General features: G+C 42.7%; 49 protein-coding genes, 1 pseudogene and 1 other annotated feature (2 of these 51 cut by a window edge). Of the genes and pseudogenes, 9 read left to right on the top strand and 41 right to left on the bottom strand.

Annotated features, from left to right (window positions below):
- On the bottom strand, positions 1–479 hold the 5' portion of the coding sequence (miaA, locus tag SM121_RS05500) for a tRNA (adenosine(37)-N6)-dimethylallyltransferase MiaA (RefSeq protein WP_320910565.1). It extends 400 nt beyond the left edge of the window; only the first 479 of its 879 coding nucleotides appear in the window; the start codon lies at positions 477–479; its stop codon lies beyond the left edge, outside the window.
- Positions 480–562: 83 nt separating this feature from the next.
- Between miaA and SM121_RS05495 the strand changes: the two genes are divergently transcribed.
- Entirely contained in the window at positions 563–733 is a 171-nt protein-coding gene (locus SM121_RS05495; RefSeq protein ID WP_003002781.1) for a DUF3042 family protein, read from the top strand.
- A gap of 44 nt (positions 734–777) precedes the next feature.
- On the opposite strand, the gene SM121_RS05490 is transcribed toward SM121_RS05495, so the two are convergent.
- The 4 genes from SM121_RS05490 to rexB form a co-directional block, all read right to left on the bottom strand.
- The gene (locus SM121_RS05490; RefSeq protein ID WP_320910564.1) at positions 778–2,712 is read right to left on the bottom strand and encodes an LPXTG cell wall anchor domain-containing protein; all 1,935 of its coding nucleotides are present in this window, start codon (positions 2,710–2,712) and stop codon (positions 778–780) included.
- Between the two features lie 345 nt (positions 2,713–3,057).
- Positions 3,058–3,375, bottom strand: a complete 318-nt coding sequence (locus SM121_RS05485; RefSeq protein WP_003011216.1) for a DUF4298 domain-containing protein — start codon at positions 3,373–3,375, stop codon at positions 3,058–3,060.
- 3 nt (positions 3,376–3,378) lie between these two features.
- Positions 3,379–7,044: a helicase-exonuclease AddAB subunit AddA gene (gene addA / locus SM121_RS05480; RefSeq protein ID WP_320910563.1), complete on the bottom strand. Its 3,666-nt coding sequence runs from the start codon at positions 7,042–7,044 to the stop codon at positions 3,379–3,381.
- Positions 7,041–10,307 (bottom strand): ATP-dependent nuclease subunit B, encoded by a 3,267-nt coding sequence (gene rexB / locus SM121_RS05475; protein WP_320910562.1) that lies wholly within the window; start codon positions 10,305–10,307, stop codon positions 7,041–7,043. Before rexB ends, addA begins: the two co-directional genes overlap by 4 nt.
- Positions 10,308–10,466: 159 nt before the next feature.
- Here rexB and SM121_RS05470 point away from each other — a divergent pair, with 159 nt between their 5' ends.
- Positions 10,467–10,949, top strand: a complete 483-nt coding sequence (locus SM121_RS05470; RefSeq protein ID WP_320910561.1) for a glutathione peroxidase — start codon at positions 10,467–10,469, stop codon at positions 10,947–10,949.
- A gap of 325 nt (positions 10,950–11,274) precedes the next feature.
- Here SM121_RS05470 and SM121_RS05465 read toward each other — a convergent pair whose 3' ends face one another.
- The 11 genes from SM121_RS05465 to SM121_RS05415 form a co-directional block, all read right to left on the bottom strand.
- Positions 11,275–13,143, bottom strand: a complete 1,869-nt coding sequence (locus SM121_RS05465) for an ABC transporter ATP-binding protein (RefSeq protein ID WP_320910560.1) — start codon at positions 13,141–13,143, stop codon at positions 11,275–11,277.
- Positions 13,133–14,878, bottom strand: a complete 1,746-nt coding sequence (locus SM121_RS05460) for an ABC transporter ATP-binding protein (protein ID WP_320910559.1) — start codon at positions 14,876–14,878, stop codon at positions 13,133–13,135. The genes SM121_RS05465 and SM121_RS05460 overlap by 11 nt, the downstream gene beginning before the upstream one ends.
- A 385-nt stretch (positions 14,879–15,263) precedes the next feature.
- Positions 15,264–16,409, bottom strand: a complete 1,146-nt coding sequence (locus SM121_RS05455) for an FtsX-like permease family protein (protein WP_320910558.1) — start codon at positions 16,407–16,409, stop codon at positions 15,264–15,266.
- Positions 16,410–16,412: 3 nt separating this feature from the next.
- A complete protein-coding gene (locus SM121_RS05450; RefSeq protein ID WP_070665383.1) occupies positions 16,413–17,093 on the bottom strand; it encodes an ABC transporter ATP-binding protein in 681 nt (226 codons plus the stop codon).
- A complete protein-coding gene (locus SM121_RS05445; RefSeq protein ID WP_129299130.1) occupies positions 17,090–17,665 on the bottom strand; it encodes a TetR/AcrR family transcriptional regulator in 576 nt (191 codons plus the stop codon). Before SM121_RS05445 ends, SM121_RS05450 begins: the two co-directional genes overlap by 4 nt.
- A gap of 148 nt (positions 17,666–17,813) precedes the next feature.
- Positions 17,814–18,737, bottom strand: coding sequence for an aldo/keto reductase (locus SM121_RS05440; RefSeq protein ID WP_320910557.1), 924 nt, complete (start codon positions 18,735–18,737; stop codon positions 17,814–17,816).
- A gap of 97 nt (positions 18,738–18,834) precedes the next feature.
- Positions 18,835–20,049 carry an ABC transporter permease gene (locus tag SM121_RS05435; protein WP_320910556.1) on the bottom strand — a complete coding sequence of 405 codons (1,215 nt, stop codon included), beginning with the start codon at positions 20,047–20,049 and terminating at the stop codon, positions 18,835–18,837.
- On the bottom strand, positions 20,046–20,939 hold the full coding sequence (locus tag SM121_RS05430; protein ID WP_247913835.1) for an ABC transporter ATP-binding protein: 894 nt from the start codon (positions 20,937–20,939) through the stop codon (positions 20,046–20,048). The genes SM121_RS05435 and SM121_RS05430 overlap by 4 nt, the downstream gene beginning before the upstream one ends.
- An 11-nt stretch (positions 20,940–20,950) precedes the next feature.
- Positions 20,951–21,748, bottom strand: coding sequence for a DUF3169 family protein (locus SM121_RS05425; protein ID WP_045759650.1), 798 nt, complete (start codon positions 21,746–21,748; stop codon positions 20,951–20,953).
- 1 nt (position 21,749) lies between these two features.
- The gene (locus tag SM121_RS05420) at positions 21,750–21,959 is read right to left on the bottom strand and encodes a helix-turn-helix transcriptional regulator (protein ID WP_024056334.1); all 210 of its coding nucleotides are present in this window, start codon (positions 21,957–21,959) and stop codon (positions 21,750–21,752) included.
- Between the two features lie 13 nt (positions 21,960–21,972).
- The gene (locus SM121_RS05415) at positions 21,973–22,281 is read right to left on the bottom strand and encodes a hypothetical protein (RefSeq protein ID WP_155126211.1); all 309 of its coding nucleotides are present in this window, start codon (positions 22,279–22,281) and stop codon (positions 21,973–21,975) included.
- A 403-nt stretch (positions 22,282–22,684) separates the two neighbouring features.
- Between SM121_RS05415 and SM121_RS05410 the strand changes: the two genes are divergently transcribed.
- Positions 22,685–22,828 carry a FeoB-associated Cys-rich membrane protein gene (locus SM121_RS05410; protein ID WP_155126213.1) on the top strand — a complete coding sequence of 48 codons (144 nt, stop codon included), beginning with the start codon at positions 22,685–22,687 and terminating at the stop codon, positions 22,826–22,828.
- A gap of 77 nt (positions 22,829–22,905) precedes the next feature.
- Here SM121_RS05410 and SM121_RS05405 read toward each other — a convergent pair whose 3' ends face one another.
- From SM121_RS05405 to trpX, 7 genes are all read right to left on the bottom strand, one after another.
- Positions 22,906–23,835, bottom strand: coding sequence for a hypothetical protein (locus tag SM121_RS05405; protein ID WP_155126215.1), 930 nt, complete (start codon positions 23,833–23,835; stop codon positions 22,906–22,908).
- An 18-nt stretch (positions 23,836–23,853) separates the two neighbouring features.
- Positions 23,854–24,636, bottom strand: coding sequence for a DUF6612 family protein (locus SM121_RS05400; RefSeq protein WP_151378616.1), 783 nt, complete (start codon positions 24,634–24,636; stop codon positions 23,854–23,856).
- Positions 24,637–24,792: 156 nt separating this feature from the next.
- Positions 24,793–27,198 (bottom strand): phenylalanine--tRNA ligase subunit beta, encoded by a 2,406-nt coding sequence (gene pheT / locus SM121_RS05395; protein ID WP_320910555.1) that lies wholly within the window; start codon positions 27,196–27,198, stop codon positions 24,793–24,795.
- A 157-nt stretch (positions 27,199–27,355) separates the two neighbouring features.
- Positions 27,356–27,871: a GNAT family N-acetyltransferase gene (locus SM121_RS05390; protein ID WP_320910554.1), complete on the bottom strand. Its 516-nt coding sequence runs from the start codon at positions 27,869–27,871 to the stop codon at positions 27,356–27,358.
- A 2-nt stretch (positions 27,872–27,873) separates the two neighbouring features.
- Positions 27,874–28,920: a phenylalanine--tRNA ligase subunit alpha gene (gene pheS / locus SM121_RS05385; RefSeq protein ID WP_031574521.1), complete on the bottom strand. Its 1,047-nt coding sequence runs from the start codon at positions 28,918–28,920 to the stop codon at positions 27,874–27,876.
- A gap of 313 nt (positions 28,921–29,233) precedes the next feature.
- A complete protein-coding gene (locus tag SM121_RS05380; RefSeq protein WP_129824083.1) occupies positions 29,234–29,653 on the bottom strand; it encodes a chromosome partitioning protein ParB in 420 nt (139 codons plus the stop codon).
- A gap of 78 nt (positions 29,654–29,731) precedes the next feature.
- Positions 29,732–30,733 carry a tryptophan ABC transporter substrate-binding protein gene (trpX, locus tag SM121_RS05375; protein ID WP_031574527.1) on the bottom strand — a complete coding sequence of 334 codons (1,002 nt, stop codon included), beginning with the start codon at positions 30,731–30,733 and terminating at the stop codon, positions 29,732–29,734.
- Positions 30,734–30,864: 131 nt separating this feature from the next.
- Positions 30,865–31,097 (bottom strand) — a binding site (T-box leader).
- Positions 31,098–31,247: 150 nt separating this feature from the next.
- On the opposite strand from trpX, the gene SM121_RS05370 reads away from it, so the two are divergent.
- A complete protein-coding gene (locus SM121_RS05370; RefSeq protein WP_155173021.1) occupies positions 31,248–32,909 on the top strand; it encodes an Rqc2 family fibronectin-binding protein in 1,662 nt (553 codons plus the stop codon).
- A 564-nt stretch (positions 32,910–33,473) separates the two neighbouring features.
- Here the strand turns inward: SM121_RS05370 and budA are convergent.
- The 3 genes from budA to SM121_RS05355 form a co-directional block, all read right to left on the bottom strand.
- Positions 33,474–34,190, bottom strand: a complete 717-nt coding sequence (gene budA, locus SM121_RS05365) for an acetolactate decarboxylase (protein ID WP_320910553.1) — start codon at positions 34,188–34,190, stop codon at positions 33,474–33,476.
- A gap of 72 nt (positions 34,191–34,262) precedes the next feature.
- Positions 34,263–35,492: a tetratricopeptide repeat protein gene (locus tag SM121_RS05360; RefSeq protein ID WP_320910552.1), complete on the bottom strand. Its 1,230-nt coding sequence runs from the start codon at positions 35,490–35,492 to the stop codon at positions 34,263–34,265.
- The gene (locus SM121_RS05355) at positions 35,482–36,657 is read right to left on the bottom strand and encodes an AI-2E family transporter (RefSeq protein WP_320910551.1); all 1,176 of its coding nucleotides are present in this window, start codon (positions 36,655–36,657) and stop codon (positions 35,482–35,484) included. The genes SM121_RS05360 and SM121_RS05355 overlap by 11 nt, the downstream gene beginning before the upstream one ends.
- Positions 36,658–36,825: 168 nt before the next feature.
- On the opposite strand from SM121_RS05355, the gene SM121_RS05350 reads away from it, so the two are divergent.
- The gene (locus tag SM121_RS05350) at positions 36,826–37,836 is read left to right on the top strand and encodes a lactonase family protein (RefSeq protein ID WP_320910550.1); all 1,011 of its coding nucleotides are present in this window, start codon (positions 36,826–36,828) and stop codon (positions 37,834–37,836) included.
- 95 nt (positions 37,837–37,931) lie between these two features.
- A complete protein-coding gene (locus SM121_RS05345; protein ID WP_009731358.1) occupies positions 37,932–38,117 on the top strand; it encodes a hypothetical protein in 186 nt (61 codons plus the stop codon).
- Positions 38,118–38,221: 104 nt separating this feature from the next.
- Here the strand turns inward: SM121_RS05345 and eno are convergent, their stop codons facing one another.
- Positions 38,222–39,526 carry a surface-displayed alpha-enolase gene (gene eno, locus SM121_RS05340; RefSeq protein WP_003011192.1) on the bottom strand — a complete coding sequence of 435 codons (1,305 nt, stop codon included), beginning with the start codon at positions 39,524–39,526 and terminating at the stop codon, positions 38,222–38,224.
- A 210-nt stretch (positions 39,527–39,736) separates the two neighbouring features.
- Between eno and SM121_RS05335 the strand changes: the two genes are divergently transcribed.
- The gene (locus SM121_RS05335) at positions 39,737–40,189 is read left to right on the top strand and encodes a DUF1694 domain-containing protein (protein WP_129824069.1); all 453 of its coding nucleotides are present in this window, start codon (positions 39,737–39,739) and stop codon (positions 40,187–40,189) included.
- A gap of 42 nt (positions 40,190–40,231) precedes the next feature.
- On the opposite strand, the gene SM121_RS05330 is transcribed toward SM121_RS05335, so the two are convergent.
- The 9 genes from SM121_RS05330 to SM121_RS05290 all read right to left on the bottom strand — a co-directional run bounded on the left by SM121_RS05330 (position 40,232) and on the right by SM121_RS05290 (position 51,888).
- Positions 40,232–41,347: a glycerate kinase gene (locus tag SM121_RS05330; protein WP_155173015.1), complete on the bottom strand. Its 1,116-nt coding sequence runs from the start codon at positions 41,345–41,347 to the stop codon at positions 40,232–40,234.
- A complete protein-coding gene (serB, locus tag SM121_RS05325) occupies positions 41,332–42,000 on the bottom strand; it encodes a phosphoserine phosphatase SerB (RefSeq protein WP_003002742.1) in 669 nt (222 codons plus the stop codon). Before serB ends, SM121_RS05330 begins: the two co-directional genes overlap by 16 nt.
- A 112-nt stretch (positions 42,001–42,112) precedes the next feature.
- Positions 42,113–43,837 (bottom strand): septation ring formation regulator EzrA, encoded by a 1,725-nt coding sequence (gene ezrA, locus SM121_RS05320; RefSeq protein ID WP_003012364.1) that lies wholly within the window; start codon positions 43,835–43,837, stop codon positions 42,113–42,115.
- An 87-nt stretch (positions 43,838–43,924) separates the two neighbouring features.
- Positions 43,925–45,874: a DNA topoisomerase (ATP-hydrolyzing) subunit B gene (gyrB, locus tag SM121_RS05315; protein WP_003012372.1), complete on the bottom strand. Its 1,950-nt coding sequence runs from the start codon at positions 45,872–45,874 to the stop codon at positions 43,925–43,927.
- Between the two features lie 12 nt (positions 45,875–45,886).
- Complete coding sequence (locus SM121_RS05310; RefSeq protein WP_003012375.1) at positions 45,887–46,450, bottom strand: HAD-IA family hydrolase; 564 nt, start codon at positions 46,448–46,450, stop codon at positions 45,887–45,889.
- 165 nt (positions 46,451–46,615) lie between these two features.
- Positions 46,616–47,167 carry a DJ-1 family glyoxalase III gene (locus tag SM121_RS05305; RefSeq protein ID WP_003012380.1) on the bottom strand — a complete coding sequence of 184 codons (552 nt, stop codon included), beginning with the start codon at positions 47,165–47,167 and terminating at the stop codon, positions 46,616–46,618.
- 19 nt (positions 47,168–47,186) lie between these two features.
- A complete protein-coding gene (locus tag SM121_RS05300) occupies positions 47,187–48,416 on the bottom strand; it encodes an FtsW/RodA/SpoVE family cell cycle protein (RefSeq protein ID WP_003012374.1) in 1,230 nt (409 codons plus the stop codon).
- 33 nt (positions 48,417–48,449) lie between these two features.
- Positions 48,450–49,430, bottom strand: coding sequence for a YeiH family protein (locus SM121_RS05295; RefSeq protein WP_320910549.1), 981 nt, complete (start codon positions 49,428–49,430; stop codon positions 48,450–48,452).
- A gap of 4 nt (positions 49,431–49,434) precedes the next feature.
- Positions 49,435–51,888 (bottom strand): bifunctional DnaQ family exonuclease/ATP-dependent helicase, encoded by a 2,454-nt coding sequence (locus tag SM121_RS05290; RefSeq protein WP_320910548.1) that lies wholly within the window; start codon positions 51,886–51,888, stop codon positions 49,435–49,437.
- A 118-nt stretch (positions 51,889–52,006) separates the two neighbouring features.
- On the opposite strand from SM121_RS05290, the gene SM121_RS05285 reads away from it, so the two are divergent.
- Entirely contained in the window at positions 52,007–52,648 is a 642-nt protein-coding gene (locus tag SM121_RS05285; protein WP_151378627.1) for an MBL fold metallo-hydrolase, read from the top strand.
- Between the two features lie 69 nt (positions 52,649–52,717).
- Here the strand turns inward: SM121_RS05285 and ftsX are convergent, their stop codons facing one another.
- The 3 genes from ftsX to prfB all read right to left on the bottom strand — a co-directional run bounded on the left by ftsX (position 52,718) and on the right by prfB (position 55,469).
- Positions 52,718–53,644 (bottom strand): permease-like cell division protein FtsX, encoded by a 927-nt coding sequence (ftsX, locus tag SM121_RS05280; protein ID WP_037606699.1) that lies wholly within the window; start codon positions 53,642–53,644, stop codon positions 52,718–52,720.
- A complete protein-coding gene (gene ftsE / locus SM121_RS05275) occupies positions 53,637–54,329 on the bottom strand; it encodes a cell division ATP-binding protein FtsE (RefSeq protein ID WP_003002791.1) in 693 nt (230 codons plus the stop codon). The genes ftsX and ftsE overlap by 8 nt, the downstream gene beginning before the upstream one ends.
- Positions 54,330–54,373: 44 nt before the next feature.
- Positions 54,374–55,469 (bottom strand): peptide chain release factor 2 gene (gene prfB, locus SM121_RS05270; RefSeq protein WP_100209015.1). Its coding sequence is split into 2 segments (ribosomal slippage): positions 54,374–55,396 and positions 55,398–55,469, totalling 1,095 coding nucleotides; the frame shifts between segments, so codons are not numbered across the junction.
- 174 nt (positions 55,470–55,643) lie between these two features.
- Between prfB and SM121_RS05265 the strand changes: the two genes are divergently transcribed.
- Complete coding sequence (locus SM121_RS05265; RefSeq protein ID WP_003012365.1) at positions 55,644–56,501, top strand: metallophosphoesterase; 858 nt, start codon at positions 55,644–55,646, stop codon at positions 56,499–56,501.
- 29 nt (positions 56,502–56,530) lie between these two features.
- On the opposite strand, the pseudogene SM121_RS05260 reads toward SM121_RS05265, so the two are convergent.
- Positions 56,531–56,983: pseudogene (locus SM121_RS05260) on the bottom strand (MIP/aquaporin family protein); the annotation flags it as partial.
- Positions 56,984–57,144: 161 nt separating this feature from the next.
- Positions 57,145–57,671, bottom strand: partial view of a cation-translocating P-type ATPase gene (locus SM121_RS05255; protein ID WP_003013508.1) — the 3' portion only. 2,158 nt of this gene lie beyond the right edge of the window; 527 of the gene's 2,685 nt are visible here — the last part of the coding sequence; its start codon lies beyond the right edge, outside the window — the gene reads right to left on this strand; it ends in the stop codon at positions 57,145–57,147.

The raw sequence follows: 57,671 nt of genomic DNA, 5'->3' as shown, positions 1-57,671 counted from the left end.
GCCCGCATGGCCCGACGGCGATTGAGCTGAGGAATCACAAGTCCTTGCTCCGCCACTCTTTGGTACAAGTCTTCCTCCGACAACAAGTCCAATTGAGCGCGATAGGCCAGAATCTCTTCATGAGGAACTTCACCACCTAAATGATAACCTTCGAGCAAACTTTGGATGTAAAGACCCGTCCCACCTGCAATGATAGGAAGCTTTCCTCGAGCTGTGATATCTTCAATGGCAGTCTTGGCTTCTCTTACAAAATCAAAAGCCGAGTAAGACTCGGTCACCTCCCGTACATCGATTAAATGATGGGGAGCTGCAGCTTGCTCTTTTGGTGTCGCCTTGGCTGTTCCAATATCCAGCTTGCGATAGACTTGCTGACTATCGCCACTGATAATCTCACCATTGAGAGCTTGTGCTAAATCGATCGCAAGAGCTGTCTTTCCAACAGCAGTCGGTCCCACAATCACAATTATCTTGGTTTTCATCGTTTTTCCTTGCAAAATTCACGTTTTTTCGTTACCATATATTATAACATAAATATTTAAAGTTCAGAAAAGGAGAAATTCTCATGGCTAAAGGATTTGGTAAAGGTTTTGTTACTGGTGTTGCTGGTACAGTTGCTGCTGTCGCAGGTGCAGTTTACACATTCAAGAAAAAAGTAATCGAACCAGAAGAACAAAAAGCAGCTTTCATCGAAGAAAACCGCAAAAAAGCAGCACGTCGCCGTGTCTCACACTAATCATTCAAAAAGCTCCGGGAAACCGGAGCTTTTTTTTGTGTTTGTTAGTTGCTTCTTTTCAGCCTAAAAATGACTGATCCAACTATAAATGAAACAAGTCCTGAAATCATAGCAAATAAATGATTTACTGTACCAGTATTTGGTAATGACTTGTTTTGCTTACCTTGGACTTTCTGAACAGAAGAAGTTAAGCCTGAATTCTTATTATTAGAATATCCAGTTTTAGATTTCTCACCTACTACTGTCCCATTGCTTTCTTTACGATCACTATTAGAAGTAGTCTGCTTATCTTTTGAAACATTAGAGTTTGACTTTAAAGTTTTATCACTGGATGTACTATCTGTTACTTTCAAATCAGTCTCTTTACTTGTTTCTTTTTGACTAGTCTGAGAACTTGATGTCACTTTTTCCCCAGTAGGTTTAACTTCCGTTTTTCCTTTTTCTTTACTTTCACTTTTCTTCTTAGTTTCATTATTTGTATCTTTTTCGTTATTTACCTTTTCTTCTTCCTTATTATTACTTTCTGGTTTCACCACTGATGGTGTCTCTCCAACTTTAATGATATAGGTGTCTGATAAATTACCTACTGTATCTTCTGTGAATACTTTAAAGACATCTCCTTTTTTTAATACTTGGGTTGATAAAATCCAATTTCCTTTACTATCAGGCTCAACTAAACGTTCTGTCCCATTAGGAAGTATTACATGAATGATTAAAACTTTTGATTTTTCATTTAGTGCATTTTCATCCGTTATATGATGATTAACTAATCCTCCAATTGTATTGTTTCCTTCTATGACATTATTTATCTCTCCAACTTTTGGTGGAACAATATAAGCAGTAAATTCGTTTTTAAATACTCCTTCTGGAGATTTAAAAGTAACAATACCTTTTTCACCATTCTTTAATGCATGTTCTGCAGGGATATTAAATTTTATCCATCCAATATCGTCTGTCCTACCTTCTATTACAAATCCATCAGGAAGTTCAAGTAAGGAATACACATTTTTTAGAAAAGTACCTAGGTAACCCATAAATTGTTGGCTTTTATCACTCCTTACATATAAAGTACCATATAATTCCTTTACACTACTATTTGAATTAGACTCATCATCAGAAAAGCCTTCAACTTCTACTTTATTTGATTCAAATTTGTTGTTTTTAGAAACCCAAACTTCTGCTTTTCCTTCACCTTTATAAAAATAGTGTTCCTCAGGAATATTTATTGAATAATAACTATTTTCTCCTGTTTCAGCAGATAATTTAGTACCATCTGGTAACAATACATATACTGTAGAATTTGGATAGGTATATCCTGATAAAGTTTGATAATTAGGACTATACTGAATTGATTTATTCACCTCTGGAGATTTAACTTCAGAAACTTCAATTTCTTTTTCTAAAGTATTACCAGCTTTGTCACTTGAAATAATTTTAATTTTTTCACCTGGACCGACATCAGGTAATTCGAATTCCCATCTTCCTTCAGAATCAGTAGAAGTCTCCTTAGTATCTCCATTTGGTAAAATTATTTTAAATGTTGCATTTCCATCTCTATCATTGTAATTTGCTTCTCCATTGATAACTTTATCTCCTGCAATAAGATGAAAATCTGGAATACTTGGAGCTTCAGTATCTGCAAAACCATCCGTATCATAACTTGAGTTTCCATCAGAATTAATTTTATAAATTGTAAACCTATCATAATTCTTAAAAGCACTCCCACTTGGGATCTTCAATTCATAATTTCCTTCTCCATCGGATACAGTCTCTACCGTACCATCATAACCAATTCTTAATCTAGTATTTGGCGTTGTCTTACCAACAATTGACTGGCTACCATCTTTATGATTTTTAAATTGAGTTGTGGTTTGAATAGATCCAGATTCTTCTGCGCCAACCGTACTGGCCAACACTGGACCACATAGCATTAAGCTCACTAGTCCATACCCTAAAACCTTTTTAACTTTTCTGTTCATAAGAACCTCCCAAATAATACTACAAGTAGTGTTTTTAATAACTATATTCTACACTATATAGTTATAATTGTAAACGCTTAACATATAAAACTGCTCCTCAAAACTATATTTCTGTTTTCTATGCTATTATTTAACTATATTTTTCTTTCCGCAGTGACAAAAGTACCTGAAACAGAATCTGTTTCAGGTACTCGGAATTATTGAGAGTAAAACAGTTCGGGGAACTGTTTTAGCCTGAGCTAAGAATTTCAAGAGCAAAGGGGCTCAATAATTAGCTATGGAACTTCGTAGAAGTTCGCTAGCGTCCGCCGTCACCTAAGGAAAGATAAAATATAAATAATGATTTCACCGTTCTTTGATCATCTTCGTTGCGATCTCCAAGAGTTCCACTCCCATCTGAAAATGCTCGTCTAACAAATCATAGACAGCATCTTCGGACAAGACACCACAAGGAAGATCTGCTGGAAAGTCAGCTTGATTGGACAGGTCCAAGTCATCAAAATAGGTCTGACTACTATAATAATCGCGCAGTTGGATATAGCTTTCTTGATGCTCTTTTAGCTGTTCCACTGCTTTTTTGGTTTCTTCCAAAGTCTTGGCATAGTCATTCAAATAACCTTCCATTCTTTGGATCCGTTCGATGTTTTCCTGTGCAATTGCCATGATTTACTCCACTTTCACCACTTCTAGATGGGGGCCACCTAGAAGCACCAGGTATTTTTCTACTTGCTCTTGTCCATAAGAACGACGAAGAGCTTCTGCATAGAGATCGAGCTGATCCCGGTAGCGTTCGACCAATTGACTAGGGACCTTGTAGTGATCCGTCTTGTAATCAAAAAGCAGGATCCGGTCTTCTAGCACCACGTAACCATCCAAGATCCCCCGCACGACGAAGTCCTCACCACTAGCTGGATCTTTCTTCAGCATGGCAAAGGGAGCTTCGCGACGGACTCGAGAGGCTTCTTTTTGAAGCAAGGTCCCCAAAGGCGTCTCATAGAAAGCAAGGATGGCCTCTAGCTTGATACGGGCTTTGACCGCTGGCTCTGCTTGAACTTGCTCCAAGGCTTGACGCAGTGTATCTAGCGTGATTTCTTCTTCAAGAGGCACGCGCTGCATGAGTTCATGGACAGCACTACCGACCTGGGCTCCTGTCACGGCTTTTTCTTGACCAAAAGTTGGCAGCTCAAAGTCAGGCGTCACACTCTTTGCATCCATGATCTGGACGCCATTGGCATCCATGACCGGCTCGTAGAATTTCTTGATCTGACTAGGAGTACGGACACTTGGCAAATGAATGGCCGGAGCATAGAACTGATTGAGCCGATCAACATTTTCCAAGATATCCAAGGCCCGACGAATATCCTCTGACTGACGGATATCCTTGAGCTGATCAAGGCTGGAATCCTTCTCCTTCTCTAGTGGCTCCAACTGGTCTGGTGTCAGGTCTTCATCTGTCACAAAACGCGTGTCATAGGCCAGGGTATTCTTGGTAAACACATCTTGAATAGCAAAGAGCCAGTCCTGATAAGAGGTCCATTCTTTTCGTTTTTCTGGATCTAGCTTGCCATTGCGACTGGTCCCCCAATCAGTATCGCGCAGTTTGTCCTCACGGCCTTTTCCGACTAGATAGAGCTTGAGCTCAGCCCTCGTCATCGCAACATATAGAAGACGCATCTGCTCAGAAATCGTGGCCAATTTTGTTTCTTCCACATTGCGTTGGTAGCAAGGCGTTTCGATCTGCAGGCGAATGGTTTCTGGAGCAGCAGGATTCTCTGTCTCAACCGGCAGGTTCGCAACATATTTAAAGCCAATCCCTTTTTGGCGACTGAGAATGATTGGCCCTGATTGATCCTTACGGTTAAAGGCCTTGTCCATATTGAGGATAAAGACATACTTGAATTCCAGCCCCTTACTCTTATGGACGGTCATGAGCTGGACGGCATCTTTTGGTGCTGCAAGAGGGACGCTGGCCAAATCGTGTTCATTTTCGATCACCTTGTCGATCATGGCAATGAAGCGCGACAAGCCCTTAAAGCTGGCTTTTTCATAATCATTGGCCCGAAGCGTCAAAGCGTAGAGATTGGCCTGACGCTGGGCCCCATTTGGAAGGGCGCCGACATAGTCATAGTAATAGCGATCCTCATAGATTTTCCACAGCAAATCATAGAGCGAATGGGTCTTGGCAGCAGCGCGCCAAGTAGATAAAACCTTGAGGAAGTTCTCGATTTTAGCAAGGAGCTTGGCATCAATCAGATTTGCATGCTCTGCAGTCTTTTCAAGGGCTAACTGGACCTTGTGGTAGAAGGCCACTTGCTTTTGCTCTGGAAGGGTCTGCAAGGAAATCCGTGCCAATTCATCTTCATCAAAGTCAAACATGGGTGATTTCATGAGAGCAACCAAGGGATAATCATGCAAGGGATTGTTAATGGTCCGCAAGGTATCCAACATGACCATCACTTCCAGTGACTCAAGATAATGCGCCTGTCCGCTATCTGCCACAATCGGAATATGGTACTGGTCAAAAGCTTCCAGAATCGCATCATTTCGCGTTCGAGACGCCGTTAAGAGGGTGATCTCTTTAAAGGGCACTTTTTCTACCCGATGGAGACGTAAAATTTCTTTGATGACCAGGAGAATTTCTCCCTTGGAAACCGTCTCGAGTCCAGAAGCAACTTCCTCGTCTTCGGCCTTTTCTTCCTGGTCTTGGCTACCATCATAGAGCAAAAATTCAGCCCGATGTTGTGGCAAGGCCATCCGCTGCTTGTCGCTTCCTGCAACTAGATAGTGGGTTTGATTGTAGTCAATCTCTCCTACCTCTTCGTCCATCAAATGGCGAAAGACATCATTGGTCGCGTCCAATACCTCCACATGACTCCGGAAGTTTTCCTTGAGGAGGATCAACCGTCCTTTCGCCCCTTCTTCTTGATAAGCCTTAAATTTATCATTGAAAATCTGTGGATCCGCCTGACGGAAGCGGTAAATGGATTGCTTGATATCCCCCACCATGAAGCGATTGTGGCCATTTGACAACAAGTCCAACATCCGTTCTTGGGTATGGTTGGTATCCTGGTACTCATCGACCATAACCTCATGATAGCGCTCTTGATAGGCTTGTCTCACCTCTGGGAATTGCTCTAAAATTTGAATCGCAAAATGACTGATATCCCCAAATTCATAAGCTTTTTCTTGGATTTTTCGTTCCAGATAAGCGTGAGAAAAGTCTCTGATAAAGTCCCGTAGCAAGGAGAGCATGGGGCCTTCTTCTTGGTGGAAGGTTTGTTGAAATTCCAGCTGATAGAGCTGATTTTCCAAGTCTCTGAGGCGATTGATATGAATGGTTTTATCCTGGTTATAGGCTGTGACTAGGTCTTTTAGCTCTTCCTTCCGGGCTCTATTGGTCAAAGCTCCCCCATTTGAAGCCCGACTAATCGCCACGACCGCCTTTAGGACAGAGGTCAGTTGTTCTTTATTGGTGCGACCTGTCAGGCTTCCAATTTGATCGAGCACCTCTTCTACAGCTTCCAAATATTTGGCCTTGCCAAATGCTTGGCCCTCATTGGACAGATGAAAGGCAAAAAAGCTTTCTGCCTCATAAAGGGCCTGCTGGATGCTCTCCATCAGATCGCCTTCAACTTGGTCAAAATCGGTCTCCTCATAGCCTTTTAGGAAATGCTCCTCCAGCCATTTTTCCGGATCACTGGTCGACTGAAGAAAGTCATAGATCTGGTAGACCTGTTCTTTAAACAAGGTCAAATTTTTGCGCTGTCCCGTGAAATTCTTGACCATCTGCACAAAGGCTTCTTGGTTTTCCCCCTGGTAATAGCGGTCAAAAACAGCTTGAAAAACTTCATTTTGTAAGAGGCGTTGATCACTGGCGTTTTGTAAAATGCGAAACTGAGGCGCCAACCCAAGCAAATAGCCATAGCGCGTTAGGACCTTTTGGGTAAAAGAGTCCATGGTTCCAATATCGCTGGTGGCGACATTTGCGATTTGACGGGCCAGGTGTTGCTTGAGCTCTGGGTCATCGCTCGCTTGCAGGGCTTTTCCAAGTTCACTTTCCAAACGATCCTTGAGTTCCCCTGCTGCCTTGACCGTAAAGGTCGAGATAAAGAGCTCCTTAATCGAGATGCCACGCTGGATCTGATCCAGTATCCGCTGCACCATGACAAAGGTCTTTCCTGATCCAGCAGAGGCTGACACCAGGATATTGGTCCCCGAACTATAGATGGCATCGATCTGTTCTGGTGTCCGCTTTTGCTCTTTGGTAGAAGCTGCCTCTTGGGCCTGAAGGGCCTTGATTTCTTCTCTTGTCAAAAATGCTTGTTTGATCATTTGTTCAAGACCTCCTTCATCTTCTCTATCCAAGCGGCTTTCACCTTTTCACCGCGTATTCCTTTTTGGTCTAGTTTGGTCAAGAACCGCGCCTGACCTAGGTGACGATCCGCTTCAAATCCCGTGATGGATTTAAACTGCTCCACGAATGGTGCGATATTGCGCCCATTTTCACTATAGGGATTGATGGCAAATTGCCCCTTGAGAATCCCTTCTGCTGCTGTTTTATAAAGATAAGCGTTGTACAAGAGGAGCAAGTCCAGTTCTTCCTTACTCAGCATCATGGCCTTGTTTTTATCATAGGCCTCGCCCAGATAAGGCGCCTGATCTTCCATAAAGAGCCCCTTATACTGTTGACTTTTCATGGTTTGATTGATGGCATCCTCTACTGTCTTGGTCTTTTTCAGATCCACTACAGGATCTCCCATTTCCAAATACATGGCTCCGAATATCCCTTGCTCTTCTTGGTACTCCTTCAAATCCTGAATCGCAGAAAGATAGGTCGGCAATTGAGAATTTAGTCCATTAAAGAACTTGTCATAGTGGAACTGCGTCAGACTGGACTTGTAGTCCACGACTCCGAGGGCTCCCCGATCCCTCAATTGATCAATACGGTCCACCTTGCCTCGTAGCTGTAAGAGCCTGCCATCGGACAATGGATAAGAGGTGTGGGTGCTTCCACCAAAGAGGGTCTCCTCACCAATGGTCTCGATGCCATTTTGCTGGGCGAGGACACGCCCCGTTGTTTTAGCGGTATCAAGAAGCAAGTTGCGAATAAACTCGGTCTCTCCATTTTCTCCATACAATTGCTGGAACTCTGCTTCTTGGCTGGTTTCTCGAATCGCCTCGCTTAAGCGCTGATCAAAAGCTTGATCGGAGCTATCTTTTAAGACCCTTTCAAAGATCCGATGCAAGAAATTCCCATGACTGCGGGCGTCTGGCCGGATCGTCTCATCCTCCTGTAAGCCCAAGACATAGCGCAGATAAAAAGCATACTGGTGCTTGTAGTATTCATTCAAGGCAGAAGCAGATAAGGTCAAGGCTTTGCCCTCTGGGTAGAGCGCTTGAAGCGTATCCGACTGGAGCTGGCGACTCTTCAATTCCGTTGAAATCTGAGGAATCTGAATGCCTTCCGCTTGCAATTTCTTTCGCAAGACCCGCACGGCCACACCCCAAAAGCTGGCTTCTTCAGCAGACAGCTCACTCGTGATCTCCTCTTGATGGAGTTCGATCACGCGCGCTAAGAGGGCTCGGTAGGTCCCGATGTCATCACTCGAAGCTTGCGCTTGTTTGGTCGTCCACTCGATGGCAATAGGCTCCTTGGCCAATTCTAGAAGGTAAGGAGAGACACTATCTTCCGTTTCATTGACCAAGCTAGGGGCCGATAGGACCAGTTGTTCGGTCGCTGCATTGAGTAGCGAAACCGCCACAAAGCGATTTTTCTTAAGATTTTCGCTGGTCACCACCTGGAGCTCTGCTCCTTCTTGGGTGGCCTCATTGAGCTGTTGTCGTTCTTCTTCACTGAGAAGCGAGGTGTTCTGCGCGATCTTTGGAAAACGTTCCTGGGTCAGCCCGATCGCGTAGACATAAGGGGCTGTCAAGGGTTCAATCAAGTCATAGGACTGAACGGTCACTACATCGACTGTAGCAGGAACTGTCCGGTATTGTGACAATTGCATGCCGGATAAGACAAGAGCTGAAAAGTCATCCACTGTCAGTTCTTGGTCCTCAAAAACCAGACTCAATTCTTCTAAGACGTGGAGGAAGGTCTTCCAGACCTGGTCATAGCGCTCCTGCTCTTCCAAAGCTAGATCCTTGATCAAAGCTTGTAGATTCTGAGAAAGCTGAGCCTCTTGCAGAAACTCTGTAAAGGCCGTTAAGAGACGGTTCACCTTTTGTTTGCGCTGTGAAAAGAAAGGAGCTAAAGGTTCTACGACGCGTTCCCGGAGGGCATTGAGCTCCTCTAGATTGAACTTGCCCTGACGATTGCTAGTAAAAGGCTTGTGAAATTTTGTAGCACCCTTTACTTCCGCAAAGCGAAGGTATTGCTCAAAAGCATCGACTTCTGCTTGCGTCAGATCACTATACAGACCCGTTTTTAACAGATTGATGACGTCTTCTGTCTGGTAATTGAACTGCTTGATCCGCCCTAGCGATTCAATGACCTGAATCAAGGGATGGTGGACCATGGCCTCACTTCGTCCCAAGTAAAAGGGAATCTGATACTGGTCAAAAATGGTCTTGAGTTGCAGTTGATAAGCTTCCACATCGCCTAACAAGACCCGAATATCCCGATAGCGGGCCCCATCATGAAGACGCTGACGGATGGATTTGGCAACAAATTCCAACTCTTCTTTTTGCGTATTGGTTTGCCAGAGTTGGACAGCGGTTCGATCTTGGTCCTCCAGCTCATTTTCCACTTGTGAAAAATCGTAGCGCGCTTCTAACATACGCGTCATGCGACTAAAGGAATCTTCGATCGCTTGCCCACAATACTGAGGCTGAACTTGGAAAGTCTTTGCCAGCTGGAGGAGAAAGTCAACACTGGCTTGGTAAAGATTTCCCTCTCTAAAGCTTGCCCGGTAGGCTTTTTCACTGGCATAGACTCCGATGACAATCTCCACTCCTTTTCGGTGAAGGAGACCAATCAAAGCCTCTTCTTCTGCAGAAAAACGCGTGAAGCCATCGACGACGATCGCCACATTCTGTAATTGCTCTTCCAGCTGCCCTTCTTCGACCTGATTGAGGAAAAAGGCCATCTTGGACTGGGATTCATACTGATGCTTGACCAGCATCTCAGAGACCGCTTCAAAAATCGCCAAGAGGTCCTCTCTTTTTTCAGCTTCCTCGAGCAACTCCAAATCGGTAAAATCCATCTGGGCTGTCTGCAATTCATGATAGAGCTGGACCAGTTGATGGATAAACTGAGGATCCTTGCGCAGGGCCCCGTAAACTTTAAGATCCTGCTCCTTCATCTGGGACAGAGCTTTAAAAAATAGCATGCCGAGACCGATATCATCCAAGGGTTGCTCCTCAAAGACCTGGTTCAGGATGAAATAACGGGCCATTTGGGCAAAGCGCGTGACGGTAATGGCAAAAGAAGCCTGACCTTCTAAATAGGACAAAACCTTGGCTTCTTTTTCAAAGGAAAGAGAGTTGGGCGCAATGTAAAACACACGCTTGCCCTGTTCTACTAACCCTACGGCTTCTTGTGTCAGGACCTGGGTCAAGGGGGTCCGAACATCCGTATAGAGTAATTTCATCCGATCCGTTCTCCTTTTGGCATTTTCTTGAGAGCTTGTTATCTTCTTATTATATCATTTTCACAGGAGGGACTAAAGCAAGAAGTCATGCTCCTCTTGGCCCCATTTTAGGAGATTTGTGCTACAATAAAAGTTGAAGAGACAGAAAGGATACCACCTATGACCAGCATTTATGATTTTTCTTTAGAAAACCAGAATGGGGAGGAGATCCCCCTTTCTCACTACCAAGGTAAGGTCCTCATCGTGGTCAATACAGCAACAGGCTGTGGCTTGACCCCGCAATACCAAGGATTGCAAGATCTCTACCTGCGCTACCAGGAAAAGGGGCTGGAAATCCTAGACATTCCCTGCAACCAATTCATGGGGCAGGCACCAGGAACTGCAGATGAAATCAATAGCTTCTGTAGCCTCAACTACCAGACCACCTTCCCACGATTCGCTAAAGCCAAGGTTAATGGTAAAGAAGCCCTTCCTCTTTATGACTGGCTCAAAAACCAAGTAGCCGGGCCACTAGGCAAACGCATCGAATGGAACTTTGCAAAATTTGTCATCGACCGACAAGGCCAAGTCGCCCAACGCTTCTCCTCCAAAACAGAACCAGCTGCTATGGAAGACTTGATCCAAGAATTACTTGAGAAATAAGCAAAAAGCCTGAAAGTGTAGTCAGGATTTTTGATGAATGGCTATTTATTTTCGAGACTTTCCGTTGTGAGAAAAGTGCCTGAAACAATAACGTTTCAGGCACTCAGGAATTTTGAGAGTAAAACAGTTTGGGAAACTGTTTTAGCCTGAGCCCAGAAATTAAAGAGCGAAGGGGCTCAATAATTAGTCATGGAACTTCCTGGATTGCTGAAATCATCCACTGGATAATTTCACCTAACGTCCGTACTCACCTAAGGAAAGTTTCTAAGAAGTCATTATCCATAAGCCAAAAAAGCCTGAGCCAACGCTCAAGCTTTTTTTATTATTAATCAATTTCAAGTCCACCGGTGTACAGGCGGTAATAGGTGCCACGTTCTGCCATCAAGGAAGCATGGTTGCCTCGCTCGATGATGCGTCCGTGGTCCATCACCATGATGACATCGGAATTGACAATCGTCGATAGACGGTGGGCGATAACAAAGACAGTCCGACCTTCCATCAGGCGATCCATCCCTTCTTGCACCATTTTCTCTGTCCGTGAGTCAATGGAAGACGTCGCTTCGTCCAGAATCAAGACAGGCGCATTGGCAAGGGCTGCACGGGCAATGGCGATCAATTGTCGTTGACCATTTGATAGGCCAGCCCCATCATCCGTCAAGACTGTCTCATAGCCCTGATCCAAGTGCTTAACAAAGGAATCCACATTGGCAATCCGAGCTGCTTCAAGGATTTCTTCCCGTGTTGCATCAGCACGGCCATAAGCGATGTTTTCCGCAATCGTACCAGTGAATAAGTGGGTATCTTGAAGAACGATTCCGAGGGAACGACGCAGAGAATCTTTCTCAATCAATTTAATATCGATCCCATCATAAGTAATCATTCCGGATTGGATGTCATAGAAGCGGTTGATCAAGTTGGTGATGGTTGTCTTTCCTGCACCAGTCGCTCCGACAAAGGCCACTTTTTGCCCCTTATCCGCGTACAAGTTGATGCCATGAAGGATTTGTTTCTTCCCATCATAAGAGAAATCAACATCATCAAAGACCACATTTCCGACCATCTTGACAAGCTGGTAATCTCCGTTTGGACGTGGGTGTTTCCAAGCCCATTTCTTGGTTTTCTGATCAGTTTCGACCATTTCTCCATCGACCAGTTCATAATTGACCAGCGTCACTTTTCCTTGGTCGACTTCTTCTTCTTCATCCAAGAGATCAAAGACACGATCTCCACCAGCCAAGGCCATGAGGACAAAGTTCAATTGTTGAGAGACCTGTGCAATGGGACCTGTGAAGGAACGGTTCAATTGCAGAAAGGCCATGAGACCACCAATGGTTAAACCACCGACGCCGTTTAGCGCAAAGAGTCCCCCGATCAAGGCTGTTAGAACAAAGGAGACATTTCCCAAGTTCCCAAGAATCGGCATGAGGACATTGGCATAGCGGTTGGCTTGGTAGGAAGACTCAAAGAGTTGGTCATTGATCCGGTCAAAATCCTCAATGCTTTCTCTTTCATGCACAAAGGCCTTGACCACTTTTTGACCAGACATCATTTCTTCAATAAAGCCGTTCTCAATCCCCAAGTTCTTTTGTTGGGCGCCAAAGTAACGACCTGACTTGCCAGAGACATCCTTGATGATAAAGACCATGACGATGACCATGACAAGAACAATCAAGAACAAGAGCGGACTAACCGTCAGCATGGTAATCGTTACCCCAAGGATGGTAATCGCTGAGGATAAGAGTTGAGGAATGGATTGTTCAATCGCTTGGCGAAGAGCATCAATATCATTGGTATAGATAGACATGATGTCCCCGTGTTGGTGGGTATCAAAGTAACGAACTGGCAGTTTTTGCATGCGAGCAAACAACTGATTTCGAAGACTTCTAAGTGAGTCTTGTGAAACGGTCGCCATGATCAAGGTAAAGCCATAGTTAGCAAGGACCCCGATCAAACAGATCAAACCAACTCGTGTTAAGAAGGACAAGAGCGGTCCAAAATCATGGCTATTACTTGTCAGCATGGGCTCCACATAGACATCGACCAAGGACTGAATCGAAGCTGTCACATTAACCGTCGCAAGAGACGATAGAATGATTAAGATAAAGGAAACAATCAAGGATACCTTGTGGTTTTTCCAAAGGAAGTCTAGCAGGCGAAGGATAGAGCCTAGATTTGCTTTTTTCTTAGTTTTCATCTGCTTCTCCTTTCCCTTGTGTTTGCATTTCATATACTTCTTGGTAGATGGCATTGGTCGCAAGCAATTCCTCGTGACGACCGATCGCATCGATTTGACCATCATTCATCACGATAATACGATCTGCATCTTGAATAGAGGAAATCCGTTGACCAATGATGATTTTGGTGGTCTCTTTCAAGCTGGTTGCCAATCCTTGACGGATCAAACTATCCGTCTTGGTATCGACCGCTGAAGTCGAATCATCCAAGATCAAGATCTTGGGATTCATGAGAAGGGCACGCGCGATACAAAGACGCTGGCGCTGACCACCTGAGACATTGGATCCCCCACGCTCAATCATGGTGTCATAACCCTCTTTGAAATCTTGAATAAATTCATCGGCTTGGGCGATCTTACAAGCTGCGATGATCTCTTCATCCGTCGCATCCTTATTTCCCCAGCGCATATTTTCTTTAATCGTACCAGAGAACAGGACATTGGTCTGAAGAACCATGGCCACTTGCTTACGAAGGGAATCAAGATCGTATTCTTTGACATCGTGGCCTGCTACTGTCACCCGACCAGACTCAACATCATAGAGACGAGGAATCAACTGAACCAAGCTTGATTTCCCTGATCCTGTTCCTCCCAAGATACCAATAACTTCCCCTGAACGAATGGAAAGATTAATCCCTTGTAAGACATGGGTCTTGTCGCCATTTTCATCGGTATAAGCAAAGGTCACATCCTCAAAGTTGATGGATCCATCAGCGACTTCTTTGATCCCATTTTCTGGAGAGTCAATCGTCGTTTTGGTCGTTAAGACTTCATTGATCCGCTCGACAGAAGCCATGGAAATCGACAACATGACAAAGATCATCATAAACATCATGAGCGACATGAGAATGGTCATGGTGTAACTAAACATAGAAGTCAAATTCCCAGTAGAGAGTTGACCACCAACGATCAGATGTGCCCCAATCCAAGAGATCAAAAGGAAAGAAGCATACATGGAAAGCATCATAGCTGGGCTACTCAAGACAACGACACGGATAGCCTTCATAAACATGTTATAAATCAAACGCGAAGCCTTCTTGAATTTAACGGTTTCATCTGCTTCCTTAACGTAGGACTTCACCACCCGCATATTGGTGATGTTTTCTTGAATGCTATTGTTGAGATTATCATAAGCTTCAAATACTTCTGTGAAGAGCGGATACACAATCTTCATGATGATGCTTAAGACAGCTGCCAAAAAGATGGTCACATAGACAAAGATCATGGCCATTTCCGGATTGATCAAGAAACAAGCAACAATGGCAAAGATCAAATTGAGCGGTGCCCGTACACAGATCCGGATCACCATTTGATAGGCATTTTGCACATTGGTTACGTCCGTCATCATCCGAGTGACTAACCCACCTGATGAGAACTGATCAATATTCTCAAATGAGAAGGTTTGAACCTTTTTGAAAATGGCCCGACGAAGGTTTTTGGCAAAACCAGCCGATGCATAGGCGCCATAACGGGCAGACTGCATCCCACAAAAGAGGGAGAGAAAGGCACAGACCAGCATGAGCCCACCGTAAAACAAAATATTGTTCATGTTTCTTTGTTGAACACCCTGGTCCAAAAGACTCGCCATGACAAAGGGAATCGAAATCTCAAACATGACTCCAAATACCATGAACAAGGAAGCCAAAATCGAGGGCTTCTTGAATTCTTTGATCTCGGAAATTAAGGATCGAATCATTATTACCTCCAATGTTATTCATACTTTTTCCTGTGGTAGAAGCAAAGCTTCTTTCCACCGAAAATAGGTCAAAACACACAAAATTCCCTGAGGGAAAGACCCTAGGGATTACGCATTTTTTATAGTCTTCATTGTAACCTAAATTACAAAAAAATGCAAGATTTTTAGACAGTGTCATTTTTTCTGTTTATTCAGTGCAAAAGAGGCTGGGACAAAAGTCCTAGCCTCTCAATTGTCTTTGGATTGTCGAGCAAGACGCAGTGGTTGAGTGGGCCCTACTACGCTGATTTCATCAGCTTTTACAGCCCTACTCAACTGTGCGGAGGTGGGACGACGAAATCGAATTCTAACGAATTACCAATTTCTGTCCCACTCTCTTTTTTATTTATTCAGCTAAGAGCACTTCTTTGATGGTTTGTTTTTGTAGTTTTCTGTTGGATAGATAAAAGAGGCTTTCGTAAACCACAGCAAAAGCAAGCAAGGTCCAGAAGCACACATTCCCATCAAAGTAATGCTCAATCTTTTCAGGAACCGTATCTTTGATCACACCGATCAAGATTTCCATAATGCCATATTGATAAGCCGTCCCAAGAACAAATCCTAAATAAGCCCAAAAACGATAGGGAGCGAGAATATGACTTTGGCATTCACGATTGGTGTAGCCAAAAGCCTTCATAAGAGCCAAGGTTTCGCGGCTTTCTGAGACCACAATCCCCAATGACAAAAAGAGAATCGAGAAAGAAAGGATCAAGCCAATCATAATCATCATGGTTTGGATGATGTCATCTGTGTAATCCCTGAGGCCAAAGGACAATTGAACCATGGCCGCAAAACACATGGATCCAAAGACCACAAAAAACAAGATAGATTTTCTCCCCCATATCAGTGACGAGGACAGCTCTTTTAGGAAGTCTTTCTCTTTCTTAGGAGCTCGCTTTCTCCTTTTGACCTTGATTGGTGTTGGAGATTTTTTCAATAAGCGAAGAGCCGGCGTTTGTAGTTGTCTTCTAGCATAACCAATCGCGAGAAGCATAAAGAAGGTCGTTGGCAGGATCACCAAAGCAAGCAAGAGTTGCCAGTGAAGGTGAATGGTAATTTCTGGCAAAATCCCCTTCTCATTACGGAAGTCGTAAAAATGTCTCATCATGAGAAATGAAGCAAAATAGCCGAGAAGCGCTCCAGCTCCAAAACTGAGTCCAAAGGCCCAAAATCGTTTCGCCAACTGGCCATTACTATATCCCAAAGCCTTTAAAATCCCTAATTGTTCCTTGTGGTCATCGACAAATTGTTTGATATAAAAACACATGAGAAGGACCGACGTCAAGGACAAGACGACCCCACTGACCATGGCCACCATCCAAGAAAGCGAAACTTGGGCATCATAGTAGGTCTGCATCATGGGATTGGTTTTCGAAATCTCCAACTGTTCGATATCCAGATAAAAATTCAAGAAGAGATTGGCCACAAAGACCGCACAAGCCCCAATGATACTGACGACAACTAATTTTCGAATATCTTTTACTGAAAACATGGCTTACCATCCAATCTCATAGGCAGTCTGAGGCTGATCATTGGTCACAACTTGGGTAATCTTGCCACTATTGACACGAATAATGGTTCTAGCCATATCCGCAATATTTTGGTTGTGCGTCACCATGATGAGGGTAAAGCCTAGCTTTTCCTTCAACTTCCAGATATAGTCCAGAATCTTGCGCCCTGTTTCTTCATCCAGGGCTCCCGTCGGCTCATCTAAGAAGAGAATCTCTGGCTTTTTGGCCAAGGCCCGAGCAATGGACACTCTCTGCTGTTCCCCACCAGACAATTCACTCGGATACTTGTCCAGCTTATCGCCAAGCCCCAAATCCTCGATGATCTGCAAAAAATCATGATTGTTTGCCAGGTCAGCACCCATCTTTACATTCTGTCTGACCGTCAGATTCGGCAATAAATAATACTGCTGGAAGATAAAGGCAATCTTCTCACGTCTAAAGGCTGTCAATTGAGCATCCGTGAGTTGAGACAAATCTTGTCCTTGAATAAGGATATGCCCTTCGTCTACCTTTTCTAAGCCTGATAACACATTTAAGAGAGTTGACTTGCCCGATCCAGAAGGACCGAGGATAACCACATCATCCTGGTCTTGTATCTGCAAATCAATCCCCTTTAAAACCTTGGTTTGGCCGTAACTTTTGTGTACATTTTCTAGTTGAATCATTTCTTTCCTACCATTTCTTTGATGAGAGATTGACAAACCTCTGTCAGTAATCCAATCACTTCTTCCATGCCGAACTGATAAATACCAGAAGCAACCATAGAGGCCATCCCGTGTGAGTAGATAAATAGATGCTGGTACAAGCGACTAGCTTCCTCTACAGTCAAAGGATAGTCTGCGACAATCGAATCCAGAACTAATTGGTAACTATGATCCTTCATGGGAAGAAAATCTTGAAAGCGACGAATCGGATCTTTACTAGGATTTTGGAAAAGCAATTGAAAGAGTTGGGGTTCTTTTGAAGCGAAAAGGATATAAGCAACTCCGACAGATCGAAAAGGTTTCTCATCTTCTAAGGCCTTGCGAATATACTCCACCACCACCATCTCCGCAGCACCAATAACCTCTGCTTGTAACTCAGCCATATTGGCAAATTGCCCAAAAATGACTCTCGGTGTGGCTCCCAGTTTCTCCGCTAATGCTCTAGCAGTTAAACTAGCCATTCCCTCTTCTCTCACCAATTGTAAAGCTGTCCCAATCATAGCCTCTTTACTAAATTTAACCTTGGGTGGCATAAGACTCCTTTCACGCAACATCTGTTGCGCAACACTTGTTGCATAAAGAATACCATAAAAAAGAAAGACTTGTCAAGAAAAATCTGAAAACCACAAAACAAAAACCAGACCACCGATAAGAGTGGAATCTGGTTTGATAACCATTATTCTAAGGCAAATCATTTCCCGCCGCCAAGTAGATTTGGTACCACTCCTTGCGCGTTAGGGTCACTGCTGCTGCTTTCCCTGCTTCAAGGACATGCTGGGGCTTGGTCGTTCCGATGACCGCCTGCATCTTACCAGGATAGCGGAGGACCCAAGCAAGGGCGATAGCTGTCGGTGTGACCTGGTATTTTTTCGCCAAGTCAGTAAGGACATGATTGAGAGCTGCAAACTCTTCCTTGCCGACAAAATTCCCCTTGAAATAGCCATGCTGGAGGACAGACCAGGCCTGAATCACAGTATCAGTTAAACGACAATACTCAAAGACACTGCCATCTCGCACGGCTGCTTTTGCCCCTTCCATGTTGACATGAAAACCAGCTTCAAAGCTCGGTGTAAAGGCGGCACTCAACTGCAGCTGGTTGACCTTGAGAGGTTGTTTGACAGCCGTCTTAAGCAATTCCATCATCATGGGATTTTGATTGGACACCCCAAAATGACGAACCTTGCCCGCTTGCTCCAACTGATCAAAAGCTGCTGCCACTTCTTCCGGTTCCATGAGGGCATCCGGTCGGTGAAGGAGGAGACTATCTAAGCGCTCGATCTGCAGACGATCGAGGATGCCATCGACGGAGTCCAAAATATAGTCCTTGGAAAAATCAAAATAGGTAAAACCGTCTTTGCGAATGCCACACTTGGACTGGATCCACATCTGGTTCCGAAGATCCGGACGGCGCTTGAGAACCTTACCCAACAGGACCTCACACTGGCCATCACCATAGATATCCGCTAGGTCAAAGGTGTTAATGCCAATCGACAAGGCTGCCTCTACCAAGGCCTCCACCTCATCTTCACTCATCTGACTGATCCGCATCATCCCAAGGACAATCGTGGACAGACGCTCATTTTCAGCAAACTCAATATAGTTCATGTCCGCCTCCTTTTCTGTAGTTCTATTGTAGTGAAAAGGATTTCAAAAGTCAATTTGAAATCAAAAAGCCCTCAGTTGTAACTGAGAGCTTATCTAATTAGCGATAGCTAAGAGCACGTTTAATGGTCTTCCATGGTCCGAGGTCATCGGTCTGAAGGATCAGGCTCGCATAGATACGAGCGATGAGAACTGTTCCCACGATGGTAAAGAGAACTGCAATTCCCAATGAAGCCCAAGCTTCAAGACCAGTCGCATAGCCATTGATGGTACGGAAAGGCATGAAGAAGGTTGAGAAGAAAGGAATGTAGGAACCGATTTTCAATAAGAAGACATCACCAGCACTTCCCAAGGTGGTTACCCCAAAGAAGCTAAAGAGGACTAACATCATCAGTGGCGAAATCGCTTTTCCTGAATCTTCAGGTCGTGCTACTGTGGAGCCTAAGAAGGCAGAGAGCACCACATACATAAAGACCCCAAGGATAATGAAGAAGACCGTATTGAGCGAGATCGCTTCTGCTAGGTGCTGGGTAATTGGAGAGTTTGGAGCGAGAAAATCCTTGACAACAGGGATATCTGCTCTAAAGATCCAAACGGCTACAAGCCCAACGACATAGACAAAAATGTGGGTAAAAATCACTCCGAAGAGTCCGAGCATGCGTGCGAAAAAATAGTCGGTTGCTTTGATACTAGAGAAGACCACTTCCATGATCTTGGTTCCTTTTTCACTGGCCACTTCTTGGGCTGTGATACCAGAGTAGAACATCAAAATCATATAAAGCAACATTCCTAGAGCACCTGCAACCATGGTTTGCACCATTTTCAAGCCTTCTTTTTTCTCATCAATTTTTTCTTTCAGAGAAACCTGTTGAGACAAGGCTGTCAGTTGCTCTTTGCTTAAATTTGCACGCGCTAGATTGATTCCTTGTTGGACTTGGCTTAATTTCGCAGCGACAAGGGTTTTCAAATCTGTTTTCATGGCTTGGTCGCCCACATAAGTCGCTTCTAGCTGGCCATCTTTTTCATCGACCGTTAGGTAAGCAGCTGCTTTCTCATCCTTGATGGCTTTTTTAGCTGCAGCTTCATCCTTGTAGTCCAAGGTCAAGCCATCAGTTCCTTTGAGACTTTCTTTGACAGCTGGAACTTCTGTCACCAAGGCCACCTGGTTTTTGGCATCTGTAGAAGAACCTGTCAGATAACCGATTCCAATGCTCAATCCTAAAAAGAGGAAGGGACCGAAGACCATGAAGAGGAAACTCCATGATTTCACTTGTCTGATATAGGTTTCTTTCATTACGACAAACATCTGTTTCATACTTCTACTCCTGATTCAAGTTTAAAGATCTCATCAATAGTTGGGGCTTGGTGGTCAAAGGTTGCTAGGTAGTGGCCCTTGGTCAAGCGGTCAAATAATTCTGGACCAGCTGACGCATCATCCAAGATCAACTTCCAAGTACCTTGCTTGGTCATAGTCACCTTGGTCACGTGTGGCAGAGCTTCTAGCTCTTCTTTGCTAAAGTCGTTAGAAACAAAGAGACGAGTCTTGCCATAGCTATTACGGACCTCTTGGACTGGCCCTGAAAGGACAACCGAACCATCACGGATCATTAGGATATCATCACACAACTCTTCGACATTGGTCATGACGTGGTCAGAAAAGATAATGGTTGCCCCACGCTCTTTTTCTTCAAAGATGACCTGCTTGAGCACTTCTGTATTGACCGGATCCAAGCCGCTAAAGGGTTCATCTAAAATGATCAATTTAGGCTCATGGATCAAGGTGATGATCAATTGAACCTTCTGTTGGTTCCCTTTTGAGAGGCTCTTGATTTTATCGGTCAATTTTCCTTTTACTTGGAGTTTTTCCATCCAGGTCGGTAATTTTTCCTTGACCTCAGCAGTGCTCATTCCTTTTAAGGCAGCCAAATAGCGGACCTGCTCAAAAATCGTGAGTTTTGGCATAAGACTACGTTCTTCTGGCAAATAGCCAATTTCCTTGTAGGTTTCTTGGGTGATCGCTTTGCCACCTAGGCGAATCTCGCCGCTGTAGTCCAAAAAGCGCAAGATACTGTGGAAAATAGTTGTTTTCCCGGCCCCATTTTTCCCAACTAAGCCAAGGATATGCCCTTGTTGAGCTGTCAGATCTACTCCGAAGAGAACCTGCTTATTCCCAAAGCTTTTTTCTAAATTTCTAATTTCTAACATGGATGACTCCTCTACTCTTTATAATAACGTTTGGTAATCTTGTACTGAGAGACCAAGATATAGACATAAATCAGTGATACCACTACTAATGCTAACAAGATATCTGTATGGAAAGCAATGCCAACTAAGAATATCGCAATTAAGGAAATCGGCAAGATATAATTGCTTAACTTAATGATAATTTCATAGTTTTCCTCGTAGCTAATCTGCTTTTCTGCTTCATCCATCATACTCATCATAAATTCACGCACTTCCTTGGCATTGGCATTGCGGGGAATCGGTTTTCCATAAATCAGATGGAAGGTCTTGCGAAAGAAGATATCCGATAGGAAAAATAGGGCAATCAAGACAAGAAAGAGATAGAGCATGGTAAAGTCTCCAAAGATAAAAGCCAAGTGCCCTGTGGAAGGTCTATCCATATACACCCATTGACTATAAAAGATGATGACTAAAAAGTATGGCAAGATCATGACTCCTTTAAAAATGGTCGCTAACCCAAACAGTTTTTCCTTCTGGATGTCATAGTGATAGGCTTCCTCTTCGTCTTCTATCTGGAGCATTTTTTGATGGACTTTTCTCGCGCTTATTAGTAAGGCTATCGTGACCATAAACACGATAAGAAACAAAAGTATTGAACCCCAAAGGAGTCCTTCTTTACTAAAGAAGGATTGGATTTCAAGGGGTTTTTCGGATCCGAACATGCCTGTCAAAAAACCAATGACTCCTCCAATCAAGCCGGAAACTGTAATGATTCCGACATTTCTCCAAAACCGGTAACGAGCGGATCGTTCTTGTTGTTGCTTTTTCATATTATTCTTCTCCCTCTACTAGACTAAAGACATTCTCCACTGGTTCATTGAAGATCTGGGCAATGGTCATGGCGATAATGACAGAAGGTGTATACTCACCACGTTCCAAGAGACTGATGGACTGGCGCGAGACCCCTGCTAGCTTGGCTAGCTCGGATTGGTTGAGTCCATCACGCGCCCTCAGCTCTTTCAATCGATTTTTTAAAATCATGGCATCAGCCCCCTTATAGTTGAATACCTTGAATATCTTCGATACGGACTAACTTGGTTTCCCTCTGTTGTTTATGAATCACACGGGTCAGTTTGACCCAATCTTCATCAAAATCAACAATTTCCCACGTAGTTCCAAATCCATTTACTGTCACCTTGACCGTTTGGCCTTTTAATTCTTCTAAAAGTCTAGACATTTCTTGATTTCCTTTCACTTGTTTTTCTAATCTTTTAATACGTTTGTTCAACTTTTTTATCTTCTTTTCTGAGCTTGCATAAATGATAACCAGAAAAGGGATAAATAGAATCCATATAGCTCCCATAAGAATACCTCCCCTTCTTTCAACTAAAATTATTGTAACACTTCTTTTTCTTTTTGACAAGTATATTTTTCAAAAAAATAAAAATATTTGTCAAAAATAGAAGGATGGTTGACATGGATATTTTGAGGTAAGAAATAAAAGGCCCGCATTTGCGCACCTTTTAAAGATTCTTTTCTCCCTGCTATGAATCTGAAAAGACTTCCATAGTAAGAAATATAACTTTGGTCGCTACAAGATAATCTTACACGTGTTTAATATCGATGAAGTCTAAACTAGTAGGACTAGGCTAGCTCTGATCATTTTCATCATCCTTGTTCCCTGCATCTTCCACAAGCCACAGCAAAGTAATGATCAACTCATCAGCTTAAAAAACTTATCTACCACTCATATCTAGGAGGTTACCATGTCAACTATTCTTATTACCGTCCTTATTTTTTTAGCTGGACAAGGTCTTCGCTCCTACCTCAAGGTAAAAGGTTCTTGTGGCGATTGTAAGTGTTCCTGCCCCATCAAAGACGAAATGCACCAATCGCATCGCCACCAGTAAAGAATTGGTGTGTACCAGAAATCAGAAACGTAAAAAACCATTGGTCAATTGAACCAATGGTTTTTCTATCCTCCTATTTAATTCTCTACGATATTAAAATCTTGGGGAGCTTTGACTTCTTTTATCTGGTTAATATCTCGATAAGTAAATTCAAAATGGTCTTCATTGTTCACCGTTCGCCCTTTATCATTTTTCAATTTGGTATCTAGTTGAATCCTAGCCTCGCTAGGAACTAATTTTTCTTCTTTATTTGAGGAGTCTTTCTTCATAGACAAATAAATGTGCAACTTGACGGACTGAATCTCCTTTTTCCCTTTGGTGTAAAGCTCACTATCTAACAAAGTATTTTGAAATTCTCCAATTTGATCAATATCTTTCTTAACATCACCCTTAAATTCCAGATAGATATACTGACCATCGATAGTTTTTTTAAATCGATCCGCATACTTCTCATAAAGTTTTAAAATAAGCTCATGACGCCCCACTTCTGGATCTTTTCTATTTTTATATATTAGATCTGGATCTGTAGCTTCATCCACTCTATTCCAAGTCCAACTATCGTCTCCCTTCTTTATTTTTTTATACAGAACCCCTTTTTCAGGAGAATATAGTCTCAAAATTTTCTCCCCATAACCTGTAGAACCTATTTTATTGGCAAGACTTCGAAAATGATCTGAATCACTGTCTATCGTAGATCCATTTCCTCCATCTTTCGTATAAAATTCATTATATACTTGCGGGTCAAACTGAATTTTCCCATGTCGTAAGGTTGTTTCATACATTAGTGATTGTGAACCTTTTACCTCAAGTAGATTCTTTCGATAAATTTTACTGACATATTCCATGTTTTTTGCATCTCTCATGGCTTGGATATACGTTTTCACATCTTTACTCCCACTATCTTGTGTCGTATCCTTTGAAGGGGTTTTAGCCGATTGACAAGCTGAAAGGAATAGACAAGCAAGAAGAGATAAGAAAAACACTAATAATTTTCTTTTATGTTTCATATCTTCACTCCTTTTGAACTAAATACCACCTAATTTTTCAACAGCCTCTGGTACTTCTACTTGGACACCAGTATTTTGTTTTGAATAGGTAATTTTACACGTTAATTTTTCTTTCGCAAAAGATGAATTAGAAGTACAAGTATAAGTAACACCTAAAGGTGTCAAGTTCTCCTTAGAAACGATGAGGTCTATCTGGTAGCTCCCTTCTGAATTTTCAAAATAACTAACTCCTATGGGAACAGGGCCTTGCAACACGGCGTTATTTGGTTCTAGTAAATGATTGACATCCTTACTCTTATAGGTTAAGACATACTGGTCCTTTTTCTTGGTCACTTCAAACTTGTCTTTCTGTGTCTGAAAGAAGCGTATGGCTTCTTGATTTACCCCCACAGGTTGTTTATTCTCTTGAGAATAAGAAAACATTTCCCACTCTGATGAGTCTTTTGGTCTAGAATACTCGTGAAAGGCATCGTAATACTCTTCTTGACTCGTACCGTTGTTCGTATATAGTCCACGTACCCTCACTGGTTTTAATTCAAAGGATCCTTCAAAAGTCAGAGTATATACTGCGTGTGTATCTCCATCACTTGTTGGTTCACTAAACTTTCTCTCAATCTTACTCTCCAGTTTGATTTCCCCATCTTTGAGGTGTTCAAAAGCCTGGAGCCCCTTGTCGATAATTTGTTCTTGACTTAGTTCCTTTGAATTTCCCTTCTTGCCCTCAGCCTGTTGACATCCAACTAGACTAACTACTGCCAACAAACCAACAAGTGACAGGATAGGTTTTCTCATATTTAACATCCCCATTCTCCTTCCTTTTTTCAGTAAATCTACTAATGTTTATTCTTCTATTATAAACGATCCTATGATATTTGTAAATTCTTTCAAAAACTTGTAAGAAGATTGTAATAAAACAAAAACAGCTAAGAGCATGTCTCAACTGTTTTCATCAAATTTTTAACGTACTTCTGCATTAACTTTTTCTTCGAGAGAAGCTTGGATTTTTTCCATGTAGCGAGCGACTTCTTCATCCGTCAAACTATCTTCTGGATTTTGGAAGGTCAAGCTGTAGGCCATAGACTTCATGCCAAGTCCTAGTTTTTCACCTGAGAAGACGTCAAAGAGTTTGATGTCTGTTAAGCGTTTCACGCCAGCAGCTTGAATCGCATCAACCACTTCTTGGTGGGTCACTTCTGCTTTGAGGAGAAGGGCGATATCACGGCTCACTGCTGGGAATTTGGTGATTTCCACAAAGGCTGCGGCTGGTTGAAGAGCTGCTTCAATAGCAGATAAGTTCAATTCTGCCACATAGGTTTCTGGGATATCATAAGCCTTAGCTGTTACAGGATGGACTTGTCCCAAGACCCCAATCACTTGGTCACCAAGTGAGATCAAGGCTGTCCGCCCTGGGTGGAGACTCTTGATTTCTTGTGTTGCTGTATAAGTCACATCAAGACCCAAGCGAGCAAAGAGGGCTTCAAGGATTCCCTTAGCATAGAAGAAGTCAACTGGAACAGCTGCAGTTTGAAAGTCTTTTTCAGCGACTAGGCCAGTTAAAGCAAAGGCAAAGCTGTTGATTTCGTTTGGTAATTCTTCTTTTGGATTGCCTGTCTGTTCAAAGACTTTTCCGATCTCGTAGAGGGCCAAATCTTTGTTCTTACGAGCGACGTTATAAGCTACGGTATCTAAGATCCCTGAGATCATATTTTGACGGAGGACTGAACGATCCACAGTCATTGGCCACATAAGTTCTGTTAAGTTACTCGGCGCAGTCGCAAATTCAACGGCTTTTTCAGGAGTTGTCAGCGCATAAGTGATGATTTCAGTCAAGCCTGCTCCTTCTGCAATAGTCCGAACTTGGCGACGCAGTTTTTGAGTCGCTGTCAATTCACCTGCTGTCCCGTCATCTTTTGGAAGGGTTGCTGGTAATTTGTCATAACCATAAATCCGAGCGATTTCTTCAAAGAGGTCCGCTTCGATGGTGATGTCCCAACGGCGACGTGGAACGCTGACAGTAAAGCTTTCAGCATTTCCAGAAAGGCCAAATCCAAGACAACGGAAGACATCTTCGACATCCGCGTAGGAAAGTTCTGTACCAAGGACACGGTTAACGTCTGCAAGGGTTGAAGAAACTTCCACATCAGAAGTGTCGAGCTGACCTGCTGAAACGATTCCCTTACGCACGGTTGCACCAGCCAATTCTGCAATCATGCTTGCTGCCGCATCAAGTGCTTCATTGACGGTTGCCACGTTGATGCCTTTTTCAAAGCGAGAAGATGACTCTGAACGAAGGTTGAGGCGACCGCTGGTCTTACGGATTGATTTGCCATTGAAGACAGCTGCCTCAAGGACAACACGAGTAGATTTTTCAGAGATTTCTGTAGCTTCTCCACCCATGACACCTGCAAGAGCTACTGGTTTGTCCGCAACCGTAATCACGAGGTCACTTGCTTCTAACTCGCGTTCTTCCCCATCTAAGGTTACCAATTTTTCACCAGCACGCGCTTCACGCACACGAATCTCGCTTCCTTCAAAGGTATCCAAGTCAAAGGCATGCATCGGCTGACCAAAGTAAAGCAAGATATAGTTGGTCACGTCGACCACATTATTGATCGGACGGATACCTTCGTTCATGAGAAGATTTTGCAACCATTGTGGACTTGGTGCGATGGTTACATTGTCCAAGATACGAGCTGCATAATAAGGAGCCTTGTCTGTGTCAATGCTGACAGAAAGAGCATCTGCTACAGCTTGGTCTGTTTCTGTTAAGCTAAATTCTTTAAAGTTGACCGCCTTGTCATAGATCGCTGCTACTTCGTGCGCTACCCCACGCATAGAAAGAGCGTCTGCACGGTTTGGAGTGATGGAAAGTTCAATAATCTCATCATCCAAGTCGAGGTAAGAGAAGACTTCTTCTCCTGGAACAGCATCTTCTGGCAAGATTTGGATGCCATCTGCGAATTCTTTCGGGACAACAGAGTCAGAAATACCCAACTCACCCAAAGAACAGATCATCCCAAGGGATTCTAAGCCACGGATTTTCCCTTTTTTAATCTTGTAGTTGTCCGCGATGCGAGCACCTGGAAGAGCTACCATGACCTTGATGCCTGCACGCACATTTGGTGCTCCACAGACGATTTGACGGGCTTCTTCTTCACCCACATTGACTTGGCAGACATGAAGGTGTGTTTCTGGCACATCTTCGCAAGACAAGACTTCTCCGACAACGATTTTTGAGAGACCAACAGCAGGCGATTCCACACCTTCTACTTCGATCCCTGTAGTTGACATTTTTTCAGCCAACTCTTCTGATGGCACATCCACGTCCACCAATTCTTTTAACCATTTATAACTAACTAACATATGTAAGATACCAAGGGAAATGCTGAAATCTAGATATCCTTCCTAGATCTCCATCCACCCTCGTTTTGATCCTTTCATTTTGTGTTTTCCAGCTCGAGGCTGGCTTAGGTAGGTCTCATAGCCTCCCCTTCTCTAGAATAGAAGTTTCTTGTTCCTTCTAGATCAATTTCTTTCTCAACAACCAGTCTGTATCCACGGTATCTCCGGTGATATACTGGTGTTCACTAAATCGTTCAAATCCAAAGCGATAGTAAAAATTTTGCGCCTTAAAGTTGCGTTCCCAGACACCTAGCCAAGCCCACTCAAAGCCACGGCTCTTGGCTTGATCCAGCGCAAAGCTAAACATTTCCTTGCCAAAACCAGCCCGATGAAATTCCTTTTTGACATAGATCCGTTGGATCTCAAAGGACTTGTCCATCTCTACTGGCTCGGTCTGCGCCTGACCCCAGTTGATCTTGAGAAAACCACAGATTTCTTGTTCTTCATTGAGGACAAAATAGGTTTCGGATTCTGGATCTAACAGATCCTTCTCGATTTGCTCCAAAGAGAGCACAGTAGAGAAGTAATCTTCCAAATCTTCCTCAACAATATAGGGACCAAAGGTATCCCCATAGGTTTCCACTTCTAGGTCACGTAAGGTCTCTAATTGATCGATTTTTACTCTAACTAACATGATTATTTAAACTGTTCTGAGAAGCGAACATCTCCTTGATAGAAGCCACGGATATCATTGATTCCGTAACGAAGCATGGCCACACGCTCTTGACCAAGTCCAAAGGCAAATCCTGAATAGATTGTTGGATCAATCCCACTCATCTCAAGGACCCGTGGGTGAACCATACCGGCTCCCATGATTTCAATCCAACCAGTTTTCTTACATACGTTACATCCCGCTCCACCACATTTGAAGCAAGAGACATCGACCTCAACAGATGGCTCAGTGAATGGGAAGTAAGAAGGACGCAAACGGATTTGACGTTCTGCACCAAACATCTTTTGCACGATCAATTGAAGCGTTCCTTGAAGGTCGGCCATAGAAATGCTTTTCCCAACGACCAAGCCTTCGATTTGATGGAATTGGTGGCTGTGGGTCGCATCATCCGTATCCCGACGGAAAACCCGCCCTGGAGAGATCATCTTCAATGGTCCCTTGCTAAAGTCATGCGCATCCATAGCCCGCGCCTGTACAGGTGAAGTATGGGTCCGAAGCAAGATTTCTTCTGTGATATAGAAGGTATCCTGCATATCCCGCGCTGGGTGATCTTTAGGCAGATTCATCCGTTCAAAGTTATAATAGTCTTGCTCCACTTCAAAGCCGTCAACGACTTGATACCCCATCCCGATAAAGATATCTTCGATTTCTTCACTGGTTTGGGTCAAAATATGACGGTAACCACTAGCAACTGGACGACCTGGAAGGGTCACATCGATGCTTTCGCTAGCTAGTTTCGCTTGGACTTTCTTTTCTTCCAAGAGTTTGGCTGATTCTTCAAAGGCAGCCGTCAAGACATCACGGGCTTCATTGACGTGTTTTCCAATAACCGGACGCATCTCAGCAGAGACATCCTTCATCCCTTTAAGAATTTCCGTCAGAGATCCTTTCTTCCCAAGAACAGAGACCCGTAGTTCTTGCATCTCTTTTTTATTTTCAGCAGAGATCTGCTTCAAGGCTGCCAGCGTTTCTTCTCGAAGCGCTTTTAGTTGTTCTTCAATCGTTGACATATTTCCTCCATCATGGTCCACCTACAGACATAGAAAAAAACCGCGTGCCTTCTCCTAATCGGAGCGTTGACACGCGGTACCATCCGTTTTTTATCTGTAAACCAGACCTTAATTTCTAAATCCTTGCGCAAGTGAATTCACCCAGCTTTCATGCAAAGAGCTTTCAGTCACGGCTCTTCTCCCTGTCGCACTTCCCTTGAGGTACTAGTCTTGCAGATTTCTATTCAATTACTATCTAGTTTATCAGATTTTTAGTTAAAAAACAAGTTAGATGAGACTAATTTCAATAGAAGAAGGAACAGGACGTAATGCATTATCTATTTGCCTGGTCGGTTTCATCTGCATTCCTTTTCAATAGAAGAGTTGCTGCTTGGTTAAAACCATCACACCAGTTATACCATTTTGCTTCATACTCATCTTGAGGTAAGATACGATTTTTTAAATCCAAGACAGAGTCTATCTTTCTTTCCTCGCAAGCTTGCGCATAGAGAGCATACAAGTCATCGCCACCATCTCTATCAAACTCAGCAGAAATCGTATCTTGACCCGCCAACAAAGCCTGATAAGCCCTGTGATGCCCGTCTGTAATCAAGAAGCGATTTCCAAATGTAAGAATACTAATTGGATCCATATTGATGATTTCTGCCGACTGATCAAGCATCTGGATAGCTTGTAACTTCTTTTCTGATAAGTATAGTTGGGTCGGATGAAGGTCCGTTAGCTTGACTTTCATTTCTTTCTCCTCAAAGGTCCCGATTAAAAGACCTATCAAAGCCAAATTCTCCTGCTACTCTTGTGATTCGTTTCGTTTTTATTTAATGACTTGTCCAGCATCTTTCAAGACAGATTCTGGAATAGTAATGCCCAATTCATCTGCGACTTTTTTATTGATGACAGATTTTCCTTGGCTAAAGATTTCAACAGGTGTGTCTGCAGGTTTTTGACCTTTCAAGATCTTCGCAGCCATTTTACCAGTTGCTACCCCAAGATCATGTTGGTCGACAACGACTGAACCAAGGCCACCAGCTTCTACCATGGCTGTCGCACTTGGGAAGATTGGTTTTTTAGCATCTTTATTGGCTTCAACAACAGTTGAGAATGCTGATGCGATGGTATTGTCGATTGGAACCCAGATAGCATCCACTTTACCTGACATAACCGATACTGTTGAAGCAATTTCGTTTGTAGAAGGAACTGAATAAGGAACCACCTTGTAACCTGCTTTTTCAGCTAATTTTGTAAATTCTTCTACTTGAGATTTGGAATTATCTTCACTGGTTGAGTAAAGAACCCCGATTGTTTTTACGTTTGGAGTCAACTCTTTGATCAATTTCAACTGTTGCTCAGTAGGATTGTGGTCAGATACCCCAGTGATATTGCCACCTGGTTTTTTCAAATCTTTGACCAAGTTTGCACCGACTGGATCGGTTACAGCACCCATGACAATTGGTTTGTCTTTGGTTGCACTAGCCAAACCTTGAGCAGATGGGGTTGCAATCCCAATCAAGACTTGATTATCTTTTTCTGCCAATTGCTTACTCATAGTTGCAACCTTGTTTTGGTCCCCTTCTGCATTGAGGAAATCAATGTCCACTTTGTCCTTGTCATAGCCTTCTTCAGCTAGACCATCTTGAATCCCCTTGTAGATCAAATCAAGCGAAGGGTGGCTGACCAACTGCAAGACCCCAACTTTTGCCTTTTCATTGCTAGTTGCTGCCTTGTTGTCCTTACCAGCTGTAGCTGAATAGATCGCTGTCCCAATGACTGCTGCTGCAATCAAACCAATAATTCCCATTAACCGTTTATTTTTCATTTTACTACCTCTTCTATTTTTTCATTTTCTTCTATTTTTCATCCTCTAAAGAATGCGACGCCATCGTTTCTTCATATCTTTTCTCCCTTCTCATCTAAAACAAAAAACACGCCCACACATAGCAAAAGCTATGTGAGGACGTGTCATCGCGGTGCCACCTCACTTATGGGAAAAGGATAGTCTCCCCCCATATCTCTGTCTTGTCTAGCAACAAGTTGCACGATAAGGTGTGCCAACCGAATTTTTATTGTTTCAAATTCATCTCATCATTAGTCCAATTTCATAAACTGCCGCTACCCACTCTCAGCAACCGTGGGCTCTCTTGAAACTTTCATTTACTACTTTTCTAATTTCTTACATTTTAAAGTTTTCTTTCAAAAAAGTCAATACTTTTTCAGTATTTTTTTGGAAACGTTCGCATTTTCTATATTACATCCCCTTGCTTCTTTCTGGGATTTCCGCTCTATTTTTGATATAATTTACTAGAATAACAGCTAGAATGATGAGGAATCCCATGTCTTTTGATGGATTTTTTTTACACCATATGGTGCAAGAATTGAAGGCCGAACTCTTAAGTGGTCGCATTCAAAAAATTAATCAACCTTTCGAGCAAGAATTGGTACTCCAAATCCGAGGCAATCGGAAAAACCAAAAACTCTTACTCTCTGCCCATTCTGTTTTCGGACGGATCCAACGGACCCAAACCAACTTTGAAAATCCTGCCTTTCCTAATACCTTTATTATGGTCATGCGTAAATATCTTCAAGGCGCTGTCATCGAAGGGATTGAGCAATTGGAGAACGACCGGATTCTCGAAATCCGTGTCTCCAATAAAAACGAAATTGGAGATGCCATTTCTGTCAGCTTAATGATCGAAATCATGGGCAAGCACAGTAATATTATTCTCCTAGACCGGACCAGCAATAAAATCATCGAGGCCATCAAACATGTCGGCTTCTCACAAAATAGCTACCGGACCATTCTTCCTGGATCAATCTATGTAGCCCCTCCGAAAACAGACGCGGTTAATCCTTTTACAATTGGAGATGAAGCCCTTTTTGCCCTTCTTCACAAAGAAGAGTTAAGCCCAAAGAACCTTCAAAAATGTTTCCAAGGTTTGGGGCGAGATACGTCTCAAGAATTGGCCAAGCGACTTGAGACGGATGAAAAATTAAAAACCTTCCGTGCCTTTTTCCAAGCTCCAACTGAGCCACGCCTAACGACCAAATCCTTCTCGGCTATTCCCTTTTCGGATGCGTCCAGTCAAACGTTTGAGACACTTTCAGATCTGCTAGATGACTATTACCGAGATAAGGCTGAACGCGATCGGGTGCAACAACAGGCTAGTGAATTGATCCGAAAGGTCGAAAACGATCTCGAAAAGAACCGAAAAAAATTAGCCAAACAAGAAGCTGAGTTAGCAGCGACCGACAATGCGGAAGAATTCCGCCAAAAAGGAGAATTGCTGACAACCTTCCTCCATCAGGTACCAAACGACCAAGAGCAGGTTGTTTTGGATAATTACTATACAAATGAACCGGTCACCATCCAACTCAACAAGGCCCTGACCCCCAATCAAAATGCCCAACGCTACTTTAAACGCTATCAGAAGTTAAAAGAAGCCGTCAAACATCTGACCATCCTCATTCAAGAAACCAAGGAAACCATTTCTTATCTTGAAACGGTTGAAACAGCTCTTTCTCAAGCGAGCCTGGCTGAGGTGGCAGAGATTCGAGAGGAGTTAATCCAGACCGGCTTTATCAAACGACGCAACCGTGAAAAAATTCATAAACGGAAAAAACCAAAAAAATACTTGGCTAGTGACGGAAAAACCATTATTTTAGTGGGTCGCAACAATCTCCAAAACGATGAATTAACCTTTAAGATCGCTAAGAAAGACGAACTCTGGTTCCATGCCAAAGATATCCCAGGCAGCCACGTCGTCATTACAGGAAATCTAAATCCATCGGATGAAGTAAAGACCGATGCTGCAGAGTTGGCGGCCTACTATTCCAAGGCCCGTTTCTCTAACCTGGTCCAAGTGGATATGATCGAAGCCAAGAAACTCAATAAACCAACTGGCGGAAAACCAGGCTTTGTCACCTATACCGGCCAGAAGACTCTGCGGGTCACCCCAGAAGAAGAAAAAATCAAAGCTATGAAACTAGAAGACTGATTTCAAAAATAAAAGGTTGAGTATCGCTCAACCTTTGAGTATGTAGACAAACTGTTCCAAGTATGCTGAAAAATAAAATGAGGTATACTTTTAGGCTCCTTCAACATATATTGAAACTTTCCGCCGTGAGAAAAGTGCTAGAAACAATCTTGTTTCTAGCACTCGGGAGTTTTGAGAGTAAAACAGTTTGGGAAACTGTTTTAGCCTGAGCCCAGAAATTAAAGACCGAAGAGGTTCAAACCTAATTGAACACGGGCTGCGGATGGTGTCAAAACACAAGCTGCAATAGCAATAAATCCAAGACACAGTAGCTGATTGGATTCTTCTGTCGCTTTCCAAGCTCGGAAGAATACCTAATCAGCCTTGTGGGGGTAGGACGGCGAAGCGTTCATAAATAATATTGCTTCTGTCCTACTCCCTATTTTGACTTTATCCGCAAACACCTTCTGTATCTTAATTAGTCATGGAACTTCTTTGAAGTTCGCTGACGTCCGTTCTCACCTAAGGAAAGTTTCTTAAATAACATTATCTTCAATACGAAAGGTTGAGCTTCGCTCAACCTTTTTATTCTGCTTTATGGATGTCTTCTTTGACCTCATCAACATTGAATTTAGCAAAGAGGTACTGACGGTCTTGAACTGGGAAACGTTGATCCAGCTGATCGATGGCCCCTACCTCTACAATCCCTTCTAAGATGACAAAATCCATGACATGGCCACCAAAGGTATGGTCATCTGAAATAAAGTGCAAATGGTAACCTGCCACACTCACGCCATGGAAAATTTCCGATGTCCAAAAACCGACGATGGTACCTGTGACATTTTCCCGTGTATATTCTGGCTGATGGGTTGCAACCTCTGCAAACTTCATCTCTGGTGTTGATTTTGGAATCATACGGACATGCATCTTGGCAAAATCACCATGAATCTTAATAGATCGGAACAGATTTTCCCCATCATAATAAGACTCAATACGGGCTTCCAATTCCTCGTCCGTCATTTCAAAGCGTTGGCGGAAAATCACTTCTGCTTGGTGAGGGACAACTGCTGCATAAGGAACCTTGGCATCCGGAGAAACTTCGACTATTTCAGGATGGTCCCCTGATCCTTTGGCCTGATATGCCTTACCATCTAATACGATCAACTCTCCATCAATAGAATCAAGCGTCCCAACTCCCAGATCTCCGTGTTCCAAGAGTTCTCCAATCGTAAATGAACCCCCGTACAGACCCGCCATTAGGGCACCTAAGGTATTGTATTGAAAAAGTTTCACTGGTTCCATGTTTTTCTCTCCTCATTCTATCTTCTACCAGTATACCACAAACTATTGCGAATCTTCACGATATGATTTATATTAGAGGTTATCATAGAGGGTTTGCATCTGCACATCGTCTGGTACGATCGCCAAATACTGGTTAGCCACTTCACGCGCCTTCGTCACATCTCCAGCCTCACGCAACAGATAAACATAGGCTTCGAGGAATTCTGGGTTGTCCTTTAAATCCTCATAAAGCTCTTGGTAGGCTGAGACGGCCTCTTCTGTTTTCTCCAAGGCAGCCAAGGCACGGGCAATGTTCCACCGGGTGACAACCGTTTCGACTTCTTCATTTTGCCAATCCAAAACTTGGTCAAAGCGTTCCTGTTCCAAATAAAGGGTAGTCAGGCGAAGAGCAATCTCTTCGAGATCATCTGCCACTTCTTTAGCCTCTAATAGATAAGCTTCTGCCTGTTCAGGCTGGTGGAGCTCATAAGAAAGCTGAGAAGCAAGAAGCTTCAATTGGGCATCAAAGGGATTCTTCTCAATCCCGTGTTTGGCAATTTCAAGCGCTTTTTCACGGTCATTTTCAGCCTGTAAAGCTAAGGCATACCCGTACTCATACCCTTCAAACTCAGGGGACAAAGTGTCAATTTGTTTGTAGTAGATCAGGGCTTTTTGGTATTCTTCTTGGTCTGACAATAAGGTCGCTAATTCGTAAGAAATTTGGTCATCAAACTCAATCTCCAGAGCTTTCTCTAAGAAAGGAACAGCTGCTTCAAACTTACCAAGATTGGCATAGGCAAAACCAATCCGTTGATAGGTGGAAATCCCTGTCGCTTCCAAAATCTCTCGATTGTCCAACTGGGCATACTCCTGGATAGCCTCTTGATAGCGTTCCAATTCCAGATCAATTTCAGCTAACCCTAATTGAATAATCGGATCATCAGACAGACTGGCTGCTTCAACTAATTTTTCACGCGCAACATCTGCGAGTCCTTCCAGCTGATAGAGATCCGCCTTAACCAAGAGACTCGCCACATACCAGTTAGACTCAGGACCAATTTCTTCTAAATAAGCAAAGGCCTCTTCCGTTTGGCCTTCCTCTGCAAGGATAGTTGCCAAACTCAGATACACTTCTGGGTAGGTTTCTGCAATCTGTTCATAGATTTCTTTTGCCTGAGGGTAAAAACCGATACTTTCAAGATATTGACCTAAATCCAATAATTGTGCTTCACTATCTTCTAACAAGGCCTGTTGAAATTGAACTTCTGCCTCTTCTAGCTCTTGCCGATCGAGAGCCTCTACCATTTGTTGACTATGACTCACTGTGTGTTTCCTCTTCTATTTCATTGTGTTCTTCATACAAGCCACTGACGACCTTATACCATTCAAAGATAGCTCCGATCACCACCTTAGCAGATGCATAGACTGGAATTCCAAGGAAAACTCCCCAGATTCCAAACATAGATCCTGACGTCAAGAGCACAAATAAAATGGTAATCGGGTGGATATTTAACTGGCTTCCCAAAACCAACGGTGATACAAAACGTCCTTCAATGGTTTGCTCCACTGCAAATACAATCAAGACCTTGATAAACATCTCTGGTCCTGCTACCAGGCCTAATACTAAAGCAGGTAACATGGCTAAGAAACTGCCCAAGTAAGGAATCAAATTCAAGATCCCCGCAGAAATCCCCAGTGTCACCGCATAGCGCAAGCCAATGATCTTAAAGAAGATGATGAACATAATGGCGACGACAATGGCTACTGTAATTTGCCCTCGAACATAATTGGAGAGTTGGGTGTTGACGTCGGAGAGAACTTGTTCCACAGATTTACGAATCTTGGTCGGTAAGAAGCGAACAATGTGGCCCTTTAAATTTTTTCCATCTCGTAGAAGATAAAAGACAATAAAAGGCATGATGATCAAGGCAACAATGACTTGCGAAGCAACTCCGATCAAATTGCTGACCCAATTAACAGCCCGCCCAGAGATCGAACTCGCCCAAGAAGTAATGTTTGCAGACAATTCCTTAGTGATCTCATCTAATTGGGGTTTGATATCTGAGGAGACGCGATTATCTAGAAAATCATCGATGGTTGCATTGGCCTTTTCCAAATAAGTTGGCAGGTTATGAAAGAAACTCACCACTTGTCGTTGGACGGATGGAATCACTACAGCTAGACCCCAAATTAAAAGCACTGCAATCAAGAAAAAGACTAAGGAAATCGCAAAAATCCGCTTGAGTCCTTTTCTTTCAAGAAAGTCAACAATAGGGTTAAGCAGGTAATAGAGCAAACCAGAAATAATGACAGGCAGCATGACGGCTCCTGCAAACTCAAAAATAGGAATAAAAATAAAGGTGATTTTACTCAAAACCAAAAGGTTCAAGCCCAACAGCAAGGTAACTAAAAATACGGTAATGGCCTTGTTGTCTAAAAACCATCTAAAAAACCAGGACAAACTAAACTGTTTTTCTTTATTATCCACAGAGAACTCCTTTTCATTTCAATCTGTTTCTATTTTAGCATTTTTTGAGCTTGAAGTTACGAAAAAACTAGCAAAATAAGAAAGAAAGAACCTCGCCTTTTCAACTAGCAATTGCCTTCCAATAGGACCTTTGATATAATAAACCTAACAAATCATATGAGGTGACCTATGTCTCAAACCATTTATTTCGGTACCTATACCAAAAAAGAATCCAAAGGAATTTACAAGGCACAATTTGACCCTGAAACAGGGACATTGAACCAACTTGAATTAGTGGCAGCTGAACCCAATCCAACCTATATCGCTTTTTCTGAAAAAGGAAACCTCTACAGTGTCGGAGCTGAAGAGGGTAAAGGAGGAATCGCAAGCTTTACAGCTGATTTTCAGCCGCTCAATCACGTTGTTGAAGAGGGTGCTCCACTCTGCTATGTCTCTGTCGATAACAAGCGTCAACTGGTCTATGGAGCCAACTATCACAAAGGCCAAGTTCTCGTTTATAAGCTAGAGACAGATGGGCGTTTGTCCTTTGTCGATCAAGACACCCACCAAGGAAGTGGTCCTCATGCCAATCAAGCAAGTCCACATACCCACTATGCAGACCTTACACCAGATCAGTACTTGATCACGTGTGACCTAGGAACAGACAGTTTGCATGTCTATGATGTCAGTGAGGAAGGAAACCTAACCCTGATCAATCAGTATCAAACAGCTCCAGGGGCAGGACCTCGTCACCTGGTCTTTCATCCTCACTATAAGACTGCTTATCTCATCAATGAATTAAATGCTACGATCGATGTGCTCTTTTATGACGGTATGGGTGAATTCGAACACTTCCAAACTGTTTCCACACTTCCATCAGACTACGATGGTCAAAAATGGGCCTCTGCTATCAAGCTCTCAGCTGATGGAAAATTCCTTTATGCATCTAACCGTGCTCACAATTCCATCGCTGTCTTCAAAGTCGTAGCAGATGGTAGCCTAGAACTCATTGAAATTGTTCCAACTCAAGGGCTCAATCCACGTGATTTCACGCTTAGTCCTGATCAAAACCACCTAATCGCAGCCCATCAAGATTCACCGAATGCTACCGTCTTCAAACGAGATTCTGCTAGCGGAAAATTGACCCTTCTATCCGACGACTTCTATGTTCCAGAGGCCGTTTGTACGGTTTTTCATTAAGTCGTTTTAGTTGTCAAACCTCTAAAAAAATGATTAAATAGATGAGAAAAAGGCGTGAGCCTGACTTCACAACTTATATTTTAGGAGATCCAAGCATGAATCCAATGGACTTATTTAACCAAGTAAAAGAAATGATCGAAAAGAAAGATTTCGACGCTGCAAAGAAATTTGTTGATGACAACAAAGACAACCTCGGTGACTACCTTGAACAAGCCAAAGGGCTTGTATCTGGAAATGAAATGGTCAGCGGTGCCTTGGACAAAATCAAAGGCTTGTTCTAATAAGATGATTCCTCAACTAGATAGTTGAGGAATTTTTGTTTACCCCAATCGCAAAAAAAGATCCTTGAGAAAACTCAAGGATCTTTCTAATCTAGTATACTAGATTATTTTTTAAGGTTATAGAAAGATTCCAATCCACGGTATTCAGCAACTTCACCAAGTTGATCTTCGATACGAAGCAATTGGTTGTATTTAGCGATACGGTCTGTACGTGAAAGTGAACCAGTCTTGATTTGTCCTGCATTTGTTGCAACTGCGATGTCAGCGATGGTTGAATCTTCAGTTTCACCTGAACGGTGTGATACAACGGCAGTGTAACCAGCTTCTTTCGCCATTTCGATAGCGTCGAATGTTTCAGTAAGAGTACCGATTTGGTTAACTTTGATAAGGATTGAGTTAGCACATCCTTCTTTGATACCACGTGAAAGGTAATCAGTGTTTGTTACGAAGAAGTCGTCACCAACCAATTGAACTTTACCACCAAGACGTTCAGTAAGAGCTTTCCAACCTTCCCAGTCGTTTTCATCCATACCATCTTCGATAGTGATGATTGGGTATTTGTTTACCAATTCTTCAAGGTAGTCGATTTGTTCAGCAGCAGTGCGGACAGCAGCTCCTTCACCTTCGAATTTAGTGTAATCATAAACTTTACGTTCTTTATCGTAGAATTCTGATGATGCACAGTCAAATCCGATAAATACGTCTTTACCTGGAACATAACCAGCAGCTTCGATAGCAGCGATGATAGTTTCTACACCATCTTCAGTTCCGTCGAAACGAGGAGCAAATCCACCTTCGTCACCAACGGCAGTTTCAAGACCACGACCTTTAAGGATTTTCTTAAGTGCGTGGAAGATTTCAGCACCCCAACGAAGAGCTTCTTTGAATGTAGGTGCACCAGCAGGTACGATCATGAATTCTTGGAAAGCGATTGGAGCATCTGAGTGAGATCCACCATTGATGATGTTCATCATTGGAGTTGGAAGAACTTTAGTGTTGAATCCACCAAGGTAGCTGTAAAGTGGGATTTCAAGGTAGTCAGCAGCAGCACGAGCTACAGCGATAGACACACCAAGGATTGCGTTTGCTCCCAATTTACCTTTGTTAGGAGTACCGTCAAGAGCGATCATTGCACGGTCAATAGCTTGTTGGTCACGTACATCGTAGCCGATGATTGCTTCAGCAATGATGTTGTTTACATTGTCAACAGCTTTTTGAGTTCCAAGACCACCGTAACGAGATTTGTCACCGTCGCGAAGTTCTACAGCTTCGTGTTCACCAGTAGAAGCTCCTGATGGAACCATACCACGTCCGAAAGCACCTGATTCAGTATAAACTTCTACTTCAAGTGTTGGGTTACCGCGTGAGTCTAGGACTTCGCGAGCGTAAACATCAGTAATAATTGACATTTCTTACTCTCCTTATTGAGTTATATTTTTTACTCCTCTATCATATCGTAATTAAGCTATTTTTTCAAGAAAAAACAAGGAAATCTACGAAAATTGAGAAGTTTTTAACAAGAAAACGATTCCACGTTCTTTTTTTCTTTCATTTCCCTCCTTATTTAATTTTTTTGCATACTTCTATTCTTCTGCCGCGCTTTATGCTATACTATGCTTATGACAGATATTAATAAAACAATTTTAGAAAAAGCCGCTGGTCCTACTCGATTCAATCCGGATGAGCAGCGTCGATTTTTGGAGACTTATGAGGAGCGGGTGATTGCTTCATGCACCTTGGAGGAGGCAAGGGACAAGATGTACCTGGAGCAGTATTCGACAATCCTCACTGATATTTCGGATCGCTTTCATCCTGTTTTGGTCAAGATCTCCCCAGCTTTAGATGAAAGCAGCCAGCTACAATATTTGAAAAAAACCAAGGATCTCGGTCTTGTGGCAAGCATCGTTTCGGATGACTGTCGCCATTCCCCATTTGGTCTCATCATCCATACTGACCACCCATCTGGAATTTCACCAACAGATATGAATCTCCAGTATCCAAATTTATTTGAAAAGAAAGAAGAGACTGCCAGTCCAGAAAAGAAATCATTTTGGAAACGTCTCTTTAGCTAAAGAAAAACCAATGGAAGGGAACATCCCCTTTCCATTGGTTTTTTAGTTTGCTTTTATTTTTAAAAGGTTGCCAATATTTCGCGCGCAGGAAATTAGATTTCTTTCAGCGTGAGCGAGTGCATCTGCTACCTCACAAGGACCCCTTACGATAGAGAAGGCAGCATCAATGTGATGACTTGGAAAATCAGGCAAATCCTCCGCTAAACTACCACAAATGGCTATCACTGGTATCTTTTCTGGTGTTCGTTTGGCTACCCCGACAGGAGCTTTCCCAGAAAGGGATTGGAGATCCATCCTACCTTCTCCCACGACAACCAGATCCGCTTTTTGTACTTTGTGATCAAAGTCAATCAAATCGAGACTTTTTTCAATTCCTGAGGAAATCAGACCTCCCGCAAAAGCGACCAAGCCAGCAGCCATGCCACCTCCAGCTCCGGCGCCAGGCATGGACAATATTCGTGCATCTATTAATTGGTAAAAACCCTGCATAGCCTGATCGACAGCTGGAAACAGAAGCGGATTCAATCCCTTTTGCTCACCAAAGATATAGGTCGCTCCTTGACTGCCACAGAGAGGATTGGTGACATCCGTTAAGACTCGGAGCTCGATGTCTTGTAAAGCTTTTGGAACCGCACTGGTATCTATTCTAGCCACACGACCGAGCGAAGCCCCAACGGGACGAAGTAGATGGCCTTGATCATCATAGAAGGCTACCCCAAGTCCAGCAGCCATCCCAATCCCACCATCATTCGTTGCAGAACCGCCAATTCCCACACAGATCGTTTTAACCCCTTGGTCAACCAATTGCAGAATAAGTTCACCAATTCCTCGTGTTTCCAGTTCAAGAGGATTTCGTTTTTCAGCTTGAATTAATCCTAGACCGACAAGAGAGGCCATCTCAAAAAAGGCCATCTCATCTTTTTGATAGTAGGACATTGAAACAGGCTGGCCAAATGGTCCTGTTACTTGAGTTTGGTACTCAGTTACATCCATAACTCCAGCAAGGGTTTCCATGGTTCCTTCGCCACCATCTCCAATAGGAAGGAGATCAAAAGTTGCATCTGGTAGAGCTTCTTGAAATCCTTTTTTTAAGGCTTCTGCTACTTGTTTGGCGGATAGGGATTCTTTAAATGAATCCGGTGCTAGTAGGATATGCATGCTGTTTCCTTTCTATGCTGGTCTAAAATTTCAAGAACAAGTCTTAGATCCCTCGTCTCGATACGATATGGGGCACGCTCTGCGACGATTGGCTTCGCCATAAAGGCAATCCCGACACCAGCTGTTTCAATCATCGGAAGATCATTGGCACCATCTCCCATCGCAATCGTCTGACTTTGTGGGACATGATTTTCTTTTGCCCACGTCAAAAGTGCCTCTTTTTTCCTTTCAGGTGTGATTATCCCACCGAGGACTTCCCCTGTCAGACGGCCATTAGAAACCTGCAAATGGTTGGCTCGGACCAGATCAATTCCTAAAGACCTCGCGATGGGGTCGATGACTTCATGAAATCCCCCTGAAACAAGGCCAACCTTGTAACCTCTTTGATGAAGTTCCGTGATCAACGTTTCAGCACCCGGCGTGACTTCCATCTGCTCCAAAATTTTCGGAAAAATAGAGGTCTCTAATCCCTTCAATAAAGCGACACGCGCCTCTAAAGATGCTGAAAAATCCAGCTCCCCATTCATTGCTTGTGTTGTAATCTCTGCCACTTTTTCTCCCACGCCAGCTTCTTGAGCTAGTAGATCAATCCCTTCCTGAAGGACCAAGGTTCCATCTACATCCATAACCAGGAGTCCTGTTACTTCTTTCATCGATTTCCTTTCTTATTTCTCCCTTACTATACAAAAATAGGTAGTTAATTTCAAGTTTCAATGATCATTTGAAGATAAAAAAACAACCTCCTAAAAGGTCGTTTTTCTGTTATTAGAAGTGAATTTGCTCCCGCGTTTTTTCATATGATGTAACAAAGCGATCGGTTACGCCAGCTTCTACCATTTCCAAAGCATCTGAGATGACTTTGAAGGAAGCCGCATAGTCATATTCTCTTTCGAAAATATAAAGGGACTCATCAAAGGCTGCCTGTACATGATCATCAAATGAACGGTAACGGTTCGAGTATTGCAACAATTGCTCTGTCAAAGTCGCATTTTGAACAATTCGATAAGCCGCTTCTTCCAATTCATTCATATCATTGGTCAAGATTTCCAATAAACGATTGGTTGATTCGATGTTGATTTTATCCCCTTCCAACTCATCCATCAAAGCTTCTGTATTGTTACTTGCTGTAAAGAAAATTTCTAAGAATTCTTGAGGAATTCCTGGCAAGTTCCGTTTGTCCATATAGCGTTTAATGGCATGCAAACGGTTGGCATAGATGTTGACTTTTTGGCGAGCATTGGCATCGTCTTTTTCAATTTTTGAAAGGGAATCACTCAAGCCGATTTGCTCATCTTCGATTTCTTTCAAGCGAGCCTCGATGGCTTCTAATTCTTCTTCTACAATTGAATAGGCCTTTTGTGTTTCAGATGAATCTTTCAAGGCATCTTCTACCACATTTTCTTGTGAAGATAGCTCAGCCTCTAACTCTTTTAACTGTTGGCTGAAGGCTTCATTCAAGACGAATGTTTTACCGAGACGTTCCACTTCTGCCGCAAGGTTGTTATTGTTATCTTTGGCATGTTTCAAATAGCCAGGCAGTTGTTTCACTAACTTCTTCACAACTTTTTGTGATTCAATTTCACGTGTAAAGATGTGATACAATGCATCAATTTCTTCTTGAATTTGTTCATTTTCGTAAATGGCATTGTCCAATTCAAGGGCAGATACATTTGCCATATTGTTCTTCAAGGAAGCATGCAACTGTTGGAAACGAGATTCAATATCTGTTTCAGTGAAGTGGTAGCCTGATTCCAAAAGCTTGCGGTAGCCACTTTCCAAATCCTCTAATTGGTCTGGAAGTTTTGACTGAAGGGCAGTGACAATTTCTGGCACTCGCTCAACAATTTGTTTTAAGGCTACAATATGATTCTCAGCTGTATCAAGGATTTCAGCCGCTTCAACAGGGTCACCTGAAGAATTTAAGGTTACAAATTGCGAAAACTCAGATTGAATATTTCCAATTTGTTTTTCAATTTCAGGAAGCGCACTGCCAAAACGATCTTGATCTGAGGAGACTTCTTTTTGAAGTTCTTCAAACATATCTAAGGCATGAACCACACGACCGCTATTCTTTTGTTCCTGCTCTTCCAGATCAGAAAGGGCTTTGCGAATCGCCTTGATATCTTCGTCGATCAATTGGATCTGACTTTCGACATTGTCAATGGCATGTTTAGCCTTTATGAAACGGAATGAATTATTATAGCCTTCCGCTTCAAACAGATTGTTTTCGATATCAGCAAATGAATTTAAGGATAGATCTACCCATTTTTGATTCCATTCACGAAATGCAATTTGACTTTGACCAATCAAATGCATGTTTTTTACGGCCTCTACTTCATCGTTGACCGGAAGGTTGTATAACTTTTCTTTTCGTTCTTCCAGTGCTGCCAGTAAGGCTTCATTTCGTTTTCTCAAAATGACTGCAACCACATATCCTACAATCAAGATAAGGGCGACAATAAGGATGAGAACAATTAGTCCACTAGACATATAAAAAACTCCTTCATCGTATTACTTGAACGTAATCCTAGTAATTATACCATAAAATATCCATTAATGGGAAGCGTTCGGTGAATTTTATACATCGAGTGTACTATATTCAGCGTTTTCTTCGATAAATTCACGACGTGGTTCCACACGGTCACCCATCAACATATCAAAGATCTTATCCGCTTCCGCAGCATCGTCTACTGATACTCGCGCCATCAAGCGGTGTTCTGGATTCATGGTTGTTTCCCATAATTGATGATCATCCATTTCTCCAAGACCTTTATAGCGTTGGATAGTTGGCTTTGAGCGACCTTCTGAATAACGTTCCAAAGCCGCAGCTAATTCTGCTTCTTGGTTGGCACCAGGTTGGATATATTCTTTGATCTCACTACCGACTTTAACCCCATAGATTGGTGGTTGCGCAATATAAACATATCCCGCTTCCAAGACTGGTTTCATATAGCGATAGATCAAGGTCAACAGAAGGGTTCGGATATGAGCACCATCGACATCAGCATCTGTCATGATCACTAATTTTTGATAACGCGCTTTTGTAACATCAAATTCTGCACCAAATCCAGTTCCCATAGCAGTAAATAAACTACGGATCTCTTCATTAGCTAGAATTTTGTCCATACTTGCTTTTTCAACGTTTAAGATCTTACCACGGATTGGTAAAATCGCTTGGAATTCCCGATTTCGACCGGATTTTGCAGATCCTCCTGCTGAATCCCCTTCAACAATAAAGAGTTCTGTTTCTTGTGGATTGTTTGAAGAACAGTCTGCCAATTTACCAGGTAAGTTGGAAATCTCAAGTCCTGATTTCTTACGTGTCACTTCACGAGCTCGCTTAGCAGCCACCCGAGCCTTCGCCGCTAAAATCCCTTTTTCGACGATTTTCTTAGCAATTTGTGGATTTTCCAAAAGGAAGTCAGAAAAGGCTTCACTAAAGAGTCGATTGGTAATTTTAACAACTTCTGAATTTCCAAGTTTGGTCTTGGTTTGTCCTTCAAACTGTGGATTAGGATGCTTAACTGAGATAACTGCCGTTAAGCCTTCTCGAACATCTTCCCCGGTTAGATTGTCTTCGTTTTCTTTTAAGAGCTTATTTTTCTTAGCATAATCATTGATCACACGAGTGAGAGCTGTACGGAAGCCCTGTTCATGCGTCCCACCTTCATGGGTATGAATGTTATTGGCAAAACTCATGACCGTCTCATAGTAGCCTGTGGTATATTGCATAGCTACTTCAACTGTAATATCATCCATTTCACCATCTGTGTAGATTGGTTTTTCAAAGATGACATCCTTGTTCTCATTGATGTATTCGACGTAACTAGAGATCCCACCTTCGTAGTGGTAATGCTTTTCTTGCTCTAAACCTTCCCGCTTATCTGTCAAGGAAATACGCAAACCACGATTCAAAAAGGCTAATTCTTGAATCCGTTTATTTAATTTTTCAAAATCATACTCGGTTGTTTCCGTGAAGATTTCTGGATCCGGAATAAAGTGGACGGTTGTCCCTGTCCGATCTGTCTCACCGATAACTTTCAAATCATCCACAACGTGTCCACGACGATACTCTTGGTAATAGATACTACCATTTTTATAGACGCGAACATCGAGGGATGTGGAGAGGGCATTCACAACGGATGACCCTACCCCGTGAAGACCACCAGATACCTTGTAGCCGCCTCCGCCGAATTTTCCTCCTGCATGAAGCACGGTAAAGACAGTTTCAACGGCAGGTCGCCCCGTCTTTTCTTGGATATCCACTGGGATCCCACGACCATCATCGACAACCGTGATAGAATTATCTGCTTCAATGAAAACTTCAATATGGCTAGCAAAACCAGCTAAGGCTTCGTCAATCGAGTTATCAACGATTTCCCAGACCAGATGATGAAGACCTTCTTTTGAGGTAGATCCAATATACATTCCCGGACGCATCCGAACGGCTTCTAGTCCTTCCAAGACCTGAATCTGACTGGCATCATATTCTTGTGCTTGATTTTCTTGCTGTTTATCCTCTGTCATAATTTCCCTTTTCTATTCAAATATAAACTGGCGTAAGTGTGGCATAGAATCAAATAAATAGGTCGAAAGCCCTGCAGCCTTCCCAGCTTCTATATCGATCGGACGATCTCCGATGACCAGACCGTCTTGAATGCCATATTTTTCCTTTAAATAAAGCATAGAGGCTGGGTCTGGTTTTCTAGGAAAGCCCTCGTCTGCTGTTACAATCTCCGCAAAGAAGGGAGCAATACCTGTCTGATCAAGAAGGGTCAAAACTTGGCGATCCCGATGTGATACCAAAAAATGACGTCCTCCATGTGCTTGTATCTCTTCTAGTAACTCTTTTGCTCCCTCAAATAAGACCGGCTCTTGCAAGCCCAAGGCTTCTTTTTTCTTGTATTCCGTACGAAAATTGGAAATATGAGGTGCAAAGGTTTGAATTGCATCCTGTGTTGAGATTTTTAATGCTGCATAAACAGAATCATGATCGGCTTGGATGTGAAAGTCCTTCAATGTCGCTACAAAGGCATTTGTGGACGTTTCGTAATTATCCAATAGCGTCCCACCAAGATCCCATATAAAATCATGATAATTCATAGTCAATATTATACCACAAATAGACAAAAAAAATAAGCTAAAACCCTCATTTAGGGGGGATTTTAGCCATTTTTTACGGTCATCTCATTTTAAATCAAATAGAAGGCATTTTCTATCATAGAATGTGATCTTTCAGCAGAAAAAATGGTGTCCAAAAGAGCCTTTTTAGGCATCTCCAAAGACATCTTGATAGAGCATTCCTTGACGAAGACTTTGGGCATCTCCTCCAAATTGGTCTACCAAGGCATAGGCTAAGGCAAGAGCAGTTGAAGGACCACGACTGGTCAGGAGATTCCCGTCTTTCACCACTGTTTCTTTCTGATAGTACCCATCTTGAATCTCTTCTTCAAAACCATCGTAACACGTATAGTGTTTATCTTTTAAGAGGCCAGCACGCGCCAAGACAATTGGTGCTGCACAAATCGCTGAGATGATTTTTCCTTTTTTACTTTCTTCTTGGAGAGCTACAATCAATTCCGGATTATCCCTCAAATTCGCAGCTCCTGGCATCCCACCTGGCAAGAAGATTCCATCATAATCTGACAGGTCCCCATTCCACAGGCGGTCGACTTCCACTGTGATCTGGTGAGAACCTGTGACCGTTTCTTCCATGCCAATGAGGTCACAGTCGATTCCAGCCCGTCTCAAAACATCGACAATGGTCAAGGCTTCAATTTCTTCAAAACCGTTTGCTAAAACTGTTGCTACTTTTTTCATTTTCATTCCTTCTTTCTATCTATTGCGCCCTTTTAAGGACTACTTTTTTACGGATTGGAGGCCCTTCTTCTGGCTCTTTCTTTTTGCTATTATGATTATATATTGAAAGGACCAGACCAACACCAATTAGATTACTAATAACAGAGGACCCCCCTTGTGAGATAAAGGGGAGGGGAATTCCCGTCAAGGGGAGAAGTCCCGTTACTGCTCCGACATTTTCAAAAATATGAAAGACCAGCATCATAATAAATCCGATGGAAATATAGGTATAAAATTGGTTATTGGACTGGAGGGTAATTTTTAAAATGCGGTAAATCAGGGTCGCATATAATATCAACAGCACCAGAGCTCCAACAAAGCCAAAATCCTCTGCTACGACCGTAAAAATCATATCACTTTCCCGTACAGGAACCAATAAGTTAGAGACATTAAAGCCTTGACCAAAGAGGCCACCACTTGCAATGGCTAGCTGTCCTTGCGCCTGCTGGTAGGTGGTGGTTTGTGCATAGTCAAAAGGATTTAACCAGGCTAAAATACGGTTCATCTGATAGGTTGGCATCCCTAATTGCTGGTGCAGAAAGGCCCGCCCCCCTTCTGAAAGAAAGAGGAAGAGAAAGCCTGCTAACCCACCTGCCAGAAGCAAGATGACCGGCAAGATAATTTTCCAGGAAACTCCTGAAACGAGCACTAAGCCCGCAAAGATGGCCAAAAATACTAAGGCCGTTCCCAAGTCCTGCTGGAGAGCCAATAAGGCAAAGACCGGAATCGTATAGATGGTCAACTCTAAAATCAAAAACCAATCTTGTCGTAACAATCGCTCACGCCCCTTATTTCTTTGTAAAAATCGGACAATAGAGCGTGACAGCATTAGGATGAAGGGAATCTTCATAAATTCTGAAGGCTGAAATAAGGTGATGTTCCCATAAGCAACCCAGTTTTTAGCTCCAGTCGAAGCCACCAAGTTTGGATTATAAAAAACAAGCGGAAGAACCATCAAGGCTAAGCCTAGTAGGTAAAGAAAGGGAGTAATTTTCCAAAGAAATTTCGTGCTAAAAATCGTCACAATCAGGCAAATGACACATCCCACACCAATCCAGACCAATTGCTGCCCCAAAAAGGGCCACACCATTTGGGGATAATCATAAGAAACCGCCACATAAACGGATAAGATCCCAATCATGAGAAGGGTGAAGACAATCCCAATGATCGAATAATCCAGGTGGATCGTCCAAAAATGATGTTTCTTCATTCACGTTCCTTTCTGTGAGAATCATAAAATCAATTAATAGAACAACATCTGTAGAATCAAGCTAGATCCTGCAACACAAAACCAAGCAATCAACCCTACTAGAAGGGGGGCAGCTCCTGCTGCACGGAACTGCTTCCAAGAAACCTTGCTTCCGATTCCGACCAAAGCCATAGCCATAAAGAGGCGAGAAAGGTCCTTTAAGTAAGGTAGAACCCCTTTAGGTACCAGGCCAATAGAAGAAAGAATAGAAGCAACAATAAACCAGATGATAAACCAAGGAATAATTTTCTTTAACATTCCTTTGTTTCTTCCTTGTTGTTTACTCCGATACCATTTTAAACCGATCAAGCCCAAACAAACTGGTACAATCATCAGGGCGCGTGTTAACTTAACAATGGTCGCCATTTCACCCGCCGCCTTACTATAAGAAAACGCTGCTGCTACAACTGATGACGTATCGTTAATGGCTGTTCCTGACCAGAGGCCAAATTGAAAATTAGACATCTGCCATAAATGCCCTAATACTGGAAAGATAAAGACAGCCAAAATGTTGAAGAAGAAGATAGTTGACATGGATAAGGCAATTTCCTCTTCGTCTGCTTCAATGATCGGCGCAGCTGCCGCGATAGCAGATCCACCACAAATAGCCGTTCCAAACCCAATTAAGGTCCGTAGATGAGATTTCAGATGAAAGGCTTTCCCAAAGATCATCGCTGCAAGAAAGGCAACTGTTATCGTTGGCAGACTAATCTTCAAAGAAGACAAGCCTGTAGAGGCAACCGTCGCAATCGGCAAGCTAAATCCCATGAAAACAATGGAATACTGCAATAGTTTCTTACCGGACCAGTTCAATCCTGGTCGTGAATCCTCTGGCAAATCTACCAACTCATTGAGGACAATTCCTAATATCAAAGCAAAGACACTTGAGCCAATGATGGGAAAGAAATTTCCCAAAAACATGGCACAGAGAGCCAGTACAAACGCAATCGCAAGTCCAAATCCTTTATTTTTCATTCTTTCAATTTCTTTCAAAAAAGTCAGCTACTTGCTCAACAAGCCGCTCTCTCACTGTCGTGTGAAGGGGCAACACTTGCTGCAAACCATCTAAAATTTGTTTTCCATATCGTTTGGTTACCACCCGCTGATCCAATAAGAGGACCAACGATTCTTGGTCTTGGAAACGGCTGGTTCTTCCAATAGCCTGTTTTAACCTTAAAATCGCAACCGGAAGACTATAGTCATAAAAGGGATTTTTCCCTTGTTCTCTGAGTTTTGTATTCAGCTTTTGGACCATATAATCTTTAGGGTTATCAAAAGGAAGGCGCGCGATGATTTGAATCACTTCTCTTTGATGGGAAAAATCGACTCCCTCCCAGAAGCTTCCCGTCCCCAATAAAATGGAGCTTTCCCCTCGGTCAAATCGACGCTTAATATTGGCTGCATCACCGTTTCGATACTGAGCCAAGTGAGGAAACTTCAAGGCGTTTGACGTCTCCAGTAACAATTCTTTTGAGGTAAACAAAAGAAAAATTGGTTTTCTTAGAGGAAAAAGTTCATTGACGAGCCGACAAATCTCTCCTGCATACTCCACGGAAGATAAAGAAACGACATCTGGAAAATCAATCGGCACCAGCAATTCCTGATGTTGTTTGATTGTTATTGGCACCCGATAGATTTGCTGCTCTTGGTATCCTAAAAGAGCAGGCAAATGCACCTTTTTGCTGATCGCGATCGTTGCTGATACAAAGAGCACGGTCACTTCCTCAGGCACAAACTCCTTAAAGGATAGTAAGTCCTCGACTCCTCCATGGAGACGAAGAATCTGGTGGCTTTCGACCACTTCTTTGTCTATCCAAAAAGTTTGGTATCGCTCATCAAACAACTCCTTTAGATTCGCTAAAGATTCGTTTTTTAATTCTGAGACATCCTGTCGTATTTTTACCACCGTTTGATCTGATAAGATCGCTGTTTTTCCTTGCACAACTTCCTTAGAGCAAGCATTTAGCTCAAATTGAATACTCTCCAGCAACCGTCGCTGTAGAAGATCTTTCTCCTCTTCGATGGCGTGTTGCAAACTTAGAAGAAGAGATTGCAAGGTTTCTTCTCTCTGTGAAAACTGTTCTAAAGCAAAGAAGAGTTTTTGAGCTTCATCCACGACCAGAACAGATTCTTGAAGTAGACTTTTATCATCTTCTAGACGAGTTAACAGATAGGCATGATTGGTCAGAATCACCCGACTGGTTTTCACTTTTTCCTGACCAAGACGCCAAAAATCTTCCTGATAAAAAAGTGAACGTTTCGACAATTGGCCATCGTGGCAAATGTCAGCTACAAAATGGGCGTGACGATAGAGTTGGCCAATTTCACTGAATTCTCCCGTTTCTGTCATGGTCAGCCAAACCAAGAGTTGCATTTTAAAGCGTCGGATCATCCTATTATCTGAATCAGTCTGTAAAGTCTCATAAAATTTATCAAGTTGGATGTAATCCTTGGGACTTTTCAGACTATGAAAGGGAATTTGGAAAAGTTCTTGGATAGTCTTTCCTTCCTTCTTCATAATTTGATCTTGAAGAATTTTAGTCGGAACACTGACAAGAATGCGCTTGGAGGTTTTAGCCAAAAGCGTTAATAGATAGGCATAGGTCTTCCCAATTCCTGTTGGAGCCTCTATAAAACTTGGGAGAGGCTGATGCAAACTTCCCTCTATATAAGCCGCAAATTCACTTTGCTCCGGATAAGCCTCCATTCCCAACAGCTGCATATTGAGTTCAAACTGTTCAGACAAATGACGACTTTCTAAAAACTGCTGTTGCTTACGCAAATAAAGTCCATGAATTTCTACTAAATGAGATGGCAAAAAGAGGCTACTGTCTTCAAGCGCATCTTCTATTAAGAGCCGTGATTCATAAATCAAACAATCCGCCATCGAAAGAAGGTTCTCAATCAACCCTCTTGGTAAGCTCGCAATTTTTTCTCTTACCTTCAACAGTAGCTGGGCTGTTGCCATAGCATCTGCTAGAGCAGAGTGAGCGTGGTGCAACTCAATTTCCAGTTCAGCTGCAAGCGCTCCTAAATTGTAGCGTTCTAAAGTCGGATAGAAAATTTGAGACAATTCAACCGTATCAATCCGAGGAGTCGTTAGCTCAAATCCTTCCCAAAAGAGGGCTTCTGCCAATAAATTGGCATCAAATTTGACATTATGGGCCACAAAGACGGCATCTTCTATTAATTCAAAAATTTCTTTTGCCACTTGTGCAAACTCTGGTGCTTTTCGCAAGCGAGCATCTGTCAGGCCGGTCAATTGTTTGATGTGCTCATCCAATCGTTCATGAGGATTCACATCCGTCTCATAGGATTGTGTGATCACGCCATCTTCAACGATGACAATTCCAACCTGAATGATCTTGGCATTGCTTCCAGCACTGGTCGCTTCCAGATCCACAATGGCGTATTTCCGTTTCTGTCTTGTCATAGTACTTAAAATTATATCACGTTTGAACAAGCTCTGCAGATTTTTTTCTCCTTTCGAGCCGACTTCAATCCTGTTATTTTCCTCGTAATTTGATACACTATTCTAGAAAGGAGTCCCAATGAAAATCTATCGAACTGTTAATCCTGTTGCTTATGAAAACACCTACTACCTTGAAAATGACCACTCCCTCATTCTTGTCGATCCTGGTAGCGACTGGGCGACTATTCAAAAACAAATAGAGCGCATCGGAAAACCAATCGTAGCGATTCTTTTAACCCATACGCATTACGATCACATTATGAGTCTTGAAAAGGTTAGTCAGACGTATCATTTCCCACCAGTCTATGTCCATTCGGCAGAAGCCAGTTGGTTGTCTTCTCCTGTCGATAATTTATCTGGTTTGGATCGTCATGTGGATTTAGAAGATGTTGTATGTAAGGAGGCCAACTTCCTTTATGACATTCGCTCCGATTACCAAATAGCCGATTTCCACTTTTATGTTCTGGAGACACCAGGCCACTCTGCAGGAGGGGTTTCCATCGTCTTTCCTGAGGATCACCTGGTTCTATCTGGTGATGCCCTTTTTCGCGAAACCATTGGACGGACCGATCTTCCGACAGGGAACGCGACACAGTTGCTTAGCAGTATCAGAGAAGAACTCTTTACCCTTCCATCTTCCTACACCGTCTATCCCGGTCATGGCCCTGAAACTTCTATTGGTCACGAGAAAATGTTCAATCCCTTCTTTAGACAATCCTAAAGAGTCCTGTATCCTCCTTCCTGTCCTCGTATAGTAGACAAAAAAAGCAAGTGTGACCTTGCTTTTTTATTATATCTTAAGAAATCGTCTCATGGAGATTGAAGAACCAATCGCCCCGATCAAAATTCCTAATCCAAAGAGGCCACCCACCATGATCGGTACCAAAACATGTGGACTATAGAGATACAGATTTTGATCTGCCAAATTATTGTTCATTGATGTATAGACAACATTATAAACATAGAAGACCAAAGCTGAAGGAATCATGGCTCCCAAGAGACCAATCCAAGCACCTTCAAAAAGGAATGGTGCACGAATATAGCCATTTTTTGCTCCTACCAGTCGCATAATCTTAATCTCACGACTACGTGAAATGATGGTAATCCGAATGGTATTAGAAATCAAGAAGACTGCAATGAAGATCAATAAAGCTACACCAATCAATCCCCAGTTTCGAATGAAAGTTCCAAGTGCGAACAAGCGTTGGGTATCCACCCCACCATCTTTAACTTCAGAGACCCCTTCAATTTTTTTGGCATCTGCTGAGACTTGCTTTACATATTTTGGAGCTGTCGTCTCTACATAATAGGCATCGTAGAGAGGATTGGCATCTCCATCAAAAATCTTCCAGTTGTTCCCAGCCGTTTTGATCAGTTTATCATACTGTTCTTCCTTGCTAGAAAAATCAACCTTGTCAACATGTTTCATGGCTGTTAGAGCATCGTAGACCTTATGGTAGTTTTCATTGGTCACAGTTTGACCTTCTTTTTCAATCTGCTCGCTCTGATCTTGAATATCTTTACGCATGTATACCACAACACGCACACTATTTTGAATATCATCTGAAAGCTTGATGGTATTGGCAATCACAGAGGCGAAAATAGCAACCAAGCTAAGAGTAATCATAACCGAGCTGACCGCTGCAATCGTCATCCAACCATTTCGTTTCAAGCTTTTAAGCGATTCGATTAAGTGTCGGAAAAATCTTCTAATCATCGTATCCGTACTCTCCTTCCGCTTCATCACGCACTACACGACCATTTTCAATCGCGATGACACGGTGACGTAAAGTATTTACAATCTGGCTATTGTGGGTCGCCATCAATACTGTGGTCCCTTGGAGATTAATCCGCTCCAAAAGATTCATGATTTCCCAGGAATTATCTGGGTCCAAGTTACCAGTTGGTTCATCTGCAATCAAGACTTTCGGATTGTTGACGATCGCGCGAGCAATCGCAATCCGTTGTTGCTCCCCACCGGACAATTCATTCGGGAATGAGCGGACCTTGTGTTTCAAACCAACAAGATCCAAAACTTCCATTACACGTTTTTTAATATTGCGACGGCGTTCACCGATAACTTGCATTGCGTAGGCGATATTTTCATAAACGGTTTTCTTTGGAAGCAATTTATAATCTTGGAAGACCACTCCTACATTGCGTCGCAACATTGGGATATCGCGTTTTTTGATTTTATCCAAATTAAAACCAGCTACTTTTAAGCTTCCTTTATCGTGTTTGACTTCACGGTATAAAAGTCGAATAAAGGTCGACTTCCCTGCACCAGAAGGTCCTACGATATAGGCAAATTCTCCTGGTTCAATTTGGACAGAGACCCCGCGAAGGGCCGTAGTCCCGTTGTCATACTTTTTGACAACATCTTTCATTTCAATCATTGACATGTAATGAAATTCCTTTCATTCTTTTCTGTTTGATTCCCTTTAGGTTATTGGAGACGCCATTTGAGATAGGCATCGATAAAGCCATCGATATCTCCATCCATCACCTTATCCACCTGCGCTACTTCGTAGTTGGTCCGGTGATCCTTCACCATGGTATATGGGGTAAAGACATAAGAGCGGATTTGACTTCCCCAGGTGATTTCTTTTTTATCCCCTTTTAGAGAATCCACTTCTGCTGCTTTTTTCTCTTGCTCCAATTGGTAGAGTTTAGCTTGCAACATCTTCATAGCCCGATCACGGTTCCCGTATTGGGTCCGATCCACGGTGGATGCCACTACAATCCCTGTCGGAATGTGGGTCAAGCGCACCCCTGTAGAAACCTTGTTGACGTTTTGTCCACCAGCTCCACCAGAGCGGAAGGTATCCATCTTGATATCATCATCACGAACTTCGACTTCGATGGTATCGTCTAATTCGGGCATGACCTCAACAGATGTAAAGGAGGTATGACGTCGTTTAGCAGAGTCAAATGGAGAGATTCGAACCAAACGGTGTACCCCCATTTCAGATTTCAGAAGACCGTATGCATGTGGCCCTTCAAAGGATAGGGTCACAGACTTGATTCCAGCCTCATCCCCAGCCTGATAGTCCAAGACTTCAACTTTAAAGCCGTGGGCATTTCCAAAACGTGTATACATCCGAAGAAGCATGTCCCCCCAGTCCTGAGCTTCTGTTCCTCCAGAACCTGGGTGGATTTCTAAGATGGCATTATTATTGTCATAGGGTTCAGACAATAGCAAGGTCATCTCATAGCTGGTCATACGTTTATCCAGCTCCTCCAACTTCTCGATCAATTCTTCTTTGACCGAATCGTCTTCTGCCAAAAAATCCAGTAAGATTTCTGACTCATCAAAGAGATCCACCATTTGATGGAAATTTTCATAGGTCTGCTTGAGTTCATTTAATTCTTGAGATGTCTTTTGCGCAGCAATGTTATCATCCCAAAAATCAGGTTCTGTCATTTTATTCTCTAAAATGGCAATTTCTTCTTCCAATGCCTCTAAGTCAAAGAGACCCCCTGAAAGAAGCTAATTTTTCACGATTTGCGTCAATTTTTTGACGAATTTCTGAAATGTCCATAAGTACCTCTTTCTATGTATCTAGTCTATTATATCATAACCTTCACTATTTGCCCACCTTCCAATATTGGATCAGCTGGTTAACCATTAGCAATCTAGCTAATTTTCAACATTTTTCCATTCATTTGTAACCTAATTGTTAGAAAAAAAGATGCTCTTATGCTAGACTGGTAGCATGACAACAGTAGCTTTTATGTCCGATTTACATATTGATTCGAACAACTTTGGAAAAGAAGAATTAGAAACTCTGATCACCCTTTTCCAGCAACAAAACATTCAACATCTCCATATTGCAGGAGATATTGCCAACGGCTTTGAAAAGACGTCACAGGAATTTTTAGACCAACTTCAATGTCACCTTCCAGTGACCTTTAGCTTGGGAAATCATGATATGCTGGGCCTATCAGAAGAAGACATAAGACCTTTTGAATTTCAAAAAATTCCCTTCTCCAATCATACGCTTCTTGCTTTTTCGGGCTGGTATGACTACAGCTTTGTTCCTACTATCTCTCCCCAAAAACATCTCCAAACCAAGAATCTATTTTGGTTTGACAGACGCCTCCAACGAATGGGAGCTGATCCAGCCATTACCAAAAATCTTTTACAAGAGCTGGAACAAGAGCTCATGCGTGTAGATCAACCCTTGATCATTGCCATGCACTTTGTGCCTCATCGTCAGTTTCTCCTGCGCCATCCTTATTTTGAACGCTTTAATGCTTTTCTAGGGAGTCAAACCTTTCATGAGCTTTTTAGACAATATCCTGTCAGAGAAGTGATTTTTGGTCATAGCCACCACCGAATGCCAGCAACAACGATTGACACCATCACCTATCATGCCAGACCTTTAGGCTATGTCCGAGAATGGGAGCTCTGCAAACAATTTTTCGAAGCTTTTCCTGAATATGATTTTCCAAAACGATACGATCCCTACAAACGCTATCGCAGAATCAAAGACCTCCCCGAATTTAAAGCATACAAGAAAAAACAGCTCGCTCATGAATTTTCTCAAGCCATGACTATCCTTGAACTATAAAAAAATTGGTCCCTCTGGGACCAATTTTTTTACTCTTCTGTACCCAAGAGATTTTTTGCAACGATTGCAGCCAGAACACCACCGACAATTGGAGCCAAGATAAAGATCCAAATTTGTTGAAGGGCTGCACCACCAACAAAGAGGGCAGGTGCCAAGCTACGAGCTGGGTTAACAGAAAGTCCTGTAATGTTCAAACCAACAAGAATAATCAAGGTCAAGCTCAAACCGATCACAAGACCCGCGATCTTGCCATTTCCTTTAGAAGCTGATGTCACTGTCATGATGACCAAAATAAAGATAAAGGAAGCAATTACTTCAAACAAGAATCCGCCAAATGGAGTCACACCCTTCGCTAGGGCGTTTTCACCAAGACTAGCTGTTGACATACCTGAATTTGACAAGAGGAAGAGTACTGTTGCAGATGCGAGAACCGCACCCACTACTTGCGCTGCAATATAATTAATCAAGTCCTTTGAAGACAAGCATAAATGTGCCGATTACTTCAGCAAAAAACTTTTTCATAATATAAGTTTCCTTTCTTCAAACTGTTGTCTAGTTTATCAAAAATCCACACGTACCTCAAGAAATATGCCCAGTCTATTTTGCCCGCAAAAAAGCCATCCGGAGATGACTTCTTTTATGTTTAAATAGCGTTTTTATCTTTTCCAAGTGCACGTTGAACGGCTTTAACAATCTCAACGAGAACAACAATCAAGAGCGAGCCAATCATAACAGCTAACCATTGTGTCAAACTTAAATGAGACACATGGAAGAGTTTGTTAAATCCAGGGACAATGATGGTTGCCATCAAGAGAACAAAGGCAACTGGAATCGACCAGTTAAAGGTCTTGTTCTTAAAGAGTCCCACTTTAAAGATGGATTGGTAAACCGATTTGACGTTAAAGGCATGGAGCAATTGGATCAAACCAAGAGTTGCAAAGGCCATGGTCAAAGCGTCTGCATGGATTTCTGCACGAGTCGCATGTTCTGGAGAGAGCAAAGCCCAGCCATAAACACCAAGAACCAGCATGGTTTGGAAGACACCTTGATAAAGAATGGCTCCAAAGACCCCACCGTCAAAGAAGTTAGATTTACGTCCACGAGGTTTGTGGGTCATGACACCTGGCTCAGCTGGTTCCACACCAAGAGCGATGGCTGGTAGCGTATCTG

It is taken from the genome of Streptococcus sp. S1, from assembly GCF_034137685.1.
Classification (GTDB): domain Bacteria; phylum Bacillota; class Bacilli; order Lactobacillales; family Streptococcaceae; genus Streptococcus; species Streptococcus dentalis.
The sequence above is the reverse complement of the archived record's forward strand: the minus strand, read 5'-3'. Positions and strand labels throughout refer to the sequence as shown.

Excerpts from the sequence above, each read along its gene's own strand:
- pheS (WP_031574521.1), bottom strand. The coding sequence starts at position 28,920 with ATGTCAACGATTGAAGAACAACTAAAAGCGCTTCGAGAAGAAACGCTG.
- ezrA (WP_003012364.1), bottom strand. The coding sequence starts at position 43,837 with ATGTCTAGTGGACTAATTGTTCTCATCCTTATTGTCGCCCTTATCTTG.
- SM121_RS05345 (WP_009731358.1), top strand. The coding sequence starts at position 37,932 with ATGAATCCAATGGACTTATTTAACCAAGTAAAAGAAATGATCGAAAAG.
- rexB (WP_320910562.1), bottom strand. The coding sequence starts at position 10,307 with ATGAAATTACTCTATACGGATGTTCGGACCCCCTTGACCCAGGTCCTG.
- SM121_RS05380 (WP_129824083.1), bottom strand. The coding sequence starts at position 29,653 with ATGAAAGTCAAGCTAACGGACCTTCATCCGACCCAACTATACTTATCA.
- SM121_RS05310 (WP_003012375.1), bottom strand. The coding sequence starts at position 46,450 with ATGAATTATCATGATTTTATATGGGATCTTGGTGGGACGCTATTGGAT.
- gyrB (WP_003012372.1), bottom strand. The coding sequence starts at position 45,874 with ATGACAGAGGATAAACAGCAAGAAAATCAAGCACAAGAATATGATGCC.
- SM121_RS05495 (WP_003002781.1), top strand. The coding sequence starts at position 563 with ATGGCTAAAGGATTTGGTAAAGGTTTTGTTACTGGTGTTGCTGGTACA.
- SM121_RS05290 (WP_320910548.1), bottom strand. The coding sequence starts at position 51,888 with ATGACAAGACAGAAACGGAAATACGCCATTGTGGATCTGGAAGCGACC.
- SM121_RS05370 (WP_155173021.1), top strand. The coding sequence starts at position 31,248 with ATGTCTTTTGATGGATTTTTTTTACACCATATGGTGCAAGAATTGAAG.
- SM121_RS05295 (WP_320910549.1), bottom strand. The coding sequence starts at position 49,430 with ATGAAAAATAAAGGATTTGGACTTGCGATTGCGTTTGTACTGGCTCTC.
- SM121_RS05465 (WP_320910560.1), bottom strand. The coding sequence starts at position 13,143 with ATGAAAACTAAGAAAAAAGCAAATCTAGGCTCTATCCTTCGCCTGCTA.
- SM121_RS05430 (WP_247913835.1), bottom strand. The coding sequence starts at position 20,939 with ATGTTAGAAATTAGAAATTTAGAAAAAAGCTTTGGGAATAAGCAGGTT.
- SM121_RS05425 (WP_045759650.1), bottom strand. The coding sequence starts at position 21,748 with ATGAAAAAGCAACAACAAGAACGATCCGCTCGTTACCGGTTTTGGAGA.
- SM121_RS05450 (WP_070665383.1), bottom strand. The coding sequence starts at position 17,093 with ATGATTCAACTAGAAAATGTACACAAAAGTTACGGCCAAACCAAGGTT.
- ftsE (WP_003002791.1), bottom strand. The coding sequence starts at position 54,329 with ATGTCAATGATTGAAATGAAAGATGTTGTCAAAAAGTATGACAACGGG.
- SM121_RS05435 (WP_320910556.1), bottom strand. The coding sequence starts at position 20,049 with ATGAAACAGATGTTTGTCGTAATGAAAGAAACCTATATCAGACAAGTG.
- SM121_RS05400 (WP_151378616.1), bottom strand. The coding sequence starts at position 24,636 with ATGTTAAATATGAGAAAACCTATCCTGTCACTTGTTGGTTTGTTGGCA.
- SM121_RS05285 (WP_151378627.1), top strand. The coding sequence starts at position 52,007 with ATGAAAATCTATCGAACTGTTAATCCTGTTGCTTATGAAAACACCTAC.
- SM121_RS05445 (WP_129299130.1), bottom strand. The coding sequence starts at position 17,665 with ATGCCACCCAAGGTTAAATTTAGTAAAGAGGCTATGATTGGGACAGCT.
- SM121_RS05410 (WP_155126213.1), top strand. The coding sequence starts at position 22,685 with ATGTCAACTATTCTTATTACCGTCCTTATTTTTTTAGCTGGACAAGGT.
- SM121_RS05265 (WP_003012365.1), top strand. The coding sequence starts at position 55,644 with ATGACAACAGTAGCTTTTATGTCCGATTTACATATTGATTCGAACAAC.
- SM121_RS05390 (WP_320910554.1), bottom strand. The coding sequence starts at position 27,871 with ATGTTAGTTAGAGTAAAAATCGATCAATTAGAGACCTTACGTGACCTA.
- SM121_RS05300 (WP_003012374.1), bottom strand. The coding sequence starts at position 48,416 with ATGAAGAAACATCATTTTTGGACGATCCACCTGGATTATTCGATCATT.
- serB (WP_003002742.1), bottom strand. The coding sequence starts at position 42,000 with ATGAAAGAAGTAACAGGACTCCTGGTTATGGATGTAGATGGAACCTTG.
- addA (WP_320910563.1), bottom strand. The coding sequence starts at position 7,044 with ATGATCAAACAAGCATTTTTGACAAGAGAAGAAATCAAGGCCCTTCAG.
- SM121_RS05490 (WP_320910564.1), bottom strand. The coding sequence starts at position 2,712 with ATGAACAGAAAAGTTAAAAAGGTTTTAGGGTATGGACTAGTGAGCTTA.
- SM121_RS05440 (WP_320910557.1), bottom strand. The coding sequence starts at position 18,737 with ATGAACTATATTGAGTTTGCTGAAAATGAGCGTCTGTCCACGATTGTC.
- SM121_RS05420 (WP_024056334.1), bottom strand. The coding sequence starts at position 21,959 with ATGATTTTAAAAAATCGATTGAAAGAGCTGAGGGCGCGTGATGGACTC.
- SM121_RS05455 (WP_320910558.1), bottom strand. The coding sequence starts at position 16,409 with ATGTTTTCAGTAAAAGATATTCGAAAATTAGTTGTCGTCAGTATCATT.
- budA (WP_320910553.1), bottom strand. The coding sequence starts at position 34,190 with ATGGAACCAGTGAAACTTTTTCAATACAATACCTTAGGTGCCCTAATG.
- SM121_RS05415 (WP_155126211.1), bottom strand. The coding sequence starts at position 22,281 with ATGGGAGCTATATGGATTCTATTTATCCCTTTTCTGGTTATCATTTAT.
- SM121_RS05305 (WP_003012380.1), bottom strand. The coding sequence starts at position 47,167 with ATGAAAAAAGTAGCAACAGTTTTAGCAAACGGTTTTGAAGAAATTGAA.
- SM121_RS05470 (WP_320910561.1), top strand. The coding sequence starts at position 10,467 with ATGACCAGCATTTATGATTTTTCTTTAGAAAACCAGAATGGGGAGGAG.
- SM121_RS05460 (WP_320910559.1), bottom strand. The coding sequence starts at position 14,878 with ATGATTCGATCCTTAATTTCCGAGATCAAAGAATTCAAGAAGCCCTCG.
- trpX (WP_031574527.1), bottom strand. The coding sequence starts at position 30,733 with ATGAAAAATAAACGGTTAATGGGAATTATTGGTTTGATTGCAGCAGCA.
- ftsX (WP_037606699.1), bottom strand. The coding sequence starts at position 53,644 with ATGATTAGAAGATTTTTCCGACACTTAATCGAATCGCTTAAAAGCTTG.
- SM121_RS05485 (WP_003011216.1), bottom strand. The coding sequence starts at position 3,375 with ATGGCAATTGCACAGGAAAACATCGAACGGATCCAAAGAATGGAAGGT.
- pheT (WP_320910555.1), bottom strand. The coding sequence starts at position 27,198 with ATGTTAGTTAGTTATAAATGGTTAAAAGAATTGGTGGACGTGGATGTG.
- SM121_RS05405 (WP_155126215.1), bottom strand. The coding sequence starts at position 23,835 with ATGAAACATAAAAGAAAATTATTAGTGTTTTTCTTATCTCTTCTTGCT.
- eno (WP_003011192.1), bottom strand. The coding sequence starts at position 39,526 with ATGTCAATTATTACTGATGTTTACGCTCGCGAAGTCCTAGACTCACGC.
- SM121_RS05350 (WP_320910550.1), top strand. The coding sequence starts at position 36,826 with ATGTCTCAAACCATTTATTTCGGTACCTATACCAAAAAAGAATCCAAA.
- SM121_RS05330 (WP_155173015.1), bottom strand. The coding sequence starts at position 41,347 with ATGCATATCCTACTAGCACCGGATTCATTTAAAGAATCCCTATCCGCC.
- SM121_RS05335 (WP_129824069.1), top strand. The coding sequence starts at position 39,737 with ATGACAGATATTAATAAAACAATTTTAGAAAAAGCCGCTGGTCCTACT.